A 48,347-nucleotide genomic window follows, 5' to 3' on the forward strand; every position below is an offset into this window, starting at 1 on the left:
ACGTTGCTTCGGCCGTTTTGCGCGGCCGTCGCTAATTTGTTGACGTTTTGCTGTTCAGTTTTCAAGGTTCATGTTTTGGTGTCCTGTAAAAGCGACTTCTCTAATTTAGCATCGTTCCTGAGAAGAGTCAAGCTTTTTTTATTATTGTAGAAAAACTTAATTTCTCTTGGCGACGTGTATTATCATAATACAGTTTACCTTCACCTGTCAACGGAAAATATAAAAAAACTTAAAAACTTTCTTCCCCCTTCTATTCCCATACATTCGGCATTATAGAACGAACACTTGTTAAAGCCCACCCACTCATGCATAAACCTTGCAGATGAAGCAGTTCAATATCTTTCTTAAGAAAATCAGGCGTTACTTCTGAAAGGTGCAATTGCTTAAAGAACATCTATAGACAAACTCAGTAAATCAAAAAACATAAATCAGATTTTTTAAATTTACGATAATATTATTTACATTCTTGCAAGGCTCAACTTTTTTATAAAAAAAAGAACCGATTCTTTATGAAAGAAATCAATTCTCTAGAAAAAGCATTCTACTTTTAGTTTTCAACATAATAGTATCGGTGGAATATTCCTTCGCTTTTTGTATTTACGCTTTCTATTGAAATCAAATCCTTCTCTACCAGGAACTCGATAAAAACTTCCAGGTTGGATGAATAATTTCTCAACTCTTCCTGCTCATGCAATTCCTGGATCGTCCATCTTTCTTTACGCTCCATTACTTCTCTAATGTGCTGGGCTCCATCTTTCGTACGTGAATGAATAAAGAACTCACTGGCTAGAAATAAAAGTTCCAATCTTTTTTCAAGCGCTTCATCACTCAGGACCAATTCTTCATAGAGTTTATAAATGGCAGGTTCCATCTGCTTTACTTGCGTCCACACTGTTACTTCAGGGGGAAGGCCGTTTTCCAATACAGCAAGTCTAGCCAAATGATGAAGCGATTCTACTATATGATGATAAGCATCCAAATAGTTTTTCTCTTCATAGAATACCTTCCCTTCTAAATAACGCCGAATCAGTTTCGAAAATTCCATGCCCATTTTTATTTTGCGGCCATAGAACGGATATTCCTTCAATTCCATTTTAATTTTTTCCATAAATTCATTCCGGTCATAAATTATCCGTCCATGAAAAAGCCAATCAACAATTTTACGGTTAGTTCCAAGCAACAGCCATTTATGCAATTGTTTTTCTGTCACAATATGCATGGCAGCTTTTTTATCCAAATAAGTATAATGTTTCGTGAAGACCGGTGTTTCATTCTCTTTAGTGATGATTAGCAAAACCGAATCGAACGTATCGGTGATTGGGCTAACCTTTTCTCTTTTCTCTACCAATACTACACCCAAAGTACTTTCCTGGCTGGCGCGTTCTTGATAAATCGGCCTTAAAATTTGTTCCATTAAATCCACTCCTTGCAATTCTATCTCACCTATTTCAGTTTGTTGATTCCCAAATATTGTCCCTTCGGAAATTAACGGCAATCTTTTCTATAATGTATGCAGGCATTTCCGCTTTTCTTTATTTCGACAAATTTATTAAGGATTCCTGCATCCGTTAATCATTATCACTTTTTCACCTTGTTTATGATATAGTATGATGGATGCAAGGAGGAAAGAAATTAATGAAACCTTATAAGAATAAAATTAACCGTATCCGGACTTTTGCCTTAGCACTGATTTTTATCGGTATCGTTATTATGTATGTGGGCATATATTTTAGAGAACAACCGTTGGTCATGGTGATTTTCATGCTGCTCGGCTTGATTGCCATTGTTGGGAGTACAGGTGTATATGCCTGGATCGGCTTGTTATCAATGAAAACAGTCCCGGTTGAATGTCCAAACTGCGGAAGACATACAAAAATGTTAGGACGCGTTGATATTTGCATGCATTGCAATGAACCTTTGACTATGGATCCTGCTCTTGAAGGAAAAGAGTTTAGCGAGGAATACAATAAAAAAAATTCGAAGATATAAAGAATCTGTCCGCTTGAACTTCTTAGTTCAAGCGGACCTTTTATTTTCTGCAATTTTGCCAAAACAAAAACGAGCATGAAATCATGCTCGTTTTTATTGGGCTTTTGCAGAATTTCCAAGACAGTCTTGGCAAGTCCCATAAATTTCAAGGCGATGATAGTCCACTTGAAATCCAGTGACGTGAGAAGCTAAATGCTCTACTTCATCGAGTCCTGGGTAATGGAAGTCGACAATCTTACCGCAATCATTACAGATTATATGGTAATGGTCATGCGTAACAAAATCAAAACGGCTAGAAGAATCGCCATAAGTCAATTCCTTCACCAATCCTGCTTTTCTGAACACACGTAAATTATTGTATACTGTTGCTACACTCATATTAGGAAAAGCTTTCTCAAGCGCGCGATAAATGTCATCCGCTGTCGGGTGCGTCGTTGAATGAATCATATACTCCAGAATCGCATGACGCTGGGGAGTGATTCGAACACCTGTTGACTTCAAAGCATCAAGCGCGTCTTTTAATTGTACTTCAGACATCGCTGTGCACCTCACTTCATCAATATTCTTACATTGTAATCGTTATAAATAGTGTACTCAAAAATGAGGGGCGATGTCAAGAAATCACTATAATGCTTACTTTTCCAAATACTTTATTACTTATTTTTGGTGCAGGTCTTTTTCGCTTCTTCCTAAACGCAAGTTGACTAGACGCGCCGCAACGAACAGAAAATCGGATAAACGATTTAAGTAAGCTAAAACATTGGGAGATACGTCATCGCCAATGGAGAGGGATGCACGTTCTGCTCTTCTGACAACAGTCCGAGCCACATGCAAAGCAGCTCCAGCTGGATGCCCGCCCGGCAGGATAAAGTTTGTCAATGCCGGTACTTCTGCATCGAACTGATCAATCCACTGCTCTAATTTTACAATGTCCTCTGCAGTCAGCTTCCATTTCACTTCTTTGCCTTTTGGCGTGGCAAGTTCAGCCCCCACATGGAATAAAGTTGTTTGGATTTCATGAAAAACCGCTTCCAGTTCTTCTTTCTCTCCGAAAAACTCATTATGCAAATGGCCGACTGCTAACCCAATCATTGAATTTGCTTCATCACAAGTACCATAAGCTTCAACTAAGACATCGTTTTTTGCTACACGTATCCCATAGACGAGTGAAGTCGTTCCTTTATCACCGGTTTTTGTGTAAATCTTCACACTCAATACCCCTTTTCCATATTGACGAGATTTGTAGGACAAGCATCTTCAGAAAGCCACTTTTTCAAATTCGGAATAAAAACCTCAAGTGCCCGTTCCACGTATTTTTCAGAGTGGCTGGATACATGCGGGGATACCACCACGTTTTTCATTGACCAAAAAGGATGGTCTGAAGGCAGCGGCTCCTGTTCAAAAACGTCCAATACGGCATAGGCGATCTCCTCATTTTCCAGCGCATCTATCAGTACTCTATCTTCCACTAAATCTCCTCGCCCGAAATTCATGAAAATCGCCGTATTTTTCATGGCTTGGAAATGCTCTTTTTTCAACAGGTATTTTGTTTCGCTTGTACTTGGCAAAACGGAGATTACGGTATCCACCGAAGGCATTACATTGATGATGCTATTGAATGGCACCATTTCTTCCATATAATCAGCATGCTTCCCCGAACGGTTGCATCCGATGGTATGGACACCAAACGCTTGCAGCACTCTGCCGATTTCCATCCCAATGGCGCCAGGCCCGATGATTAATGCGGTTGACCCATAAAGCTCCGTAGAACCTGTTTTCCGGTTCCATTGTTTTTGCCGCTGGTTGTCATAAATATATGGAAGTGCCCGTTTCAAAGACAATAAATGGGCCAGAACCGATTCAGTCATCGGTGTTTTATGAATTCCTTTTACATTGGAGACGACGATTTCCCGTTCCGCGATAGCGGCATGCGGCATTTTTTCCACTCCAGCACTTGCCACCATAATCCACTTCAGCTGTGCAGCCTGCTCGATATCTTCTGCCGCAAGGTCCTCACCGAACGTAACCAGAATATCTGCCGAAGGCAACCGAGACTTGTCTTTATACTCAAAATAGAATTGTACTTCTGGAAACTCATTTATAAGCCGTTGCCGTTGGTGCTCTTTGGGAATGAACGTGAACAGGACTTCCATGAACTCTCTCTCCTTTTAACGATTCGTAAGCGTCTTTAATGTTTCGAGAACTTCTTTAATATGATTCTCTACTTTAACTTTTCTCCATTCTTTAACGATTGTTCCTGTTGGATCAATCAAAAAAGTGGAACGTTCAATTCCCATAAACTCTTTGCCATACATTTTTTTCTGAACCCATACACCATATGCTTCTGATAATTGATGATCTTCGTCCACTAATAAGGAAAACGGCAAACCATGCTTTTCGATGAATTTGACATGCTGTTTCTCAGAATCTGCGCTGACACCCAGAATCACAGCGTTCAGCTCCGAAAAGTCTTCTTGGGCATCCCGGAAATCACAAGCTTGAGTTGTGCAGCCTGGTGTCATATCTTTCGGATAAAAGTAAAGCACTACATATTTCTTGCCTGCAAAGTCTTCTAATGCCACCGTTTCTCCTGCCTCATTTTTCAGTTTGAAATCCGGGGCTTTTAAACCTTCTAATGTAGTCATCATCATCACTCCTTTTCTACCTTCTATCGTACCTAACCTGCTATAGAGTTTCAATTTCTTTGGCGTTCAGCAATGATATTGACTACAATAGGTAAGAGATTACTCTAGGAGGCAATAAAAAATGAATCATTCCACATCTGAAAAGCTTCACGAAGAAGCGCTGCAGCATATCGTCGGCGGCGTAAACAGCCCCTCAAGATCGTACAAAGCAGTCGGAGGAGGCTCTCCGGTAGCGATGGAACGTGCCAAAGGAGCTTATTTTTGGGACGTCGATGGCAATAAATACATCGACTATTTAGCGGCATACGGACCAATCATTACTGGCCATGCACATCCGCATATTACGAAAGCCATCACGCACGCAGCTGAAACCGGCCTTTTATACGGGACTCCGACAAGACACGAGATCACGTTCGCGAAAATGTTAAAAGAAGCCATGCCGAAAATGGATAAAGTCCGCTTCGTCAACAGTGGCACTGAAGCGGTCATGACAACAATCCGCGTTTCCCGTGCTTATACAGGCCGTACGAAAATCATGAAATTTGCAGGCTGCTATCATGGCCATTCTGATCTAGTGCTTGTGGCTGCGGGTTCCGGACCTGCAACACTTGGAACTCCGGATTCTGCCGGGGTTCCAAAAAGCATTGCTGAAGAAGTTATCACAATCCCCTTCAATGATCCAGCCGCTTTTTCAGAAGCTATGGACAAATGGGGCGATGAAATCGCTTGTATCTTAGTAGAACCGATCGTCGGCAACTTTGGAATTGTAGAGCCCAACAAAGGTTTCTTAGAAGAAGTCCATCGCATTGCCAAAGAAAAAGGCGCTTTGATTGTCTACGACGAAGTCATCACTGCTTTCCGGTTCCATTACGGCGGAGCCCAAGACCTATTAGGGTTAACTCCAGATTTGACGGCACTTGGAAAAATCATTGGCGGCGGTTTGCCAATCGGTGCTTACGGCGGAAAAAAAGAAATCATGGAAACTGTCGCTCCGCTTGGCCCCGCATATCAGGCTGGAACGATGGCCGGGAATCCGGCATCTATCCAAGCAGGAATCGCCTGCCTTGAAATTCTTCGCGAAGAAGGCGTCTATGAAAAAATGGACGAACTTGGCCGCCAGCTAGAAGAAGGAATTCTTGCTGCTGCTGAAGAATTTAATGTGACCATTACCATCAATCGCTTAAAAGGTGCCTTAACTATTTACTTTACGGATCAAAAAGTAGAAAATTATGAGCAAGCCGAAGCTAGCGATGGAGAAATCTTTGCCCGCTTTTTCAAACTGATGCTTGAGCAAGGAATCAATCTTGCTCCTTCTAAGTATGAAGCTTGGTTCTTAACGACGGAACATACAGAAGAAGACGTAGCAAAATCGATTCAAGCAGTCCGTGAAGCCTTTAAACAGCTTTAATTTCAAATCCTGCGAGATGAAAGGAAGGAGGCCATGCGTTTATGCAATTAGGTGCACGAATTTTTAAAACTGGAGTAGCCATTTCGCTGGCTCTATTTTTAGCTGAACTGTTAAAATTACCCATTCCTTTCATGGCAGGCATAGCAGCAATTTTCGCCATTCAACCTTCTATTTACCGGTCTTACTTGACTGTTTTAGATCAAATGTACGGGAACCTCATTGGTGCAGTAATCGGCATAATCTTTGTACTGACGCTTGGCACAAATTATTTAACTGTTGGCCTTGCTGCTGTTTTAGCTATTATCATTATGCTGAAATTGAAACTTAACAATCCGGTGCCATTAACGCTTGTTACCATTATTGTTATCATGGAATCACAACAAGAGGCATTTTTAGAGTTTGCAGGGTTGCGTTTTTTGACCATACTTCTTGGAATACTGTCTGCTTTTATCGTCAATATCATCTTTTTGCCGCCGAAATATGAAGCGCGCTTATTCACTTCTATCCATGAAGTAACGGAAGAAGCCATTCGCTGGATACGTATTTCAATACGTCATGTATCGGATCATACTTCCGTCAAAAACGATATTGACCGTTTGTCTGAAAAACTCGAAAAAGTGGATCAGTGGTATTCGTTCTATAAAGATGAGCGCAGCTACAGCAAAAAACAGCAATATGCAAAAGCCCGAAAATTGGTGCTTTACCGGCACATGATCACGACAACCAGAAAGAGTTTGGACCTTTTAAAAAGGCTGCACCGATATGAAAATGAATTAACCGAACTTCCCGAGCATTTTCATATGATGCTGCAAGACCATCTTGAAAATCTAACGAACTACCATGATCAGCTATATATGAAGTACATCGGAAAATTACGCCCGGAACACAGTGAAACTTCGGGAGAAGATGTCATCTTAAAGCGCAATGAAGTACTGTCCATTTTTGTCAAAGAAATCTCGATTGCCCAGGAAGAAGCAGGGGATGATATATCCATTTATCGTTTGATGCATATCCTTTCCGCTATTCTTGATTACGAAGAGCAATTGGAACATTTAGATTTACTGATCATGTCTTATCATAATTACCATTCGGAAGAAGTCGGATCCGATTTGGAAAATGTCATATAAAAAATGCGCCAGGCATATTGCCTTGGCGCATTTTTTATGGTTTTACGATTTCATGCGAGGGTCAAGAGCATCCCGCAGTCCATCTCCCATCAAGTTAAAGCCGAGTACCGTCAACATAATGGCTATCCCCGGAAAAATCATTGTCCACGGTGCATTGGTCAAATACGACCTTGAATCCGCCAGCATTTTTCCCCATTCGGGAGATGGTGCCTGCGCACCCAACCCTAGAAACCCAAGAGCTGCCGCTTCAATAATTGCAGTGGCAATGGCCAATGTTCCTTGAACAATAACTGGAGCCATCGAATTCGGCAAAATATGCGAAAACAAAATCCGATTATCCTTCATGCCAATTGCTTTGGCTGACATAATGTACTCATCTTCTTTAATGCTTAGCACTTTTGAGCGGATTAAGCGGCCAAAATTCGGTACGTTAATAATAGCAATGGCAATCAATGCATTACGAAGTGATGGCCCAAGTACCGATACGACTGCAATCGCCAATAAAATGCTCGGGAATGCCAGCATGATATCAAAAATACGGGATATGATGGTATCGACCCAACGGCCATAATAACCTGCGAGTATTCCTAAAACACTGCCGACCACTACTGAGCCGATAACCGCCAAAAACCCAACCCAAAGGGAAATTCTTGCTCCATAAACAATTCTCGATAAAATATCACGGCCAAAATCATCCGTCCCCATCCAATGTTCATTAGAGGGAGGCAAAAGCCGTTGAGATAAATCTTGTTCATTGATTCCCTGAGGTGTAAACAAAGGACCGAAAATCGCTAACAAGATAAAGAACAACACAATGCCCATCCCTACAACTGCCACTTTGCTTTTGCGGAATCCGCGCCATGCTTCTTTCCATGGACCAGCAACTTTTTCCATCTGTACTTCATTCTTATTTGCCGTTACGTTAGCCAATGTGCTCCTCCCCCTTTCTAATCATATTTGATGCGAGGATCAATCAGACCATAAAGCAAATCGACAAACAAATTGATCATAACGAATATAAAGGCAACAATTAATATGCCAGACTGGATAACCGGATAATCACGGAATCCAATTGCTTCATAAATATAGCGCCCGATTCCCGGCCATCCAAAAATGGTTTCAGTTAAGATTGCTCCACCTAGCAGCAAGCCCATTTGAAGACCAATAATTGTTAAAACTGGAATGATGGCATTTTTTAAAGCATGTTTGTAAACTACCCAAAACATTTTCAGTCCTTTTGCACGTGCTGTGCGCACATAATCTGAACGCATGACTTCCAACATGCTCGAACGGGTCATTCTGGCAATAATTGCCATCGGTATCGTAGCTAAGGCTGTACCAGGTAAAATCAAGTGCTTTAACACCGTTGATAATTGGTCAAACTGCCCTGTAATTAAGGTATCAATCACATAAAAATGCGTGATAACGTCTACAGGATCACGGACATTTTCCCGGCCGGTCGTCGGCAAAATTCCCAGCTCGATTGAGAAAATCCACTGATTCATCAAACCTAACCAGAAAATTGGCATCGATACCCCAATCAACGCAATGATCATCGCTAAATAATCAAACCAGGAATTCTGGAACCAAGCCGAGACAATGCCTGCATTGATGCCGATAATCACAGCAATAATAATAGCAAAAACAGATAATTCAATAGTTGCTGCCAAGTATGGCCATACTTCATCAACTACCGGCGTTCTGGTGCGGAGTGATTCGCCTAAATCACCGGTAACCAGTCCTTTTAAGTATTCAAAGTATTGAATATACCATGGATTATCCAAACCCAAAGTAGTACGCAATGCCTTTATAGCTTCTTCGGATGCTTGCTGGCCAAGAATGACTTGAGCAGGATCACCAGGTATCGCCCGGATGATTAGAAAAACGATAAATGTCATGCCAAGCAAAACCGGAATCAATTGCAGAATTCGCCGTCCGATATAGTGAAGCATTTTCTCCACCTCTCCATCCCTTGCATATGTATACATTAAGAGCCGTTAAATTTAACGGCATGTCAGTAACAATTGAGAACCTAATGCAGTTTTAAGAAAAAAAGAGGAGAAATCACAATGACCTCTCCTCTGAGCCAACCTACTCCAAATCAACAGATGCTAATTTGTCAGAACCAGTCGGGTGCGCTTTAAAGTTCACAACATTCTTGCCTCCAGCTAAAAGCGGAGTCGAGTGAGCCAACGGTACCCAAGGTGCGTCTTCATGAATAATTTCTTGCGCTTGTTTATACAGTTCATTGCGCTTATCTTCATCCACTTCTGTTTGAGCTTCAATCAAGATATCGTGCAATTGTTGATTTTCATAATACGTGTAGTTGTTTGAACCGATATTGTCTTGGTCAAGCAATACGTATAGGAAGTTATCGGCATCGCCGTTATCTCCTGTCCAGCCAAGCAAGAAAGCATCCGCTTCTCCGTTAGCTGCTTTTTCAAGATAAGTAGCCCATTCAAAAGATACGATTTTCGCAGTTACACCAACGTCTGCCAAGTTCTTCTGAATAGCTTCTGCCACTTTTTGGCCATCCGGCATATAAGGACGTGGAACCGGCATTGCATAAAGTTCCATTTCGAAACCATCAGGAAGACCAGCTTCTGCAAGCAATTGCTTCGCTTTTTCCGGGTCAAATTCATAATCTTTGATGTCCTCGTTATAACCGCTGATTACTGGAGGCATCGGGTTTTTAGCGATTTCTCCGCGGCCTTGGAAAAATGCATCAACAATCGCTTGCTTGTCGATTGCATGGTTCATCGCTTGACGAACTTTCGGATCGTCAAATGGTTCACGTGTTGTTGTTAACCCAAGATACCCAACGTTCATTGAAGGTCGTTCGAATAATTGCAAGTCCGCATTTCCTTCTACTGTTTCACCATCTGAAGGTGTAATGCCGTCTGCCAAATCAATTTCACCCGACAATAATGCATTCAAGCGGGCAGAGTTATCTGGAATCGCACGGAATACGACTTGATCCAGTTTTGGTTCGCCTTCCACCCAGTAATCCGGGTTTTTCTCAATCGTGATTGAGTCGTTGCGTTTCCATTCTACAAATTTGAATGGACCTGTCCCAACCGGTGCATCACCAAATTTATCTCCTGCAGCTTCAAATGCTGTAGGTGAAGCGATTCCGAATGAGCTCATTGCCAGGTTTTTCAGGAATGGTGCCTGCGGACGTTTCAATTTGAATTCTACTTCGTAATCGCCAGTTGCAGTCACAGATTCAATGACATGGCCTTCTTCATCACCGAAGCCCCCAAACATAGAACCATAGTATGGGAATTTATCAGCGTCTCCAGCTGCCCAGCGCTCAAAGTTTGCTACAACCGCTTCCGCATTGAAATCAGTGCCGTCGTGGAATTTAACGCCTTCCTCCAAAGTGAAAGTATACGTTAATCCATCTTCAGCCGCTTTCCATTCAGTTGCTAAACCAGGATGGATTTCTGTGTCCTGTTCACCGAAATTTACCAGCGTATCAAATATGTTCTTTGTGACTTTGTATGATTCTCCATCAGTAACAACAATCGGATCAAGTGAAACCGAGTCTCCCCCACGGCCAAAAATCAATACTTTCGGATCACCGGATTCTTCTGTATTTCCACTATCCCCTTCATTGTTTTCTGAAGCATTATCGGAACTACAGCCATACAGCGCTGTCGCTAGCAATAAAAGCATCAGAAAAGCCAGTGATACGAGCTTTTTCTTTCTCAAATTGACCCCTCCATTTTTGTTATTTATTATCATTGCGGCCTGGACTCTTCGTAAAGATGGCAGGCTACAGAATGACCTTTTTCAACTTCTGCAAAAATCGGTACAACCTTTTCGCAAATATCCATCTTAAACGGGCAGCGTGTGTGGAAACGGCATCCGCTTGGAGGATTTGCAGGACTCGGTACATCCCCTTTGATCACTACTTCTTCTCGTATGAAATCCGGATCAGGCACCGGTACCGCTGACAGCAAAGCTTGGGTATACGGGTGAAGCGGTTTTTCATATAACGCCTCGCTGTCGGCTAGTTCCGCCATTTGCCCCAGATACATCACTCCCACTCGGTCACTGATGTGACGGACTACACCAAGATCATGGGCGATAAATATATAAGTCAGCTTCAGTTCTTTTTGCAGATCCTGCATCAAATTCAAAACTTGGGCTTGAATCGATACATCGAGAGCTGAAACCGGTTCATCAGCAATAATGAGTTTGGGATTGGTCATCAATGCCCGTGCGATGCCAATGCGCTGGCGCTGCCCACCGCTAAATTGATGGGGATAACGTTTGGCGTGGTAACTGCTTAACCCAACAATCTCCAAAAATTCATGAACTTTTTTCTTTCGTTCTTTCGGATCGCCAAGGTTATGTACGTTTAAAGGCTCCATCAGGATTCTTTCGATGGTGTGACGCGGGTTTAATGAGGCATAGGGATCTTGAAAAACCATCTGGATATCGCGGCGTGCTTTACGCATTTCGCTCGTCGAGAGATTGGTCAATTCCTGTCCATCGAAAAACACTTTTCCTTCTGTCGGCTCCAATAAACGCATCAGCATACGGCCGGTTGTGGACTTGCCACAGCCAGATTCTCCTACAATTCCAAGAGTTTCTCCTTCTGCGACTGTAAACGACACATCATCTACCGCTTTTACATAATTTTTTACTTGGCCTAAAATTCCTGATTTAATAGGAAAATACTTTTTCAGCCCTTCAACTTTTAACAACGGTTCTGTCATGGGCCTGGACCTCCTTCGGGTCAAATAGGAAGCAACGGGTTTGGTGGTCTTCTTCTGTCTGGTAAAGAGCTGGGTTTTCCACTATGCAGCGGTCAAAGGCAAATTCGCATCTTGCCGCAAATTTGCAGCCAGTCCGGATTGTCCCCGGTTTCGGCACATTTCCCGGAATGGAATATAACCGCTCTTTTTTAAAGCGCATATCCGGAACAGATTCAAGCAGCCCTCTCGTATATGGATGCTGAGGATCTTTGAAGATTTTATGCACCGGACCCTCTTCTACCACTTTTCCTGCGTACATGACAATAACGCGTTCGCACGTTTCTGCTACGACGCCTAAATCGTGGGTTATCAGCAAGACGGCTGTATTCAGCCTCTCATTCAGATTTTTGATCAGCTTCAAAATCTGTGCTTGTATGGTTACATCTAAAGCCGTTGTCGGTTCATCGGCGATCAATACTTTCGGGTCGCATAATAACGCCATGGCAATCATTACCCGCTGGCGCATTCCGCCTGACAGTTGATGCGGGTATTCTTTCATTAACCCTTCTGCGCGCGGCAGCCCTACAAGTTTCATCATTTCTACAGCACGTTCTTGAATCTGTTTTTTGCTCCAATCCCGTTTATGGATTTTAATCGCTTCGCGTAATTGGTCACCGATAGTGAATAAAGGATTTAACGAAGTCATTGGCTCCTGGAAAATCATTGCTATATCATTGCCTCGAATGGCACGCATTTCTTTCTCGGAAAACCTGGTCAAATCTTTATTTTGAAATAAAATTTCTCCACCTGTAATTTTACCCGGCGGGCTTGGTACGAGTCCCATAACCGATAAAGAAGTAACGCTTTTTCCACATCCTGATTCACCGACAATCCCTAAAACTTCCCCTTCGCGAATATAAAAATCTATATCATCTACTGCCGGAATTTCACCATCATCAGTGAAGAAAGATGTTTTTAAGCCTTTAACATCCAGTATCATTTTACGCTCTTCCATCTCGGCACCCCTTTTGATTCTGAAAATTCTATGTGTTTTAATTATACGTAAGATTAGTATTATTGCAATAGCTTATTTGGAAATTGATAGTATTTCCATGCTTCATTAAAAAAAGACCCTCGCAGATTCCGAGGGTCTTTAGCACTATCAATTAAAATGTTGGACTTGAAATAAATTATAGTAAATTCCTTGCTGCTTCATCAGTTCATCATGGGTGCCCTTTTCTGCTAAATGGCCATGGTCGATGACTATGATTTGATCCGCATGGGTAATAGTCGATAATCTATGGGCCACAATCAAAGTCGTCCGGTCATGGGCCAATCGCTCCAACGAATCTTGGATCAGCGCTTCGCTTTCCAAGTCGAGCGCGGAGGTCGCTTCATCTAAAATCAGTATCGGTGGATTTTTCAAAAACACCCGGGCTATAGCAATCCGTTGTTTTTGGCCACCAGACAATTTAACGCCGCGTTCCCCCACTTTCGTATCGTATCCTTCTGGAAGCATTTCAATGAAATCATGGGCATTGGCCGCTTTCGCCGCCGCAATCACTTCTGCATCACTCGCTCCTGGTTTACCCATCAGGATATTCGATTTCACAGAGTCGCTGAAAAGAATAGAATCCTGTAACACCAAACCGATTTGATCTCGCAGTGTATGGATGGATATATCTCTTAAATTGTGGTCATCCATATAAATTGCACCGCTTGTTACGTCATAAAATCGCGGAATCAATGAAACGATGGTCGACTTGCCTCCGCCGCTCATTCCGACAAAAGCAACAGTCTCTCCCGGTTTCACAGTGAAATTCAAATCGGACAGCACTTCCGTTCCTTCATCATTATAATGGAAAGAAACATCCCTGAATTCCAATTTACCGTCCACTACTTTCAAATCTTTTGCCCCTTCTTTATTCGTCACGTCGTAATCTTCATCAATCAATTCAAAAACACGGTCCATCGATGCGAAAGATTGTGTTAATGTCGTCGATGAATTTACCAGTCTCCGAAGCGGATTATAAAGGCGTTCAATATAGGCGATAAACGCCACCATTGTTCCTAGTGTCAGATTTCCCTGGATTACTTGATACCCTGCATAGGCAATCACCAGCAATGGTGCAATGTCCGTAATTGTATTCACTACGGCAAAGGCCTTGGCATTCCACTTAGTATGATCGATGGCTTTATCCAGGAATTCATCATTTGTGGCATCAAATATTTTTTGTTCATGTTTTTCAAGCGCAAAACTTTTAATAATGCTCATTCCCTGAACACGTTCATGCAAATAGCTTTGCACGTTCGCCAACGCTTGCGAACGGTTGCGCGTCAAATCGCGCAGGCGGCCGAAGAAGAACTTAACGCTGAATGCATAAAATGGAAACGCAAGCAGCGCCACAATCGTCAGCGGCACATCCATTGTCAGCATGATGCCGATGGCAATCAAAATAGTCGCCAAATCAAGCCATAAATTCATCAATCCGATCATGACGAAATTCTTCGTCTGCTCTACATCGTTGATGACGCGGGAAATAATTTCTCCTGCACGCGTGTTGGCGTAATAACGGAGACTCAGCTTCTGCAGATGCGCGAACAGGCTTTGGCGGATATCATATAAGATTTTATTGCTGACATATTGCGCATAATACTGGCGGTAATATTCAATTGGTGGCCGTAAGATGAAAAACAAAATCGCTGTTCCGCCAAGCCATAAATACAACTGCTTCAGCTTTTCATCGCTCGACAATCCATCGGCTCCGATAATATCATCTATGACAATCTTAATAAGCAAAGGAATGAAAAGCGGAATGGCAAACTTGAAAATACCAATAAGTATCGTTAATGCAATCTGCCAGTAATAAGGTTTTACAAATTTCATATAGCGCTTCGTCGTACTCAAACAATTCACTCCATTCTATTCCAAACGAAAAACCTGTTGGCAAGCAACAGGTTTTCCTTTATTCCGTGAGCCGGTATTGTCTATGAAATTCATACCGGCTGGTCCAAACTTCTATGAAGTCCGGAGCAAAAGGACCTCTCCGCTGTTTAATCCACCCAATCAGCTTATCCACATTCCGATGCAAAATCTGATCAATCACTTCCGGATATCCCATTTGCCGTTTGTGCTCTTCATATTCGTCTTCGTCCAACAAGGTATACGACATGTCTGGAAACACTTTAACATCTAAATCATAATCGATGTACTTTAATGATCCATTGTTATAAACAAAAGGAGAGCTCACATTGCAATAATAATAAACCCCATCGTCACGAAGCATGCAAATAATATTAAACCAATGTTCTGCATGGAAATAACAAATGGACGGCTCTCGCGTGAGCCATGTCCTGCCATCAGATTCAGTCACCATGGTTCGCTCATTTGCACCGATTACTATGTTATTTGTTCCCTTCAGTACCGTTGTTTCCTGCCAGACACGGTGGATTCGGCCGTTGTGTTTGTAACTGTGGATTTGTATCGTTTCTCCCTCCACGGGTATCGCCATGTCCATCCCACCTTTTCGTCTAAGCCGTATATAGTTTAAGTGTCCTCATGATTATATCAATCAATTCTGAAAACATACAGCGAAAAGGCAAGCAAGACAAGTTTACAAGACGACCGAACGGCCTCCGTCAACAATAATTGTTTGGCCGCGAATCATATCCGCATTGTCAGAAATAAGGAAAAGAGCTGTTTTTACCATGTCATCTATTTCCACCATGCGGCCAGCAGGTGTGTTCACGCGAGCATCGTTCAGCAATTCTTCACGGTTTGGAAAATGCTTTAATGCTTCCGTATCAAGAGCCCCACCCGAAACCGTATTGACGGATATTCCTTGAGGCGCAAGTTCAACCGCTAAATATCTAGTGAGCGATTCTACTGCAGCTTTGGAAACGCCGATTGTCGTATAATTTTCCAGATATCGGATAGACCCCAATGAACTGATGCCGACAATCTTGCCTCCTTTATCCATCAATTTTGCTGCTTCCTGAGCACCGAATAACATTGCTTTCGCATTGATATTCATTGTCCAGTCCCAATGCGATTCTTCAAGTTCCGTAATGGGGCGAAGCACTCCGGAAGCCGCGTTTGATACAAAGACATCCAGGCGTCCGAATTCTTCTTTGATCGTTTCGAACATGCCACGCAATTTGTCCACATCTCCGACATTTGCACGGACAAGCAGAGCTTTCTGACCTCTTGCTTCAATTTCTTTAACGGTATCCAAAGCAGCCGTTTTGCTTCGAGCGTAGTTTACAACAATGTCATACCCTTGTTCCGCAAGTGCTATGGCCAATGCTTTTCCTAACCCTCTGCTGCTGCCTGTCACCAATGCTACTTTTTGTTCTGCCATGGTCATACATCTCCTCTTTGTTTTAAGACTGCCTTCATTTTTTGGACTGGGCCAGAAATCGGAAGCAATTCCAATTCTTCGGGCGTCACCCATTTCATATGAGGGGGGATATTTAAATTTTCGCCTTTTGCAATATAACCATCCACATTCCATGTTAAATGAGAAAACACGTGTTTGAAAGAAGTAATTTTTTCGGCATTGCTGACCACACCTTGAAAGTTTTCCGAAAGCTGTTCTTCTATTTCCAAGGGCAACACTTCTTCTGTTAACTCTACCATCGGAAATTGCCACATATTGGCCAGCAATCCGGTAGTGGGCCTTTTTTCCATTAAAACAGTTTCCCCGTCACAGATGGCAAGCATCGCATATTGCACGGCTTTTGTTTTTTTGGCTTTCGTTTTTATCGGCAATTCGTGCTGTTTGCCTTCGTGGAATGCTGCACAATGCTCTCTAACTGGGCATAACAAGCATTTAGGCGAAGTCGGCGTACAAATCAAAGCCCCTAATTCCATCAGCCCCTGGTTAAACGATGAAGGATCTTCATGGCTGATGATTTCTGTCACTGCTTCTTCAAAAATCTTGCGGGTCTTCGGCTTAGCGATGTCTTCCTCGATCAACAAAATCCGGGACATCACACGCATTACGTTTCCGTCAACTGCATGTTCCGGAATTCCATAAGCAATGCTGAGTACAGCGCCGGCCGTGTAGGGCCCAACTCCTTTTAATGATGAAATTTCTTTTCGGCTCGCAGGCACTATGCCATCGTACTTTTCAGCCACTTCTTTAACGCCTGCCTGCAAATTACGGGCGCGGGAATAGTACCCCAACCCTTCCCATTGCTTTAGCAGAATTTCCTCATCCGCTTCTGCTAAATCCTGTAAAGTCGGAAATTTTTCGACAAAGCGTTTGTAATAAGGAATTACGGTATCTACTCTTGTCTGCTGCAGCATAATTTCCGATATCCAAATTTGATAAGGATCTGATGTACGGCGCCAAGGCAAATCGCGCTTTTCCTCCGCGAACCAGCTAATTAAATCTTTTTGAAATTGCAATTTATCAAGTGCTATTTTGAATGCCTCCATTCAGTAGATTACACCACCGGATTCCGGGGTATATAATAGTTATAAACTTTTCTGCCGGGCTCTACATTTTTCCGACATAAAATATCATTTATAGAAAGGGGATGTGGCCATGGATACAGGTACACATATAGTCATGGGCATAGCCCTTGGCGGCCTGGCAATGGCTGATCCGGTTGTTGCTAACCATCCTGCTACAATGACTGCTGTTTTTGCAGGGGTCATTATCGGCTCGCAGGCACCTGATATCGATACTGTACTCAAATTGCGAAACAACGCCGTTTATATCCGCCATCACCGGGGCGCTACCCACTCCATCCCAGCTGTTATTTTATGGCCATTGGTCATTACTGCCGCTTTACTGCTTATTTTGCCAGATGCGAATTCACTCCATTTATGGCTATGGACATTCCTGGCTGTATTTCTGCATGTTTTCGTAGATATATTCAATTCCTATGGAACTCAAGCCCTCCGGCCATTTTCTAACCGCTGGGTAGCTCTTGGAGTTATCAATACCTTTGACCCAATTATTTTCGGTGCCCATTTGATCGCCCTTATGTTTTGGGCATTCGGATCCGATCCTGTCTGGACAATGCTTATTTTATATAGCTTGTTGTTTTTCTATTACGTTTCCCGGTTCGCTGTCCAATCTGCAGTTAAACATGCAGTCCGCAACACAATACCCGGTACCACCAATATCATCGTGGCACCAACCATGCGTTTTTTTCAGTGGCGGATTGCAGCGGATACAGAGCGCCATCATTATGTAGGAAGAGCTTATGGGCGTTCTATCAATATTTACGACAAGTTCTTAAAAAAACCTTTGCCGGAATCGAATCTGATTCAAGCCGCTTTAAAAGACAAAAATCTCGCAGCCTTTGTTTCATTCTCCCCTCTCTACAGATGGGAAATCAATGAATTTGAAGATTTATACGAAGTCCGCCTGATCGATTTGCGCTACCGGAGCAATGATTATTACCCATTCGTAGCAGTTGCCCATTTAAACGAACAGTGCAAAGTCGTCAACTCCTATACCGGCTGGATCTTCAGCGAAGATAAACTAAGGAAAAAACTTGACTTCAGCCATAACTAATGAAAAGCGGAAACGGCCGTTCAGGTTCGACAACCGCATTAACTCTGACAATCAAAGAGAAAAACGCACACAACTAGAGTGTGCGTTTTTTTAATTGTTGTGCTCATTCAGTAAATGTGCATACTTCGGGTTTCTCCCGGCAAATTCATGTATTTTGTCGCCATAGCTTGTAATCCATTGGCGGATCACTTTTTCCACTACTGCTGTTCCTTGATAATCGTATCCTGCTTTTGCATAAGAAGATTCGAAATCGGACACCAGCAATTCAATCCAAGTACGAGCTTTTTCTTCTGTTAAATTCGGATTCTTTTCGCGCAATTCCAGAATCAGCTGATCAATCATTTCATTCATTCGTCTACTTCCCTTCTTTCAATGGACGCAGCATAGAAATTGGCAACGCTTCAGTATATTTTTCTCCTCCGAGGCGATATCCCCATGCAAACCGGCCTTTTAGGTAATCTATTTGAAAAAAGACGTTCGGATCCCCTTCGATGCGGTAAACTTCACCTTTTTTGAACTCTTCCGGATCCAACATATATGCAGCTGCCATGACGGCTTTCCGTTCAAGCACTGCAAATTCATTGACCATGCCCAACTGCTCCGCTTTTCTCGCTTTTTCTTTCAAACGTGCGATTTCATTTCGCAATTCATGTTCGTCCATTTCACTGTAACGCTTTTCTTCAGTCATCTTCCTGCTCCTTCTTATCCAAGTATTCGCCGATCACTTCGCTTGGGAATCCTTTTTGATACAAGCCTTGTTTGACTTTCGATTTCAAGTCATAGCCTGTGAGTTTGCTGCTGTGTTTTCTCCATAGTTTGTCGCCTTGTTCTTTGACTATATCTGTCCACTGGTCTTCATCTTTTTCAAGGTCCAGGTCTTCTATAGCCAATTTTATCAAGCTGTAGGAATACCCTTTCCTCATTAATGAATCATTTATTTTCTGTTTGATCTGGCTCGGAGTTTTCATCTTTTCTTTAGCAGCAATTTTTATTGCCAATTCTTTGGCAATTTCCAATTGCTCTTCTTCAGAATAGGAATTCAAAACGTCTTCCTGCATTTGTTTATCAATTCCTTTTTTTTGCATTTCCTGCTGAATTGCACGCGGTCCCTTTTTCCCAGAGTTCACTTGCGTCCTAAGGAGCGCTTCTGAAAATGCCTGATCGTCCAAAAATTTATGGGTATAGAGCTTTTTAATTGCTTCATCAATCACAGCGTCACCAAATTCTTTTTCTTTCAATTTGGTACGCACTTCGTCTTCACTGCGCATGCGGAATCCGAGATAATTAAGAGCTTTGTTGTATGCCTTCCGGACTTCGTCTTCGAAATTCATCTCTTCGATGGTCCATTGGTCTAGCTCTTTTCCTTTTGTAAGCTGGTACCGGATCAGTACCGCTTCATCCACACTAAAAGCAAACTTTTCCTCAAGGTAAATATTATACCTTTCCGGATTCCTTTTCCCTCTGGTGATTTTTGAAATAATCGGCATTTTCGGCACCTCTCTTCCTTTCTCATTATAACCTGTCGAATGCTTAAATGCATGGATTGCGGGTAATATTAGAAGAAATGGAGGCGATACGGATGAAGATAGCAATTACAGGCGGAACTGGTTTTGTTGGAAAGGAACTGACCCGGTTATTCCATAGCGGAGGGCATATGGTTTATATTTTAACGAGAAACCCGAAACGTTCTACGGCAAACACCAAATATGTTCAATGGTTGAAAGAAGGGGCTGTGCCGGAGAAACAATTGGAAGGCGTGGATGCCATCATTAATTTGGCGGGTACGTCGATCAACGATGGCAGATGGAGCAAAGAACAAAAAAGAGAAATTTATAATAGCCGGATGGAAGCGACAGAAGAAGTGCTTCGGATTATCGGAAAATTGAACAAAAAACCTCGCGTGCTTGTCAACGCCAGTGCCATAGGGATCTACAAGCCTTCGACCAAAGTTACATATACGGAAGCCTCGGCAGATTTCGCTAAAGACTTTCTTGCCCGGACCGTTATCGATTGGGAAAAACTTGCGGATCACGCTAAATTCCACGGAGTCAGGGTAGCACATGGCAGATTCGGGATTATTCTTGGCAAAAAAGATGGCGCTCTGCCGTTGATGGCGCTTCCCTATAAACTTTTCGTCGGTGGCACCGTCGGCTCAGGGACACAATGGGTGTCTTGGGTTCATGTGAAAGATGTGGCAAGAGCTATCCAATTTGCTCTGGAGAATGAAGAAATCGAAGGGCCGTTCAACGTCACAGCTCCCGCCCCAAAACAAATGAAGGATTTTGGCCAACAAATTGCAAAAACACTGCACCGTCCACACTGGTTCCCTGTGCCTTCATTTGCTTTAAAAGCCGTACTCGGCGACAAAAGCCAACTGGTTCTGACCGGGCAACGTGTATTGCCGACTGTGCTTGAGCGACACGGCTTTAAATTCAATTATCCCGATTTGCAGTCAGCACTGGCTGATATCTACAAATAAGCATATAATGGAGGGATGATTACCTAAAGGACGTGAAAATAATGAACGATAAACCTATTATTGAGGAAGGGCAAAAGTTTCCTTTGACGATAAAACGGCTAGGCATTAATGGCGAAGGCATCGGCTTTTTTAAACGAAATGTCGTGTTTGTGCCCGGTGCATTGCCAGGTGAGGAAATTACTGCACAAGTAACAAACATCAAACGAAACTTTGCGGAGGCCCGCATTTTGAAAATGCGCACCCCTTCGCCTCACCGCCAGACACCTCCGTGCCCTATTTATGAGGCATGTGGCGGCTGCCAACTACAGCATATGACTTACAGCCAGCAATTAGTCGAGAAACGCGACTTGGTCGTCCAGGCGCTCGATCGCTACTTAAAAGGCGTGAATGTCAAAATCGAAAACACCATCGGCATGGAAGATCCTTGGTACTACCGCAACAAAAGCCAATTCCAGACACGTTTAAAAGGCACTCAAGTCATTGCCGGCTTGTTTGCAGAAGGCTCTCATCAACTGCTCGACATTGAGCAATGCATCGTGCAGCATCCTAATACCACCCGCATCACAAATGAAGTCAAACGGGTGCTGGAAGATTTGAAAATGCCGATTTATGATGGCAAAACAATGAAAGGCATCGTCCGGACCATCGTGGTCCGCACAGGTGTAGAAACTGGTGAAATTCAGCTTGTCTTGATTACGACAAGAGCAAGAATGCCGCAAAAGGAAATGCTGGTCGACTTATTGAAATCTTTGGATCCTAAAATTGTTTCCATCGTTCAAAATATCAACAAAGAAAAAACTTCATTGATTTTTGGCGACGAAACAATCACACTTTGGGGCAAAGATACCATCCACGAAAAACTGGGTGAATTGTCATTTGATTTGTCTGCTCGGGCATTTTTCCAATTGAATCCAAAGCAAACCGTTAAGTTGTATGACGAAATCAAACGGGCAGCTGATTTGACTGGAAAAGAATCTGTTGTCGATGCTTATTGTGGAGTCGGAACGATCGGCTTATGGCTAGCTGACCGGGCGAAAGAAATCCGAGGCATGGATTTGCTCAACGAAAGTGTCGTCGATGCAAAAGCGAATGCCAAAAAACACGGCTATAATGCAAAATATGTGACTGGCAGTGCTGAAAAATGGCTGGAAACTTGGCACAATGAAGGCTATGTTCCAGATGTTTTGACCGTCGATCCTCCCCGGACCGGTCTTGGAGAAGCCTTAATAAAAACCATATTGAAAGTGAAACCAAAGCGTTTTGTTTATACGTCTTGTAATCCTTCTACATTAGCAAAGGATTTGCAGCAATTAACGAAAGTCTACAAAATCGAGTATATTCAGCCAATCGATATGTTCCCGCAGACAGCGCAAGTAGAGTCTGTCACAAAATTGATATTGAAATAAGAAAAGGACAAGAAGCCAAATCGGCTTCTTGTCCTTTTTGCTTGTTACATGAACCAAGATGTTGAAGAAAAGCCATTTGGCCGAGTTCCCTGTTATTCAAATTCAGCCACTTGCTCTTTTCCCCGTTCCCCTTTAAACAAAATCAGAACAAACAGCAGAAGCAGCATGGCCGCTATCAAAAGCAAGAAGCTTAAGCCACCCGAATATTCAACAAAAAGCCCTCCTAAAAATGGCCCTGACAAACTGCCAATGCTAAAAGCGATGCCACACAACAAATTCCCAGTTGGCAATAAATCCTTTGGCATCAGATCCGCCATATAGGAAATCCCCAAAGAAAACATCGATCCTACAAACATTCCTGCCAGAGCAAAGAATGCTACGGTCAGCCACTCATTCGATTCAAAAAAGCTGGCAGTGCCAAAAACAGCGGCGCCGCCTATCAATGCACTGAGCAGCACATTTCGTCTGCCAATCCGGTCACTTAAAGCTCCAAGAGGCAACTGAGTAGCGATGGCCCCCAATGAAAATGCGGCTAGCATAATTGAGACCATGCTGACATCAATCGCTTGGCGCAGCGCATATACCGGATAAATCGCATTTAAAGAAGCTTCCAAAAAGCCATATCCAAGCGGCGGCAAAAATGCGACCCAGGCAATCACGAGTGCAGCTTTGAATCGCCCAGTGGTCCCCTTTTCTGACATGCCTCCCGCAGTCACTTGCGGGTAATCATTTTTCAGCAAGAAGACGAGTGACCAGGCCATTAAGCATAATATCCCTGAAACAATAAATGGCAACGCTTCAAAGATTTCAACGAGCGGTACAAAAAGCGGCCCGGCACCGAATCCGACGCTGAATGACATACCATAGATTGCGATATTCCGGCCCAGCCGATGCTGAGGAGAAAAACTGGTAATCCAAGTTTGCGTTGAAAAATGCAGCGCCTGATCACCAATGCCAATCAGTACCCGCAGCACGAACCAAAACAAAACGCTTTTCCAAAGCGGAAACAAAAGCAGAGAAGCGATTACCAAGCCGCCGCCAAATAAAATCAGCGGCTTGTAGCCGAACCGACGCAATTGCGGTTCCATAAAAGGGGCAACCACCAATGTTCCTATGTATAAACCGGTAGCACTTAAACCATTTAAAGCCGATGATACACCGTCTTGTTCAAAAATAATGGCGATTAACGGCAGCAGCATCCCTTGTGAAAAGCCTGATATTGAAACGATTGCCACCAAAACCCAGAACCGGGCTCTTTCGCTTTTTAAGAAAATCTTCATCTGTACCTCCTGCGCAAGCTCGTTCTTTTATCTTTCATTGGAATTCAGATACAATTTTAACATAAGGAGGTCTCAATCGATGAAATTTTCAATGAATGAAAACGGCTTTACAGGAAATTTGCCATTTGGGGAACTATTGGTTTCAAGCAATGAAGAATACGGCTTCCGCCCTTATCAGCTGCTCGTTTCCTCTCTGGCTGTATGCAGTGGTGGAGTCATGCGAAAAGTCTTGGAGAAGATGCGGATGCCTGCAGAAGACATCCAAATCGAAGTAAAGGACGTAGTGCGTATCGAGGAAGAAGCAAGCCGTGTTTCCAAAGTGCATTTACATTTTATTTTAACCGGCAAAATCGATCCCGAAAAAATGCCGCGTGTCATGGAATTGACGCGAAAAAATTGTTCCATGGTCCGCACGATGGAGCAGTCCATTGACATAACCGAAACTTATGAAATCCTTTAAACAACAAATAAGGCTCAGTCCGTATCTGATTTCAGATTCCGGCTGAGCCTCTAAGTTTTAGCAATATCCGATTGATTTTTCATAATTCGATTTCTTCGGCATAAAGCGCCGGTGAAATATTCGAACACCCTCCTTTTTGTTCCAACAGTGATTGGTTTTGGCTTTTCACTTTTGCCTCCCCTCTCTATTGATTAACGTCAGCTTAACATAATAATTACATTAAGTAAATATTTAAAACATTCAAAATAATAAATTCACTCTTTTTACCTAGATTTTATTGTATTATCTTCTGTTTTCAGCTACCATTAACATGCGAAAAGAGGTGTTTCGAATGGGTAAATCCATTACGGATAAAGAACAACAAGTAAAATACATGAAACAACGCTTAAATATGTTTTTGGAAGTATTAGATGCCATTGAGCCCGAAAATACCGAACTAGAAGATATTGATCGCTTAATCGCTATGGTTGATGAACTGGATGATAAAATGCAGCAATTCAAAGCCCGTCCAAGCGAAGAAGAATAATATGCATAAAAAAAACAATCCATGCCAGAGAAATTACTGGCATGGATTGTTTTTTTAATGACTTTAACGTTTCACAAGCCACCTGCGCTTATTCTTCTTCGTTGTAATCATATCTCTTCGCCCTTGCATGACCGCATTGATCTGCCCTCCTATCAACAGGAGCATGGCCGATACATACAACCAAAGCATCAAAATGATGATCCCGCCGATACTGCCATAAGTCGCTGAAAAATTGCCGAAATTATTAATGTATATGGAAAAGGCATAGGAGATGATTAACCAGCCCACTGCCGTGAAAGCAGCACCCGTCATAACACTTTTGACATCCAGTCTGATGTTAGGCGCTACCCAGTAAATGACTGAACACACCCCGAAAATGATTAGAGGCGGAATAGTAAAACGGATGGCGCCCCATAATTCCAGAAATCCTTCTTCCAAACCAAGGAAAGTAAAAATGAAAAGACCGATTTGCCGTCCAAAAATCGGCAGTACAAGTGCCACGATTAAGATGAAGATGAAGAGGATTGTGGAAAGTATTGACATCCCTCGCGCTATCAGCAAAGGCCGGTTTTCTTCCACACCATAAGAAAAATTCAATGATTTTATCAGTGCATCCATACCAAGGCTTGCCGACCAAATGGTTGCGATAATACCAAAAGATAAAAGGCCGCCGTTTTGATTGGTCAATATTTCCTTTAACGTCTCTTCAATAATTGTATAGACTTCAACTGGAGCTACTTCTTTGATAAAGCTGTAAATTTGATCTTCCGATAAATTTAAATAAGGCAATAAGGTCACTGTAAAAATTAGAAGCGGAAATATCGACAACAGGAAAAAGAACGCCAATTGCGCTCCTAGTCCTGTTACATCTATCTCTTTAATTCGTTTAATTAATTCTTTCAAAAAACCTTTTCCGGTTGTGACATCATAGCTTACCGCTAAATTATGCAACCGTTCCTCCGGCTCTGTTGTTTTGCCTTTATCCCGTGTTCCTATAGGAATTAGACCTTTTTTGAAGAGTTCGTGCCAGAGTAATTTGAACTTGATGTGTTCCCAGAATTCGATCCTGGATTCGTACCAGAAGTCGTTCCAGTTCTTGAGCCGGTTGTAGACCCTGAATTAGATCCTGAGCTGCTTCCAGAACCTGAAGATGAAGAATCATTGCCTTCCGTCAAAGATGAAGTGCCAGATGGGCTATCTTCTTTCAATGCAGACAATACGTCATCTTTCGAATCGATTACCGCATCTTTTGTGTCAACGAAAGCTTCTTTAGTCTCCATCGCCAACTCTCTCACTTGAGGAGTCAAATCTTTTAATTCATTCACTTTATCCCCTACATAAGAAGCGTCTTCGGAAATTCGTGAATAAAGATTCTGCATTTTCTCTGCTTGCTGCTGCACAGCAGTTTTTAACTCATTTCTATTTTTAGCGTAGTATTGAGCATTGCTAGAAACTTTTTTCGATTTGTTCACTACATCGTTTCGTGTATTGCGGTCAAATAAGGAAACGATCACTCCAACCGCAGCTCCCATAAGTAATCCTGTTAATAGTTTGTTTTGGCTCATCCTAATTCCTCCCAATAGTTAAAGTACTTGCATCTCTTTTGGATTTTTCCCTAATCTCCAGAAATTTAAACACTAAGTAAATTTTATTTTTCAGAAAAACCTTGACTCTTTCGTTAATATTTCGGAATATTGAATCTAAAGGTGGTGAACAAAGGGGAAGTGCGAAAATGTTACAGATAAAAGGGGGAAACACGATGGAGAAACTTGAATCAATTTTAGGGAGCATCAGCAGTTTTGTTTGGGGCCCACCGCTCTTGGTATTGCTAGTAGGAACAGGGATTTTTCTAACAATTCGTTTAGGCCTTTTACAAGTCCGATTATTGCCTTATGCATTAAAGCTTGTGTTCACCAAAAACCAAGACACGAAGTCAGAAGGAGACATCAGCCATTTTCAGGCGCTGTCAACCGCTCTGGCAGCGACTGTTGGTACCGGTAATATCGTCGGGGTAGCAACAGCCGTTATTCTTGGGGGACCAGGAGCTGTATTTTGGATGTGGATGTCTGCGTTTTTCGGCATGGCTACAAAATATGGAGAAGCTGTGCTGGCCGTCAAATACCGTGTGACTGACGCCAGAGGCTTAATGGCAGGCGGTCCGATGTATTATTTGGAACACGGCTTGAAACAAAAATGGTTAGGGGTATCTTTTGCCATCTTTGGATCGATCGCTGCGTTCGGCATCGGCAATGGAACTCAATCAAACTCAGTAGCAGCCGTGGTCCGGGATACGTTTAATGTCCCGACTTGGATTACAGGGATAATTTTAACTGTTTTCGCCGCGGCAGTCATTTTGGGCGGTATTACCACAATCGGAAAAGTTACTTCTTATTTTGTTCCGTTCATGGCATTATTCTATATTATTGCCGGAGCCATTATCATGATTACAAATGTCGAATTGATACTGCCGGCAATCAGCACTATTCTCAGTTCCGCTTTTACCGGTGAAGCAGCTGTAGGTGGCGCGATAGGAGCAGCCATTCGCTACGGGGTTGCCCGTGGGGTGTTCTCCAACGAAGCGGGCCTTGGTTCTGCACCAATTGCAGCAGCGGCAGCCAAAACCGATCTGCCTGGCCGTCAAGCTCTCGTATCCATGACGCAAGTATTTATTGATACATTGATCATCTGCTCTATCACAGGGATTACGATTGTCATGTCGGGTATGTACACTGACAAGTCTCTTGAGGGATCTGCACTGACAACGGCAGCTTTCGAACAATTCTTAGGGCCAGCTGGACCGATTGTCGTTGCAATTGGATTGATTTTCTTCGCTTCTTCCACGATCATCGGCTGGTCGTATTACGGAGAGAAATGCTTCCAGTATTTATTTAAAAATCCAAGCCTCTTGATTGTTTACCGCGTTGCTTTTATCGCAGTCGTTTTCATTGGGGCAACGGCTTCGCTTGATGTTGTCTGGATGTTTTCTGATATCATGAACGGTTTAATGGCTCTTCCGAACTTAATCGGGCTTCTCGGTTTATCGGGCGTCATCGCTTTAGAAACTAAATTAATCGTTTCTAAAATCAAAGAAGAAAAAGCAAAAGTTGTAGCAGACAAAGAAGCTGCACGAGTTGGCAATTGACATTTTTTTTGAACAGTGAAATGATGGGTTATATCCTTCGAAAGGCAGGAACCCATCATGGACCTATCAAAACCATCAAATGAAAACGTCTCGTTTATGATTGAAGAAATAAAAGCGAAATTGCGCATGGTCAATGCTGATGCGATGAAGCCGGAACATTTCAACTCATCTAAATATGAAGATTTGAAAGAACTGTATGAAATGGTCGCAAGCCGTGACAGCATTACGCCAAACGAAATGCAGGCAATCGCACAGGAACTTGGTTCATTGCGCAAATAATTAACCCCCGTGACATTCAGGAAATTCCCTGAATGTCACGGGGGTTTTTATGTCTGTTTCAAAGGGGACTGCCGCTCCACCGCTTGTCGGGGCTGAACAGGCGCTTCAGCTTTTCTTTTATGTCTAGCTTCAACGGCCAGATTCTCGGGTCATAAGTCACTTTGGCTGTGCGGCTGAAGACATGCCGCTTCGCCAAATCGTCTAAAACCCTTATTGCTCATGTCTCTGCATCGCTACGCTAGCTTCGAGACATGAAAGTGCGTTGCAGCACTTTGTGCTTCGTCGCAAAGAGATGGCCCAAACTTTTGGTCCATCTCTTGCCTGTCGAACCTGAACGGCCGTTTCAGCTTTTCTTTTGATATTGCGCAATGTACCAGCTGCCTTCTTTGATGACGGTCCGAATGCCGAGCAGGGTGAGTCCTGCTTCTTCTCCCCATTCGATAAGTTCCTGTCTTGTCGGCAAGCGGTATAAATTATCGAAAGAGGAGAAAAAGCTGTTGAAGACGTTCGCAAATGGAGGATCATCACTGCTTCCAGCAATTGGTGTCACAATTGAGAGGACTCCGCCTTCTTCCAGCCAAGTGCTCAGCTCGGTAAACAAGGCTTGGCGTTCTTCCAGGCCGATATAGTGGATGACATTGTTCATCATCACCATGTCTTGCAGTTTTTTCGGTTTATAATGCCATAAGTCCGCATTTTCTATGGTGATATTATCATTAACTGCAGTCAACTTTTTAGCAGTTTCGGCTACAGCAGGGCTAATTTCAATTCCAGTGAATTGGGTATCCGGAAAACGATCCGCCAGTTTCTTGATATAACCTGCTTCTCCGCAGCCGATGTCGAGAACTGTTCTGCTTTTGTTTTCCTTAATACGCTTAGACATTTTAGGCATAGCCAACACTTCCAGCAAACGGCTGGTTTCTGCTACTGTCGGTGCGTGTTTTTCTTCATCAAAATGATGGCGGTTCTGTTTCCTCATCATCTCCGGATAGCTAAGTAGTGTAGGAATATGCAGTTCCATCATTTCTTTCAGTAAAACCCCTGCGGAATTATGGCCTTTCGGTTTTGGAAGTTTCCATGTATTCCATGTTTTATAACGCCCTCTTCCGGCTTCTTTCAAATGCCCGATTGAAACTCCTACATTGACCCATTGGTGCAGCAGGTCTTCATCCAATTGCAATGCATCCGCTACATCGAATTTTGTCACTGGACGCTCAAACGCTTTAAACAAATCCAGTTCGTACCCCACGTAGGCATGCCAGCTATACAAAAACGGCTCATTGCGTTTCATATACATCCGTGCCTTAAACATTTTCATCACGTCTATCATATAAGTCCCTCCACTTTCCATGGATAATCTTCTTCTCTGGTGAAGTATTTCAATTCTTTTGTATCCGAAGTTAAATCCCTGTTCCGCACAGGCATGAAGCCACCTTGAATAAACCGGTCACGGACATTTTCTTTCCACATCCCCAGTCCAGAAACGTTGAGCATTTGCTTGAAATGAAGGATAGGATCTTCTTCCATCCGTTCCACCGTCTTTTTTCGGATATAGCTGACCGTCCGAAAAGGAAAGGAATAAGCAAGCGCGGACAAATGGCTCAGCTGCAGAACATGTTCGGCTCTTTTGTAACGCACTTTTTCATACCACATTAGATTTCCGGCCTGAAGGTTTCCAAGTTCCATCATATCCGCCAAAAGTTCCCCAAGAATATCAGCATCCTGAATGGCCATATTCATGCCTTCTCCCGCCATTGGATGTACCGCATGTGCTGCGTCCCCAATAATGGCTTTATTGTCTTTTACATAGGCAGGTGCATGGAACATAACTGGTATCATCAGTTGAATTTTCTTCCAGTCTTGCAGCTGCTGGACGTAACCGTCAACTGAAGGCGCGAGATCGGTATAAAGTTTATGGAAATGGCTGATTGGTTTTTCTTTTAATTGCTGGTAATCCCCTTCCGGAATCAAATACACACTTCGTACCAGATTGTCAGGCAATGGAAACAAGCCTAAAAATCGGTTGTATGTAGAAATAATCTGTCCATCTCTGAAATTTTCAGCCCGTGGAAACGTCACGGTTAAGAAATGGTGATTATAAGCGGTCTGTTTGATATCTATGCCCATCGCTTTGCGCGTGATTGAATTTCGTCCTTCCGCTCCAATAAAAAAATTAGCCTGCACTTCTATTTTTTCTTTGCCTTTTTGCAAATGAGCAGTCTTGTCTGTGACTTTTTTGCACACCGTCCCTCCCAAGTAATGAAAATTGGAATAATTGGAAGCAGTCCGGAGAAGTATCGATTTCAACTCTTCATGATGCGCCATATAAGCCGCATTGTATTTTCCGGGCAGCACACTATAATCCAAAAAGGATTGATCCCGGACAGCCAGCGTACTTGATAATTCCAGCATATCCAGCACTTTGATTTCATTGGCACGTTCCCGGATTCCCTCAAAGAGGCCAAGGCCATCGAAAATTTGCATGCTTTTTGGCTGCAGCAATTCGCCTTTATAAGCGGGAGTATGAGAAGCCAGGCGTTCAGCAATAACAACATCTACTCCACGCTGGGCTAGCTTCAGAGCAAGCGTCAAACCGCCAACTCCACCACCACTGATGAATACGTCTGTTTTCATGAGTTTCAGCTCCTTATTTCTGTGTACCCGATTACAAAGGCCGGGAAAACCTTTCATCAGCGGACATAAAAAAGAAGCTCTCAAATATTGAGAGCTGTTCAGTTTTGAATCGCAAAACCGCTAATTAGAACCCCAAAAGAAAGAAAACAACTACTGAAAACAACGCACGGTGGTCACTCCTGATAGGAGAGCTGCTTTTATTTTGGTTTTGTATATAAAAAAAGCCGAAGGGTTGGTTCATCCTTTCAGCTCTTCTCGCTCTATCGGCACGTCAATGGATTGGTTTTCCATCACCACGTGCTTTCCTGCATTTACTTATCCTTTTGAACACGGTCTTTGTTCACTTTTGAACGCTCTTCGTAAGATTTGACCTGTTGTTCCTCCGTATGGTTTTCAGGTGAAACGTAATCATTCACATCTACGTGCCCCACATCTTCTTTCTTAGTGTGACTTCCTGGATCCCAAGTTGCGCTGTTTATTACATTTTCGCGTTCCCCTGTTGTAATGGTTCCCTCTGGTTCCCGAATGGTGTCGTCCCAATCATTGCTTTTTTGCCAACCGCTTGTTTCCCTACTCGGATTTGGTGTTTCCGATTTCCGCCAGTCTGCTGAATTATTCGGATCTTTTTTTCTGATTGTGGTGTCCCCATCTACCAGGTAAGGCTCGTTCGAACTATCGTTGTTTGTGTCTGAACTGCCTCTTTCTTGAAGTTTGTCATTCCGTTGTTCTTCTTTTTCAACATCTCTATCTATACCTGCCGCCTGGGATTGCTGAGTATCTTGCCAATCTTTTCGGACAGAATCATCACGATTATTTTTTTCCATATTAATTCCTCCTAGTTTGAAAAGTCTACTTACACCCAATTACCCGTTGGGTGAATACTCAAACTTTTTTATTGAGCAAAAGAAAACACCCTGAAGGATGTTTTGTATGTGAACTTGCTGTTCCGCATTTAGCCATTACGGATGCCTTCCACAAGATGATTGACACAATGTTGTATGCGACAGAAATCCGAATGTTCGTTTATATTCCGATAAAAAAACACTTAAGTTCGCAGGTTCGAAAACCTGTCGAATTTAGGTGTTAATTGGTGTTTTAAAATGTTATCTAAATAGGTTCTAAAGATAGTCTATTTAGGGGGTTATTTCGGTTTTCGCGATTCAAAACTGAACGGGCTACAAATATTGAGAGCTTCTTTTTGTCCACTATTCATATACCCTGCAAAAACCTGACTACTGCCATTAAAACAAACCGCGGAGATAAAACATCCCCACGGTTTAATATGTCTCTATTAAAGTTTGTTGTAGGCTACAGCTAGTTTCGCGCCGACTTCAGCGTTGTGCTTCACCAATTCGATGTTCGCCACTAAGCTTGTGCCTTCTGTCAGTTCTTTCACTTTTCCAAGAAGGAAAGGCGTTGTTTCTTTACCTGCAATGCCGTTTTCTTTTGCTTCAGCCATCGCTTGGTCGATAATGCCGTTAATGAAAGATTCTTCAAGTGCATGTGCTGCCGGAATCGGGTTAGCCACAACTGCGCCGCCTTTAAGTCCGAGATCCCATTTCGCTTTCAACACTTTTGCCAATGTATCAACGTCATCTGCACGGAAAGTCAAATCAAATTCGCTTGACTGTGTGTAGAATGCTGGCATTTTATCAGTTTTATAACCGATAACCGGCACGCCTTTTGTTTCAAGGAATTCCAGTGTCAAACCGATATCTAAAATTGATTTTGCTCCAGCACATACGACTGCTACTCCAGTAGTTGCCAACTCTTCAAGGTCAGCAGAAATGTCCATTGTCGTTTCTGCACCGCGGTGAACGCCGCCAATGCCGCCTGTTGCAAATACGCGGATGCCCGCAAGTTCTGCACAAATCATTGTAGCAGCAACTGTAGTAGCTCCGATTTTACGTGTCGCAATCAATTGGCCAAGGTCACGGCGTGAAACTTTTGCCACATCCGGGCTGTTTCCAAGAAGTTCTAGTTCTTCATCAGACAAACCAATTTTAATCTTGCCATCCATAATGGCGATTGTAGCTGGAACAGCTCCGTTATCACGGATGATTTGTTCGACGATACGGGCAGTTTCCACGTTTTGCGGATAAGGCATGCCGTGGGAAATGATTGTAGATTCCAAAGCCACGATCGGCTGGTTGTTGTCCATTGCTTGTTGTACTTCAGTTGAATAAGTAATCATTGAGTTCATAAAAGTTCCTCCAGTTCATTTTGTAATTGCATTGCCGATAATTCGGTTCTTACTGTCGCTTCGCTTTGCAGTGTTTTTGCTGCATTGACAAGCCCCATTTGAATAATTTTTTCAAACGGATGATCTTTTAAATAACTATGGATGATGCCGCTTGAAAAAGCATCTCCCGCTCCTGTGACATCGAGCAGTGCCGGAACGCTGATAGCAGCGAAGTGGCTGACCTGTTCCCGGTTTCCAGCCATTGCGCCATCTTTGCCGCCGGTGATCACCACATTTTCAGCTCCATGTTCCACTAAACGCGCAACTGCCTCCTGCCATGCTTCCTGAGAATCAATCGTAATGTCTAAAAAGCGCTCTGCCTCTCCGCGGTTCAGAATCAGCCAAGTGATGCCAGTCAAATCTTTTTCAAGCCGATCGATTTTCGGTGTCGAAACAGGAATGACAGCCAGTGGGATATTCCGTGCTTTTGCCAGTTCGCGCACGTACTGGACCGTCTCTTTCGGGCAATTCAAATCGATGACTAGAAAATCCGCTGTCAATAAAGCCGTTTCATTTCTTTTTACATAGTCCACTGTCAAAGAACCATAAATGGCCATGTCAGCCATTGCTAAAATCATTTCACCATCCGGCTCCAGTATGGCTGTGTAAGTACCTGTCGAGAATTCATTATGGGTTATGGTCAAGTCAGTATCCATAAAAGGAGACGAAGTTTCTTCAATCAATTTCCACTCCGGATCATTTCCCGCAATGGACATTAGCTTTACCCGGTGTCCCATCCTTCCCAAGTTTTCCGCAACGTTCCGCGCAACTCCGCCAATGCTCACAGAAACCGTTGCTGGATTGGAAGTGCCCATCTGAGCTGTTTTATCGAGCCAGAATTTCCGATCGACATTGGCGCCTCCGATGCAAACCACTGTCCCTTCTTCTGGAAGTATGTATGCTCGGCCGGCAATCTTTCCTTGCCGAATGAGGCCTGATATCAAGTTGGCTAAAGAAGGACGGGACATATTCAGAGAATCTGCCATTTCCTGTTGCGATAAATACGGGTTTTTCTTAATTAAGGCGATGACTTCCTGTTCTTTTTTATTCATTTACCCACCTCCTTCTTAAACATTTGTTTAAATCATAAACTTTTATAATAAAAAATGCAAGTAAATAATACTGTGATTTTCTGCCTAAAGATTGCATAGGCTGACTGAAAATTGCTACTATATTAATGATGAGAGGAGAGATTTATTTGACAACATTTGAAGAAAAATTAGCACGCTATGCCGATTTAGCTGTAAGCGTGGGTGTCAATATTCAGCCTGGGCAACCGCTTTATATCAACGCGACTCTTGATGCTGCACCTTTAGTACGATTAATTGCAAAAAAAGCTTATGAAGCGGGAGCAAAACAAGTCCATGTGGATTGGGGCGACGATGAAATAACCCGTTATCGCTTTGAATTAGCTCCAGAAGATTCATTTTCTGAGTTTCCAATATGGAAAGTACAAGAACGTGAATTGCTCGCAGACCAAGGGGCTGCCTTTATCAGCATCATGTCCCAAAGCCCGGATCTTTTAAAAGGCATCGATTCTAAACGCATTGCCGCTTTCCAAAAAGCGACCGGTACTGCTTTAAGCAAATATCGCCAGTATGTCCAATCAGACAAAATCAGCTGGACTGTCCTGGCTTCGCCTTCCAAAGCGTGGGCTGCAAAAGTATTCCCAGATCTTCCGGAAGAACAGCAAGTAGATGCTTTATGGGATGCGATTTTTAAAGCAGTGCGCGCGGATTTGGACAATCCCGTTCAAGAATGGCTTGACCATGATGAAAAGCTACATACTAAAGTAGACTATTTAAACGATAAAAAATACACAAAGCTTCATTACACAGCACCAAATACCGATTTGGAAGTTGCTCTTCCAAAGGGCCATTTATGGTGCGGTGCAGGCTCAGTGAATGAAAAAGGACATACCTTCATGGCAAATATGCCGACTGAAGAAGTGTTTACTGTACCTGACAAAACAGGTGTCAACGGCTTTGTATCCAGTACAAAACCTTTGAGTTACGGCGGCAATATCATCGACGGATTTAAAATCACTTTTGAAAACGGAAAAATTATCGATGCGACCGCTGCCCAAGGTGAAGAGGTGTTGAAAGAACTGATAGCATCTGATGAAGGCTCTCATTATTTGGGAGAAGTGGCGCTAGTGCCGCATCAGTCACCTATTTCTGCTTCGAACATTTTATTTTATAATACCCTGTTCGATGAAAACGCTTCAAATCATTTTGCCATTGGCAGTGCTTATGCCTTCTGCATTGAAGGCGGCAAAACAATGTCGAAAGAAGAATTAGCGGCGCGCGGTTTAAACCAAAGCATCACACATGTGGACTTTATGGTCGGTTCAGATGAAATGGATATTGACGGCATTTTAGAAGATGGAACAAGAGAGCCGATTTTCAGAGCTGGAAACTGGGCTTTTTAAGTATCATTAATTCGACACTTAATTTCTGTGCTGTTATCATGTATAATTAAAGTTGATGATTACAGATAGGAGAGGAGTTTTCATTATGTTAGAAGGCATTACGATTGTTCTTGGATTTATGGTTGTCATTTTCTTGTTCTTCTTTACTTTGCTGCATTACTTGGGCAAAGAACTTCACGTACACGATGCGGAGCATGTGGATCCATTACCAAAAAAGAGATATTGAGAAAAAACCGTCCTTTATTTTAGAGGGCGGTTTTTTAATATCTTCATATGACTAATTCATTACAATTTTAATTCATTTAGTTTACACGGCGATTACATACTGTAACTTTAGAACCTCTTTTTTGTAATTTTTACATACAATAGACCTTTCTAATGTATCATTTTCTTCTTACGTTCTTTTTACATTGTTTTTTACATGGTAAAATGCAAAATGGTAGTCGTTTATAATAGGAGGAGTTTAGGCATGTTTTCTTCAACAGATATTGGAATTGATCTAGGAACAGCAAATATTTTAGTATACACAAAATCAAAAGGCATTATATTAAATGAACCTTCAGTTGTTGCATTAGATACAAAAACAGGAAAAGTGATTGCAATTGGCGAAGACGCCAAGGCAATGATTGGCAAAACACCAAGTTCAATTCGGATTGTACGCCCTTTAAAAGAAGGCGTTATCGCGGATTTTGACGTTACCACTGAATTACTGAAATTGGTTATGCAAAAAGCTGCAAAACAATTGGGCGGCTCTTTACGTAAACCGAATGTAATGATTTGCACTCCTTGTGGAGCCACATCTGTTGAACGTCGCGCCATTCTTGACGCTGCTAAGCAAAGCGGAGCGAAAAGCGTTCACTTGATTGAGGAACCTGTTGCGGCTGCAATTGGAGCAGACCTTCCTGTCAGTGAACCGATTGCCAGTGTCATTGTAGATATCGGCGGCGGAACGACTGAAGTCGGCATCATCTCATTTGGTGGAGTTGTTTCAGCAAACACGGTAAAAGTTGCCGGTGACCGGATGGATGAAGACATCATCCAATATGTCCGCAAACATTATAATGTATTGATTGGTGAACCTACTGCAGAAAATATCAAAAAAGAAATCGGCTATGCACTGATTCCGCATAAGGCAGAAACAATGGAAATTAGAGGCCGTGATATCATGACGGGATTGCCGAAAATCGTTAATTTAACATCTACTGAAATCCAGGAAACATTAAAAGAATCTTTGCTTGCCATTTTGGAATGCATACGCGCTACACTCGAAAATTGCCCAGCGGAACTGTCAGGCGATATTGTAGACCAAGGAGTTGTTATTTCCGGAGGCGGTGCTTTGCTTAAAGGAATGCAGCAATGGCTGTCTGAAGAAATTTCAGTACCTGTCCATATTGCACCACAGCCGCTTGAATCAGTTGCGGTCGGTACAGGGAAGTCGCTCGTCATGCTCAATAAATTGGATAAAATCGCACGATAATCAAAACAGCCCGGAGCATATTGCCTCCGAGCTGTTTTTTTCCGTGTAAAAGTATTATGATAAGAATAGATTTCTGAAGGAGGAACCGCCATGACCAGATTAGAAGAAATTTTAAAGTACAATGAGTCGTTTGTAGAAAACAAAGAATACGAACAGTACATTACGACGAAATTCCCTGACAAAAAAATTGTCATTCTTACTTGTATGGATACCCGGCTTCTTGAAATGCTGCCGAAAGCGATGAATCTGAAAAATGGCGATGCGAAAATTGTAAAAAGCGCAGGCGCTGTTATCACCAATCCTTTTGGAGGAGTCATGCGCAGCTTGTTCGTCGCTGTTTACGAGCTGAATGCAGATGAAATTTACATAATTGGACATCATGACTGCGGAATGGCCGCCATCAAACCTGCCTCTATATTAGAAAAAATGAAGGCCCGCGGAATTGAAGAAAAAACGATTGAACAAATGAAATACTCTGGAGTGGACCTGGAAAATTGGCTACGCGGATTCGACGATGTTACTGAAAGCGTCCGTCACAGTGTAAATATGGTCAAGAACCATCCGCTTATGGATAGCACCGTACCCGTCCACGGACTTGTGATCGATCCTAAAACCGGGAAACTTGATATTGTCGTTGATGGAATTGAAAACCGCTGAGAAATTTCTCAGCGGTTTTTTTATCATTCAGAGTGAACTGGCTGGTGCAAAATCACGGAAGTACCGTTGTTTTGCTGAACCATTTGGCAGTTCCTATTTATTAAAATAAAGATAATCCAGTGCAATTCCTTCCTTGCCAAATTGGCGCAGAAAAGACGTCACCTGTCCCCTATGATAGGAGCCGTGATTGATAACAGTAAACAACATTTCTTCACGTGTATTCTCGAACTCATCACCGCGTATCGACTTGAATCTTAATTTTTCCTGCCATTGTTCTTCTGTCAGCGATGACATGTACAGCTCCATCTCAGCATGTAACAGCATAAATGCTTCTATCGCTTTTTCTGTTGTCGATACATCAAAATATTCAAATCTAGGGCTCTCCGATCCGATCATCCGTAACAGCCATAATTTTTCAACGCCAATGACATGCTCCATTGTTTTTTCAATCGAAGAAAAAGAGTTGCGCCCTTCTCTTTGGTAAAGCTCTTCACCAAAAGTCCCGACATGGCGAAGGGATTCAAGAGTAGCCCATTGATGATAGGAAAATAGCCGATTTCTATCCATATTGATCTTTCCTCTCCTTGCTTCTATTCAAAAAACCATCTGGAAACTGATTTCCACCATTTTTTATAGGTGGCCTTGCCCTTTCAAAATTCATCTTCCAATAATGCATATTGGAAATGGTCTTCCCACTCTCCATTAATATACAGAAATTCTCGCAACAGCCCTTCTTTCTGAAACTTGGACTTTTCCAATACGCGGATTGATCCAAGATTTCTTGGGGACACATAGGCTTCGATCCGATGGAGGTGAAGTTGTTCAAATCCAAAAGCAACCACCAGCTGGACCGCTTCTGTAGCAATCCCTCTGCCGATACATGCTTCATCAATAGAATAGCCAACCAGCGCGCTGAGGAAAGGAAGGCGTTTAATGCCATATATTGAAATATGGCCAATCATTTTGTTGGATTTATGCTCAAATATCCCGAAACTATATTCGCGGTTTTCTCTTGCTTGATAAATTGATTCTCTTATCTTTTCCCGCTGAACCATAGCAGTAAAATAACTGTCTTGATGACGCGGTTCATAGACGGCCCAGTATTCCCGATTGCGCATTAATAGTTGTACCATTTCTTCCGCATCATCAACCGTTAGGTTCCGAATGTAACATGTATGTCCTTCAAAAGTTAAATTCATAGCATCATTCCACAGAAGAAACTAACGCATTAAAGTCTTCGGCATCTTTTACGCATAAAGCAATTCCTTTTTCCCAGAACGCTTCCTGTGTAATGTCTTCGTCCAAATGCTTCAGCGCTAAATCTTCAGCTGTCATAATCGCTGTGTCACGCAATAATGCCGTGTATTTTTCTTCAAAACCGCTGCCTTCTTCTAAAGCTTTTGCATAAATACTGAGCGAGAACAAATAACCGAAAGTGTAAGGGAAATTATAAAAAGGTACATCTGTAATGTAAAAATGAAGTTTGGACGCCCAGAAATGTGGATGGGTTGATTTTAATCCTCCTCCAAACCCTTCTTTTTGAGCCTCTTCCATCAGTTCATTCAACCTCGATGCTGATACGACTCCTTTTTTTCGTTCTTCATAAAAGCGGGTTTCAAACAAGAAACGTGCATGAATATTCATGAAGAAAGCTACACTTCGCTGTAATTTGTCTTCAAGCAATGCGATTTTTTCTTCCTTTGCTTGTGCATTTTTAACTGCCGCATCCGCAACAATCATTTCTGCAAATGTAGAAGCAGTTTCAGCTACATTCATGGCATATGAACGGTTTAATGGGTGTACAGGCCGCAACGCATACGTATGGAAAGCGTGGCCCAGCTCATGCGCTAATGTTGCCACATTTGACATTGTCCCGCTGTAAGTCATGAAAATACGTGATTCTTCTGTCATTGGAAGACCGGTGCAAAAACCGCCTGGGCGTTTGTTCGGCCGGTCTTCGGCCTCAATCCAGCCGCTTTCAAAAGCTTTTACAGCAAACTGCTGAAGTTCTGGGCCGAATTCCCCAAAATGCTCTAAGATAAATTCTGCACCTTCCTGATAGGCGAACTGCTGAGTGCTTTCAGTTACAGGTGCATCCACATCAAACCAGTCCAACCCGTCTTTCCCAAGAATCTCGGCTTTTTTGTTCAAGTAGCTGACAAAAGGCTGCTTATGTTTGCTGATAGCGCCCCACATGGCATCCAAAGTTTCCTGTTTCATGCGATTAAGATGAAGCGGCTCTTGGAGAAAGCTGTTCCATCCGCGCTTTTTATATACTTCCAAACGGAAGCCCGCAATTGAGTTTAATGTCTTTGCAAAAAACTCCTCTTTTTCAGTCCAAGCTTCTTCCAGTTTTTCATATGACTGTTGGCGGATAGCTGAGTCAGGATGAGAACTTAAATTATTGGCTTGGCCTACAGAAAGAACTTTTTCTTCATCGCCAATGACCATTTTTATTTTAATATCCCCGACGAGCATATCATAAAGCTGGTTCCAGCCATGGTAGCCATCCGTACTAAGTGCGGTGATGATATTTTCTTCTTTTTCAGATAGCAGCATATTTGCTTCTGTTCGCCATTCATTTAGCACGAAGCTGAACTCCTTCAAGGTTTCGGTTGCAAGAAGTCCATTCCATACGCTGTCTTCTGTTTCCGTTAATTGCTGCTGGATTTTTTGAAGTGAAGTTTGAAATTCAGCATTCAACACAGCTGCTTCGCTCTGCAAAATAGCCGCTTTTTTATCTTCTGTATTTTGAGCCATTAAACAGCCGATAAATGACCCTGCTTGATTTAAATGCTGCATCACTTTTTTAACTTGTTCCAGCATGTCTGCAATTCGTGAAGCATCTTCTTGAGAAGCGGGAACTCCAAAACCCTGGGACAGTTTTTCAAATTCCTTTAATTCAGATCTCGTATTGTCCATATGTACCCGCAATTCAGCTGAATTGCTTCCCCCTGGGAAAAGCACATCTAAATCCCATACTTCCGGAAATTTCACCGTCATTGTTTTACCCCCTGGTAAACTAAATTTTCTAAAAACACTTATTAGTATATCATTTTTATTCGGCAGGCGGAACAAATGAGCGGGCACCCCCTATCCAATATTTTTCGAAAAAGTGTCCGACATTTCACAAATTCCCTTTTATTTCAATTTTCTTGGAAATTGCAGTTTGTTGTACTAAACCAGGACAGGTATACTTAAAGAAGAGGAGGGATTTCTTATGTTTCGGATACTGCTGATGACTATTGCTTTTATAGCTGTCATCGTTGTCAATGCTATGGCAAATATTCTACCGCTCAATGGCCAGACAACCGGGGAAATTTCTAATCGCGTTCCTGTACTGTTTACGCCTGCTGGATATGTATTTTCGATTTGGTCACTTATCTACATACTGCTTGCTATCTGGATTATCGGTTTTTGGGTGCGCCTGAAAAAAGGACAAGTTCCCTCAACTAAAATAGCCCTATTTTTTATCTTAAGTGCACTCTTTAATATCATCTGGCTGTTTCTCTGGCATTATGAATTCTTCGGGTTGTCAATTATTGCAATGCTCGGGTACCTGCTGTCTTTAGTCGGACTTTACCTTCAATATGGCAACGAAGAAAGAAGCATTATGGAACGTTTTCCAATTTCGATTAATCTAGGGTGGATCAGTATCGCCACCATTGCCAATATCAGTTTTGTACTCACCTACTATAACTGGGGTGGCTGGGGGCTGAGCGATCAGCTCTGGGCTGTCATCATGCTGACAATCGCCACAGCGCTGGCCCTTCATATCCGGTTCCATTATTCCGATGTTCCGTATGCATTGGTGTTCATCTGGGCATTTATCGGGATTGCAGTAAAACATGGAACCGATGAATTGCTGCTTACCACGGCTTCCCTGTTTTTATGCGGTGTGATTTTAACTGGAATTTTATTGATAAAAAAAAGACCCTAAGGGTCTTTTTTTTATCAATCTATTTTTGTCAGTAAAATCGGCTCGCCTTTTGTAACAAGCACAGTATGCTCAATTTGGGCGACGAGAGACTGATCAGGTGTGATGAACGTCCAGCCGTCTCCGGATTCCACAATATGCTCAGACTTCTGGGAAATGAACGGTTCTACAGCCAGGACCATTCCTTCTTTCAAAATGGTGGTTTCCCAGGCATCATAATAATTCAAAATATGCTGAGGAGCTTCATGCAATGATTTTCCAATGCCGTGGCCCGTCAGATTCTTGATAACGAATAAGCCTTGTTGTTTAGCTTCGCGTTCAACCGCTTTACCGATTTGGTTCAATTTTGCACCAGCTTTGACTTTTGTCATGGCACGGTCAAATGCAGAGGCAGCCACTTCACATAGTTTTTCTTTTTCAGGATGTCCATCCCCTACTACAAAAGAAATGCCCGTATCTGAAAAATAGCCTTCATAAGATCCTGATACATCAATATTGACCATATCGCCTTCATTGATAACCCGTTTCCCCGGCATGCCATGAGCGACTTCCTCATTTACACTGATGCAAGTATATCCTGGGAAATCGTATTCGGATTTCGGCCCTGAGACCCCGCCCAGTTCTTCAAACATTCGGCCGCCCAGTTCATCAAGTTCTTTTGTCGTGATGCCCGGCTTAGTCGCGGCTCTCATAGCATCTCGAATTTCAGCGACCATTCGGCCGGCTTTTTTTAACATCTCAATATCTTTTTCTGTATTGGCAATCATTAAATACCCTTCTTTCAACTTGTCTATGAAAAATTATACCACAAGAAAAGAGGACTATCATAACGATAATCCTCTTACAGTATAGTGAATTGCTTCGACGGCTTTTCTATGGAATACCTAAGGTTACCAATTCTCTTCAGGCAGACGCTGTTCAGCAGAATATCGAAAATAAAATATGATTTATCACCTTATGCTTTTATATCTACTAGTTTAGGGGCAGCTGCAAAAAGGGCAGAGCATACAAAAGCCGCTAGCAGAAATACCGGAATCATGTATGTTGCATTATAAACTGCTGAATAGACAAAAACATTGCCTTCTGCAAACATCCCAAAGAACAGGATGCCGGTAATAACATGGATAATATAACGCAGCAACGAGCCAATGAAGAGCCCCGTCACTACAGCGGTAATCATACCGACTGTGCGATGTTCCCGGCTCGCTTGCAAATATCTTTCGCGCATTATTCCAGCAAGGCCGACAACGCCATATGCAAGGAGATAATCAAAGACTACTTGCATCACTACAAATCCGAACGAAAGTGGAGTAACTGAAATAACTCCAGTGACGATTTGCAGTAAGCCTACAAGCAGCCCTGTTAAGATACCTGCCAGGACGCCTCTTCTAAATGCTATCAAGACGATGGGAATCATCACAAAGCTGACTGAGCCACCCTGTGGCATCTTAAACGCCACAAAATCCAGAACATAACCGAGCGCTCCGAAAATCGCTATTTCCACCATCAATAAAACTCGTAAATTTCTCATGACTTCCTCCTTATGTGTTATGCACATCACCAGAAGGGCCGCAGAAAAAAACCATATAAAAGCGGCGCCAGGATAGATCCTGGCGCCGCGTTAAGGGCAGGTTTCCATCCACATCCCTGCGCAAGTGTTAACTTACAGGTTCGAAGGGTAAGAACAAAATGTTCACTCTCAGCAATAAGCTCCCCTTGTGGTGTATACATTATTTCGCTAACACTTGTATTGTACACAAATACCGCCCTTAAAGCAATATCGTTTCAAGCTCTATCGTTAGGGTATACTTTTAATAGCTATAAAATTGGAAAGGTGGTGCAGGCAACTGAGCATGAGTTGCCAAATAGATGATTGAACTGCTTAAGAATTTGATTAAAATCGAAAGTGATACGAAACAAGGAGCGAATGACGCCCTTCTTTTTTGTGCCGACTGGCTGAAAAAAAATGGACAAGACGTCAAAATCCATAACAATGACGGTTATTCCATGTTGACAGCCGTCAAAGGCCAAGGAACTGAAACAATTGTTTGGAACGGACATGTCGATGTGGTGCCTGGACATGCCGATCAATTTGTTCCTATGGAGGAAAGCGACCGAATTTATGGCCGTGGAGCGGCCGATATGAAAGCCGGAGTTGCTGCTATGATGCAGGCTTTTGTGGAGTTAGATGAAAGCAAACTCAATCAGATTGTCCAATTACATATCGTCACCGATGAGGAGATTGGCGGTCGCAATACGTCAAAGTGGCTAGTGGACCAAGGCTATCATGGGGATTTTGTTATTTGTGGTGAACCTACTGGCTTAAAAGTCGGGCTGCAATCTAAAGGAATATTACGCATGGATCTGACTTTTAAAGGCAAACCCGCTCATGGAAGCCGGCCTTGGGAAGGCGTCAACGCTATTGAATCTGCTATGAAATTTCATATGGCTATGGCAGAATTGCCTTTCCGAAAAGAATCCACGGAGTATTACGGACAGCCTTCTGTTAATCTTCCGATCATCAATGCCGGTGACCGCTATAATGTGGTTCCGGAAATTTGCCATATGTCATATGATATCCGTTTCATGCCAGGACAGGACAAACAAGAAATTATCCGGCAAATGGCGGAACTCGCCGATACCTTAAAGCTTGACATGGAATACAAGGCCAGCGGCTCAACGCCGGCTTTAACAACGTCTAAAGAGAACCCTTATATACAGACCCTGCAAAAAGCCATCAAACAAACAACCGGGAAAGAACCGGTATTGTTCGGCCAGCACGGAGCTGCCGATACCCGCTATTATGCTGCCGTTAATGGTGGTGAAGGGGCTATCGAGTTCGGGCCATCCGGTGATGACTGGCATGGCAATGCGGAATATGTCTTCATTTCAAGTGTCCACGAGTATAAAGATATTCTTATTTCATTAGCCTATTCTTAATGACTAGGTTTATAAAAACAAAAACTAGGGAATCTAGTTTATACCTCACTTATGATAGGAGAGATTGATATGGGAATAGGTCGTATTGTAAAAACCGCCATCAAAATAGCACCCGTTGCTTACCCGATTATCCGTAAAGTAATGCAAAAAAGTAAAAAAACCGGAAATACCAGCCAATACAAGACTCCACAAGCCAAACGTTAAAGATAAGAAAACCGCTCCGGATTTCCGGAGCGGTTTTTATTATTCTGATGTGTATTTTGCATAAATGTCCAGTCGATGGATTTACAAATCCTAAATGTCGACGAACTTCCCGCTTGAGTGATGACTTTCTTCACACGTAAGGCACCACTTGACGCAATGCTAAGTATTCGGTTTCCATTTTCTCAGAAGGGCGTGCCGAGGTAACGCCATCAATCGCTGTGCTTTTCTCTTCTCCGTCCTGTCCCTGCAACTGGAGCATTTCTTCGAATGTTTTAGGGTCAGCCGCCGGCAATTCGCCATCTTCTACTTTCCAGCCTTTTTGGTATTGCTCCAAAAAAGCGTTCGCCATCGATTGATAGCCTTTGATGTTTGGATGAACATCGGCCGGATTTGGAATTTTGTCAATTGCATTATCTCCAAATGATTGATTTACAGACACAAACTGCGCTCCTGCTTTTTCTGCTGTTTGCTTCAGTATAGCGTTGAGTTGGTCAAGCTGTTTTCCCGTACCTTCCTTTTGCGTATCCCAGACATGCGGATAAGCGAAATAATAGCCCATTACATACACGTCCGCATGCGGAGCTGTCTTTTTCAGCTCTGCGAAAATGGCTTCAAGATTAATCCGTGCTTTGTTTAAAGCAAAGTCTACCTGGATTTGCTGAAATGCCAAAGTGCCTTCTGCTGGATTCGATCGAACTAATGGCAAAAGATCATTCGCACCTGCAGATAAAGTGATAATATTGGCTGAAGCCAGTGCTTCCTTAGCTTCCGGTGACTGTATCCTTTTCAGCACATCTGCTGTGGTGAACCCTGGAAAGGCCAGGTTTTTTGTATAGAAAGCGACCGGTTGATGGCGCGCCAATTCTTGCGCAATCAAATCTGAATAGCCTGCATCAATTTGAGAATTTGGTGTTTGCCCTGCTGCTAAAGAATCGCCAAGTGCGATATAAACCGCAGGAATTCTCACTTCCGCTTGCACCGACATCGATCCACTGATCAATAAGGCAATAGCCAACATTGCTGTCCAAAATTTCTTCAAATTGCTCACCTCTTAGAATGCCCAGTTTCCATTGCGGAAAATCGGCTCTTTTGTCCCGTCTTCCCGAATGCCGTCAATATTCATTTCTGCACTTCCGATCATAAAATCTTCATGGACAATGGAAGTATTCAAGCCGATCGACTCCAATTGCGTCCGTTCCAAATCACGGGCACCTTCACAGCAAGTCGGATATGAATCTCCGATTGCCAGGTGGTTAGAAGCATTTTCATCAAATAGTGTATTGAAAAACAAAATATTGGCATCTGATATTGGCGATTGATGAGGCACTAAAGCAACTTCACCTAAATAAGCCGCTCCCTCGTCAGCAGCGATCATTTCATCAAGTAATTCCTGTCCAGCTTCTGCTTGTGCTTTGACAATTTTCCCTTTTTCGAATGTCAAAGTGAACCCATCAATGATATTGCCTTGATAGACAAGGGGCTTGGTATTGCGTACAACGCCTTCTACACCATATTTCAAAGGAACTGTATAAACTTCCTCGGTCGGCATATTAGCGATAAACGGATTTCCTTGCGGAGTTTTTGAAGCGCCGGACATCCAAATATGCTTTTCAGGAAGGGTAATTGTCAAATCGGTTCCGGGAGCTGTGTAATGCAGCTTCGCAAATCTTCTATCATTTAATAAACCTGCACGCTTTTCCAGCATCTCTATGTGCTGTTTCCATTGTTCCACCGCATCGCCTTCTCCAATGCGCACTGTTTTAAAAATAGCTTCCCAGAGTGCTTCCATCTGCTGATCGCCTTCAAGCTCCGGGAAAACTTTTTGTGCCCATTTCTCAGAAGGAATCGCCACGATTGACCAAGCTACTTTGTCAGAGCCTACCGCTTGGCGATAACGCTCCAAAGCTTTGCCTGAAGCTTTTTGGAAGTCAGACAAGCGTTTTGCCGGGATACCCGTCAATAAATCCGGATCTTCTGCGTCAATCCATAAAAACGATCCACCCGTATTGATCACTTCGTCACGCTGTACCACTGACCATTCCGGGTATTCAGTAAAAGCATCATCCGGTGCCATTTCAAAATGGATTCTTGTTTGAACAGGATCTGTGTAATTTACATAAACACGTTTCGCTCCTGCTTCATATGCTTTTCTTACCACGAGCCGGGTAAATTCAATCGTATCAACCGTCGTATTGATCATAATCGTTTGGTTTTTTTGAACGTTCAATCCCACATAAACTGTAAGGTCAGCATACTGCTCCAACTTTTCTTGGAAAGTCATCGTTTGTTCCCCTTTTCGGACATTGTTTTACTGTTTCCTTCAATCAACTGTCCACCATGAAGAATTTTCTGAACCGGTTTTGAAGGCAATTCTTTGGTGAATTTTTTATAATGGCGCTCGTCTTGGTAAGCTAAGAGCGTCAAAACTTCGCCATCTGCCCCTGCTCGCCCTGTCCGGCCGGAACGGTGCAAGTACTGATCGACTGTTTGCGGAACATCCACGTGGATTACATGCGTCACTGCATCAATATCCAAGCCGCGTGCTGCCACTTCTGTCGCAATCAATATGGAAACTTCCCCTCTGCGGAATGACTCAAGCGCTTTTTTACGCTCTTCTTTTTTCATTTCCGAATGCAGTGTAACAATTTTCGCATCCCGGAATTTCAATTTATTTTCTTTCATCAATAGCTGGTCAAGATTATTGACGAACGCCAATGCTTTCACGCCATCAATATGCGAAATTTTGCGAAGCATATCAGTCTTGTCACGCTCATCCACTTTGATAAACGAATGTGTCACTTTTCCGAGCATCGGCATATCCTCTGCTGTTACTCGGATGCGCGTTGGATGCTGCATCAAACGTTCTGCTACTAGCTCTACTTCTTCTGTTATGGTTGCAGATACGAGTACCAATTGACGATCATGCTGTGTTTTTTCAATCAAATCTTTCATGATATTGCGGTGCTCACGGGCCATTAACTGATCGCCTTCATCTAAAACCAGCATGCGTATTTCGTGCATCTTGAGTTTTTTGCTTTTGATCAATTCGTTTAAGCGCCCTGGCGTCCCCACAACGATCGTCGGTTTTTTCTTTAACTTCTCCAGTTGGCGCTGCACATTGGCTCCGCCAATCAACTGGGCGACTGTTACATCGGTGCCTTCTGTCCATTCACGCAGCACATTGACAATCTGCATGGATAACTCTTGCGATGGGGCGACAATCATCGCTTGGATTGCCGGTTTTGCCGTATTCACACGCTGTAAAATCGGCAATAAATAAGCTAGCGTTTTTCCAGAACCCGTTGGAGATTCAGCAACGATGTCATTGCCAGCGAGCATTTCCGGAATCATTTGTTCTTGAATAGGCATAGCAGTTTCAAATCCCGCCTTATTCCATTTTTCTTGCCAAATCGGATTTAATTCTTCTATAAAGTTCATGTCTTATTCCACCTTCTTTTCGATGCTAATAGTGTACCATATTTGACGTTTCACCGCTTTTTTTAAAGAAAAGCGCAAGCGTCCGTGTTAGATTCGACGGGCATAAGACAGACCAGTGAAGTGGCGCTTTTGCCACATAGCCGAGTTGGCCTATGTCCCGAAGAGCTGGGTACTGAACTAGGCACCGGATTGGCTTATAACCATATAAAAAAGCTGACCCATTATTGGGTCAGCTTTAGCTTTCAGACTGTAAACAAAGTGTGCTTGAAATGAATAAGACGGTTTAACCCCAACCAGTCCGGCCACTTCGCTTTCCGTGGGCACGGCTTCAGCCCATAGCTGTCAACTTAAGAAAAAAGTGTAACCCCTCTCGAAAGATGGTATGGATGACTATCCATGAACGAGAG

50 protein-coding genes and 1 riboswitch are annotated in these 48,347 nt (G+C 42.8%); of the genes, 17 read left to right on the plus strand and 33 right to left on the minus strand.

Annotated features, from left to right (window positions below; translation table 11 throughout):
- Positions 1-547: 547 nt before the first annotated feature.
- The gene (locus AC3AQ9_RS19690; RefSeq protein ID WP_488309174.1) at positions 548-1,414 is read right to left on the minus strand and encodes a nucleotidyltransferase-like protein; all 867 of its coding nucleotides are present in this window, start codon (positions 1,412-1,414) and stop codon (positions 548-550) included.
- A gap of 221 nt (positions 1,415-1,635) precedes the next feature.
- On the opposite strand from AC3AQ9_RS19690, the gene AC3AQ9_RS19695 reads away from it, so the two are divergent.
- Complete coding sequence (locus tag AC3AQ9_RS19695; protein ID WP_488309175.1) at positions 1,636-1,989, plus strand: YgzB family protein; 354 nt, start codon at positions 1,636-1,638, stop codon at positions 1,987-1,989.
- Positions 1,990-2,082: 93 nt separating this feature from the next.
- Here AC3AQ9_RS19695 and perR read toward each other — a convergent pair whose 3' ends face one another.
- The 4 genes from perR to bcp all read right to left on the minus strand — a co-directional run bounded on the left by perR (position 2,083) and on the right by bcp (position 4,634).
- The gene (gene perR / locus AC3AQ9_RS19700; RefSeq protein ID WP_488309176.1) at positions 2,083-2,526 is read right to left on the minus strand and encodes a peroxide-responsive transcriptional repressor PerR; all 444 of its coding nucleotides are present in this window, start codon (positions 2,524-2,526) and stop codon (positions 2,083-2,085) included.
- A 120-nt stretch (positions 2,527-2,646) separates the two neighbouring features.
- Positions 2,647-3,198: a cob(I)yrinic acid a,c-diamide adenosyltransferase gene (locus tag AC3AQ9_RS19705; protein ID WP_488309177.1), complete on the minus strand. Its 552-nt coding sequence runs from the start codon at positions 3,196-3,198 to the stop codon at positions 2,647-2,649.
- 2 nt (positions 3,199-3,200) lie between these two features.
- Positions 3,201-4,142: a D-2-hydroxyacid dehydrogenase gene (locus AC3AQ9_RS19710; RefSeq protein ID WP_488309178.1), complete on the minus strand. Its 942-nt coding sequence runs from the start codon at positions 4,140-4,142 to the stop codon at positions 3,201-3,203.
- A gap of 15 nt (positions 4,143-4,157) precedes the next feature.
- Entirely contained in the window at positions 4,158-4,634 is a 477-nt protein-coding gene (bcp, locus tag AC3AQ9_RS19715) for a thioredoxin-dependent thiol peroxidase (RefSeq protein ID WP_488309179.1), read from the minus strand.
- Between the two features lie 121 nt (positions 4,635-4,755).
- Between bcp and AC3AQ9_RS19720 the strand changes: the two genes are divergently transcribed.
- A complete protein-coding gene (locus AC3AQ9_RS19720) occupies positions 4,756-6,042 on the plus strand; it encodes a glutamate-1-semialdehyde 2,1-aminomutase (protein WP_488309180.1) in 1,287 nt (428 codons plus the stop codon).
- 41 nt (positions 6,043-6,083) lie between these two features.
- Positions 6,084-7,169, plus strand: coding sequence for an FUSC family protein (locus AC3AQ9_RS19725; protein WP_488309181.1), 1,086 nt, complete (start codon positions 6,084-6,086; stop codon positions 7,167-7,169).
- 42 nt (positions 7,170-7,211) lie between these two features.
- Here the strand turns inward: AC3AQ9_RS19725 and nikC are convergent, their stop codons facing one another.
- From nikC to mutY, 9 genes are all read right to left on the minus strand, one after another.
- Positions 7,212-8,063 carry a nickel transporter permease gene (gene nikC, locus AC3AQ9_RS19730; protein WP_488309221.1) on the minus strand — a complete coding sequence of 284 codons (852 nt, stop codon included), beginning with the start codon at positions 8,061-8,063 and terminating at the stop codon, positions 7,212-7,214.
- Positions 8,064-8,116: 53 nt separating this feature from the next.
- Positions 8,117-9,121, minus strand: a complete 1,005-nt coding sequence (locus AC3AQ9_RS19735; RefSeq protein WP_488309182.1) for an ABC transporter permease — start codon at positions 9,119-9,121, stop codon at positions 8,117-8,119.
- A gap of 139 nt (positions 9,122-9,260) precedes the next feature.
- Positions 9,261-10,883: an ABC transporter substrate-binding protein gene (locus tag AC3AQ9_RS19740; RefSeq protein WP_488309183.1), complete on the minus strand. Its 1,623-nt coding sequence runs from the start codon at positions 10,881-10,883 to the stop codon at positions 9,261-9,263.
- Between the two features lie 29 nt (positions 10,884-10,912).
- Positions 10,913-11,896 carry an ABC transporter ATP-binding protein gene (locus tag AC3AQ9_RS19745; RefSeq protein ID WP_488309184.1) on the minus strand — a complete coding sequence of 328 codons (984 nt, stop codon included), beginning with the start codon at positions 11,894-11,896 and terminating at the stop codon, positions 10,913-10,915.
- The gene (locus tag AC3AQ9_RS19750; protein ID WP_488309185.1) at positions 11,871-12,890 is read right to left on the minus strand and encodes an ABC transporter ATP-binding protein; all 1,020 of its coding nucleotides are present in this window, start codon (positions 12,888-12,890) and stop codon (positions 11,871-11,873) included. The genes AC3AQ9_RS19745 and AC3AQ9_RS19750 overlap by 26 nt, the downstream gene beginning before the upstream one ends.
- Positions 12,891-13,037: 147 nt before the next feature.
- Positions 13,038-14,783, minus strand: a complete 1,746-nt coding sequence (locus AC3AQ9_RS19755) for an ABC transporter ATP-binding protein (protein WP_488309186.1) — start codon at positions 14,781-14,783, stop codon at positions 13,038-13,040.
- A gap of 58 nt (positions 14,784-14,841) precedes the next feature.
- Positions 14,842-15,387 (minus strand): nucleoside tri-diphosphate phosphatase, encoded by a 546-nt coding sequence (gene ntdP / locus AC3AQ9_RS19760; protein WP_300991909.1) that lies wholly within the window; start codon positions 15,385-15,387, stop codon positions 14,842-14,844.
- A gap of 102 nt (positions 15,388-15,489) precedes the next feature.
- A complete protein-coding gene (gene fabL, locus AC3AQ9_RS19765; protein ID WP_488309187.1) occupies positions 15,490-16,236 on the minus strand; it encodes an enoyl-[acyl-carrier-protein] reductase FabL in 747 nt (248 codons plus the stop codon).
- A 2-nt stretch (positions 16,237-16,238) separates the two neighbouring features.
- Positions 16,239-17,318: an A/G-specific adenine glycosylase gene (mutY, locus tag AC3AQ9_RS19770; protein ID WP_488309188.1), complete on the minus strand. Its 1,080-nt coding sequence runs from the start codon at positions 17,316-17,318 to the stop codon at positions 16,239-16,241.
- A 109-nt stretch (positions 17,319-17,427) separates the two neighbouring features.
- On the opposite strand from mutY, the gene AC3AQ9_RS19775 reads away from it, so the two are divergent.
- Positions 17,428-18,408 (plus strand): metal-dependent hydrolase, encoded by a 981-nt coding sequence (locus tag AC3AQ9_RS19775; protein ID WP_488309189.1) that lies wholly within the window; start codon positions 17,428-17,430, stop codon positions 18,406-18,408.
- A gap of 90 nt (positions 18,409-18,498) precedes the next feature.
- On the opposite strand, the gene AC3AQ9_RS19780 is transcribed toward AC3AQ9_RS19775, so the two are convergent.
- From AC3AQ9_RS19780 to recX, 3 genes are read right to left on the minus strand one after another with little or no spacing between them, the layout of a single operon-like run.
- On the minus strand, positions 18,499-18,759 hold the full coding sequence (locus AC3AQ9_RS19780) for a YfhJ family protein (protein ID WP_488309190.1): 261 nt from the start codon (positions 18,757-18,759) through the stop codon (positions 18,499-18,501).
- Between the two features lie 4 nt (positions 18,760-18,763).
- Positions 18,764-19,096 carry a YfhH family protein gene (locus tag AC3AQ9_RS19785; protein WP_488309191.1) on the minus strand — a complete coding sequence of 111 codons (333 nt, stop codon included), beginning with the start codon at positions 19,094-19,096 and terminating at the stop codon, positions 18,764-18,766.
- Entirely contained in the window at positions 19,089-19,895 is an 807-nt protein-coding gene (gene recX / locus AC3AQ9_RS19790) for a recombination regulator RecX (RefSeq protein WP_488309192.1), read from the minus strand. The genes AC3AQ9_RS19785 and recX overlap by 8 nt, the downstream gene beginning before the upstream one ends.
- A 92-nt stretch (positions 19,896-19,987) precedes the next feature.
- On the opposite strand from recX, the gene AC3AQ9_RS19795 reads away from it, so the two are divergent.
- Together AC3AQ9_RS19795 and rlmD are read left to right on the plus strand one after the other, a co-directional pair.
- Entirely contained in the window at positions 19,988-20,887 is a 900-nt protein-coding gene (locus AC3AQ9_RS19795; RefSeq protein WP_488309193.1) for a TIGR01777 family oxidoreductase, read from the plus strand.
- A 41-nt stretch (positions 20,888-20,928) separates the two neighbouring features.
- Entirely contained in the window at positions 20,929-22,293 is a 1,365-nt protein-coding gene (gene rlmD / locus AC3AQ9_RS19800) for a 23S rRNA (uracil(1939)-C(5))-methyltransferase RlmD (protein WP_488309194.1), read from the plus strand.
- A gap of 92 nt (positions 22,294-22,385) precedes the next feature.
- Here the strand turns inward: rlmD and AC3AQ9_RS19805 are convergent, their stop codons facing one another.
- Positions 22,386-23,573 (minus strand): MFS transporter, encoded by a 1,188-nt coding sequence (locus AC3AQ9_RS19805; protein ID WP_488309195.1) that lies wholly within the window; start codon positions 23,571-23,573, stop codon positions 22,386-22,388.
- 79 nt (positions 23,574-23,652) lie between these two features.
- Here AC3AQ9_RS19805 and AC3AQ9_RS19810 point away from each other — a divergent pair, with 79 nt between their 5' ends.
- Both AC3AQ9_RS19810 and AC3AQ9_RS19815 read left to right on the plus strand, forming a co-directional pair.
- The gene (locus tag AC3AQ9_RS19810) at positions 23,653-24,033 is read left to right on the plus strand and encodes an OsmC family protein (protein WP_488309196.1); all 381 of its coding nucleotides are present in this window, start codon (positions 23,653-23,655) and stop codon (positions 24,031-24,033) included.
- A gap of 331 nt (positions 24,034-24,364) precedes the next feature.
- Positions 24,365-24,559 carry an SE1561 family protein gene (locus AC3AQ9_RS19815; protein WP_488309197.1) on the plus strand — a complete coding sequence of 65 codons (195 nt, stop codon included), beginning with the start codon at positions 24,365-24,367 and terminating at the stop codon, positions 24,557-24,559.
- 63 nt (positions 24,560-24,622) lie between these two features.
- Here AC3AQ9_RS19815 and AC3AQ9_RS19820 read toward each other — a convergent pair whose 3' ends face one another.
- Both AC3AQ9_RS19820 and AC3AQ9_RS19825 read right to left on the minus strand, forming a co-directional pair.
- Positions 24,623-25,510 (minus strand): YihY/virulence factor BrkB family protein, encoded by an 888-nt coding sequence (locus AC3AQ9_RS19820; protein ID WP_488309198.1) that lies wholly within the window; start codon positions 25,508-25,510, stop codon positions 24,623-24,625.
- A gap of 50 nt (positions 25,511-25,560) precedes the next feature.
- On the minus strand, positions 25,561-26,124 hold the full coding sequence (locus AC3AQ9_RS19825) for a YtxH domain-containing protein (RefSeq protein WP_488309199.1): 564 nt from the start codon (positions 26,122-26,124) through the stop codon (positions 25,561-25,563).
- Between the two features lie 194 nt (positions 26,125-26,318).
- On the opposite strand from AC3AQ9_RS19825, the gene AC3AQ9_RS19830 reads away from it, so the two are divergent.
- A complete protein-coding gene (locus AC3AQ9_RS19830) occupies positions 26,319-27,701 on the plus strand; it encodes an alanine/glycine:cation symporter family protein (RefSeq protein WP_488309200.1) in 1,383 nt (460 codons plus the stop codon).
- A 57-nt stretch (positions 27,702-27,758) separates the two neighbouring features.
- Positions 27,759-27,980 (plus strand): DUF1128 domain-containing protein, encoded by a 222-nt coding sequence (locus AC3AQ9_RS19835; protein ID WP_300991886.1) that lies wholly within the window; start codon positions 27,759-27,761, stop codon positions 27,978-27,980.
- A gap of 343 nt (positions 27,981-28,323) precedes the next feature.
- Here AC3AQ9_RS19835 and AC3AQ9_RS19840 read toward each other — a convergent pair whose 3' ends face one another.
- From AC3AQ9_RS19840 to AC3AQ9_RS19860, 5 genes are all read right to left on the minus strand, one after another.
- Positions 28,324-29,310 carry a class I SAM-dependent methyltransferase gene (locus tag AC3AQ9_RS19840; RefSeq protein ID WP_488309201.1) on the minus strand — a complete coding sequence of 329 codons (987 nt, stop codon included), beginning with the start codon at positions 29,308-29,310 and terminating at the stop codon, positions 28,324-28,326.
- A complete protein-coding gene (locus tag AC3AQ9_RS19845) occupies positions 29,307-30,614 on the minus strand; it encodes an FAD-dependent oxidoreductase (RefSeq protein WP_488309202.1) in 1,308 nt (435 codons plus the stop codon). Before AC3AQ9_RS19845 ends, AC3AQ9_RS19840 begins: the two co-directional genes overlap by 4 nt.
- A 311-nt stretch (positions 30,615-30,925) precedes the next feature.
- Positions 30,926-31,438 carry a hypothetical protein gene (locus tag AC3AQ9_RS19850; RefSeq protein WP_488309203.1) on the minus strand — a complete coding sequence of 171 codons (513 nt, stop codon included), beginning with the start codon at positions 31,436-31,438 and terminating at the stop codon, positions 30,926-30,928.
- 467 nt (positions 31,439-31,905) lie between these two features.
- Positions 31,906-32,817, minus strand: coding sequence for a pseudouridine-5'-phosphate glycosidase (locus AC3AQ9_RS19855; protein WP_488309204.1), 912 nt, complete (start codon positions 32,815-32,817; stop codon positions 31,906-31,908).
- Entirely contained in the window at positions 32,814-33,908 is a 1,095-nt protein-coding gene (locus AC3AQ9_RS19860) for a carbohydrate kinase (RefSeq protein WP_488309205.1), read from the minus strand. The genes AC3AQ9_RS19855 and AC3AQ9_RS19860 overlap by 4 nt, the downstream gene beginning before the upstream one ends.
- A gap of 146 nt (positions 33,909-34,054) precedes the next feature.
- Between AC3AQ9_RS19860 and AC3AQ9_RS19865 the strand changes: the two genes are divergently transcribed.
- The 4 genes from AC3AQ9_RS19865 (at position 34,055) to AC3AQ9_RS19880 (ending at position 37,421) form a co-directional block, all read left to right on the plus strand.
- Entirely contained in the window at positions 34,055-35,287 is a 1,233-nt protein-coding gene (locus AC3AQ9_RS19865; RefSeq protein ID WP_488309206.1) for an aminopeptidase, read from the plus strand.
- Positions 35,288-35,372: 85 nt separating this feature from the next.
- On the plus strand, positions 35,373-35,513 hold the full coding sequence (locus AC3AQ9_RS19870; RefSeq protein WP_488309207.1) for a hypothetical protein: 141 nt from the start codon (positions 35,373-35,375) through the stop codon (positions 35,511-35,513).
- A 243-nt stretch (positions 35,514-35,756) separates the two neighbouring features.
- A complete protein-coding gene (mreBH, locus tag AC3AQ9_RS19875; RefSeq protein WP_488309208.1) occupies positions 35,757-36,764 on the plus strand; it encodes a rod-share determining protein MreBH in 1,008 nt (335 codons plus the stop codon).
- A 90-nt stretch (positions 36,765-36,854) separates the two neighbouring features.
- Positions 36,855-37,421 carry a beta-class carbonic anhydrase gene (locus AC3AQ9_RS19880; protein WP_488309209.1) on the plus strand — a complete coding sequence of 189 codons (567 nt, stop codon included), beginning with the start codon at positions 36,855-36,857 and terminating at the stop codon, positions 37,419-37,421.
- Positions 37,422-37,514: 93 nt separating this feature from the next.
- On the opposite strand, the gene AC3AQ9_RS19885 is transcribed toward AC3AQ9_RS19880, so the two are convergent.
- The 3 genes from AC3AQ9_RS19885 to AC3AQ9_RS19895 all read right to left on the minus strand — a co-directional run bounded on the left by AC3AQ9_RS19885 (position 37,515) and on the right by AC3AQ9_RS19895 (position 40,424).
- Positions 37,515-37,988, minus strand: coding sequence for a DinB family protein (locus tag AC3AQ9_RS19885; RefSeq protein ID WP_488309210.1), 474 nt, complete (start codon positions 37,986-37,988; stop codon positions 37,515-37,517).
- A gap of 83 nt (positions 37,989-38,071) precedes the next feature.
- Positions 38,072-38,620: a GNAT family N-acetyltransferase gene (locus AC3AQ9_RS19890; protein ID WP_488309211.1), complete on the minus strand. Its 549-nt coding sequence runs from the start codon at positions 38,618-38,620 to the stop codon at positions 38,072-38,074.
- A 4-nt stretch (positions 38,621-38,624) separates the two neighbouring features.
- Entirely contained in the window at positions 38,625-40,424 is a 1,800-nt protein-coding gene (locus AC3AQ9_RS19895) for a M3 family oligoendopeptidase (RefSeq protein ID WP_488309212.1), read from the minus strand.
- A 217-nt stretch (positions 40,425-40,641) separates the two neighbouring features.
- Here AC3AQ9_RS19895 and AC3AQ9_RS19900 point away from each other — a divergent pair, with 217 nt between their 5' ends.
- Positions 40,642-41,361: a TspO-related membrane protein gene (locus AC3AQ9_RS19900; RefSeq protein ID WP_488309213.1), complete on the plus strand. Its 720-nt coding sequence runs from the start codon at positions 40,642-40,644 to the stop codon at positions 41,359-41,361.
- 14 nt (positions 41,362-41,375) lie between these two features.
- Here AC3AQ9_RS19900 and map read toward each other — a convergent pair whose 3' ends face one another.
- Together map and thiT are read right to left on the minus strand one after the other, a co-directional pair.
- Entirely contained in the window at positions 41,376-42,125 is a 750-nt protein-coding gene (gene map / locus AC3AQ9_RS19905; protein WP_488309214.1) for a type I methionyl aminopeptidase, read from the minus strand.
- Between the two features lie 188 nt (positions 42,126-42,313).
- Positions 42,314-42,889 (minus strand): energy-coupled thiamine transporter ThiT, encoded by a 576-nt coding sequence (gene thiT, locus AC3AQ9_RS19910; protein ID WP_488309215.1) that lies wholly within the window; start codon positions 42,887-42,889, stop codon positions 42,314-42,316.
- Between the two features lie 96 nt (positions 42,890-42,985).
- A riboswitch (TPP riboswitch) is annotated at positions 42,986-43,085 on the minus strand.
- 142 nt (positions 43,086-43,227) lie between these two features.
- On the opposite strand from thiT, the gene AC3AQ9_RS19915 reads away from it, so the two are divergent.
- Together AC3AQ9_RS19915 and yxzF are read left to right on the plus strand one after the other, a co-directional pair.
- Positions 43,228-44,298 carry a M20 family metallopeptidase gene (locus AC3AQ9_RS19915; protein ID WP_488309216.1) on the plus strand — a complete coding sequence of 357 codons (1,071 nt, stop codon included), beginning with the start codon at positions 43,228-43,230 and terminating at the stop codon, positions 44,296-44,298.
- Between the two features lie 69 nt (positions 44,299-44,367).
- Positions 44,368-44,502, plus strand: coding sequence for a small protein YxzF (gene yxzF, locus AC3AQ9_RS19920; protein ID WP_488309217.1), 135 nt, complete (start codon positions 44,368-44,370; stop codon positions 44,500-44,502).
- A gap of 130 nt (positions 44,503-44,632) precedes the next feature.
- Here the strand turns inward: yxzF and AC3AQ9_RS19925 are convergent, their stop codons facing one another.
- Genes AC3AQ9_RS19925 through AC3AQ9_RS19935 form a run of 3 tightly spaced genes read right to left on the minus strand, consistent with a single transcriptional unit; the run spans position 44,633 to position 47,940 of the window.
- Positions 44,633-45,541: an SGNH/GDSL hydrolase family protein gene (locus tag AC3AQ9_RS19925; protein WP_488309218.1), complete on the minus strand. Its 909-nt coding sequence runs from the start codon at positions 45,539-45,541 to the stop codon at positions 44,633-44,635.
- Between the two features lie 12 nt (positions 45,542-45,553).
- Positions 45,554-46,783: an aminopeptidase gene (locus tag AC3AQ9_RS19930; RefSeq protein ID WP_488309219.1), complete on the minus strand. Its 1,230-nt coding sequence runs from the start codon at positions 46,781-46,783 to the stop codon at positions 45,554-45,556.
- Positions 46,780-47,940 carry a DEAD/DEAH box helicase gene (locus AC3AQ9_RS19935; protein ID WP_488309220.1) on the minus strand — a complete coding sequence of 387 codons (1,161 nt, stop codon included), beginning with the start codon at positions 47,938-47,940 and terminating at the stop codon, positions 46,780-46,782. The genes AC3AQ9_RS19930 and AC3AQ9_RS19935 overlap by 4 nt, the downstream gene beginning before the upstream one ends.
- Between the last annotated feature and the right edge of the window lie 407 nt (positions 47,941-48,347).

This window comes from Planococcus sp. VCh962, from assembly GCF_057748275.1.

What these genes read in the sequence shown, in the direction of transcription:
- AC3AQ9_RS19720 (WP_488309180.1), top strand. Translation starts at nt 4,756, where the DNA reads ATGAATCATTCCACATCTGAAAAGCTTCACGAAGAAGCGCTGCAGCAT.
- AC3AQ9_RS19795 (WP_488309193.1), top strand. Translation starts at nt 19,988, where the DNA reads ATGAAGATAGCAATTACAGGCGGAACTGGTTTTGTTGGAAAGGAACTG.
- perR (WP_488309176.1), bottom strand. Translation starts at nt 2,526, where the DNA reads ATGTCTGAAGTACAATTAAAAGACGCGCTTGATGCTTTGAAGTCAACA.
- AC3AQ9_RS19785 (WP_488309191.1), bottom strand. Translation starts at nt 19,096, where the DNA reads ATGACTGAAGAAAAGCGTTACAGTGAAATGGACGAACATGAATTGCGA.
- AC3AQ9_RS19855 (WP_488309204.1), bottom strand. Translation starts at nt 32,817, where the DNA reads ATGAACTCAATGATTACTTATTCAACTGAAGTACAACAAGCAATGGAC.
- thiT (WP_488309215.1), bottom strand. Translation starts at nt 42,889, where the DNA reads ATGAGAAATTTACGAGTTTTATTGATGGTGGAAATAGCGATTTTCGGA.
- AC3AQ9_RS19825 (WP_488309199.1), bottom strand. Translation starts at nt 26,124, where the DNA reads ATGAGCCAAAACAAACTATTAACAGGATTACTTATGGGAGCTGCGGTT.
- AC3AQ9_RS19735 (WP_488309182.1), bottom strand. Translation starts at nt 9,121, where the DNA reads ATGCTTCACTATATCGGACGGCGAATTCTGCAATTGATTCCGGTTTTG.
- AC3AQ9_RS19900 (WP_488309213.1), top strand. Translation starts at nt 40,642, where the DNA reads ATGTTTCGGATACTGCTGATGACTATTGCTTTTATAGCTGTCATCGTT.
- AC3AQ9_RS19845 (WP_488309202.1), bottom strand. Translation starts at nt 30,614, where the DNA reads ATGAAAACAGACGTATTCATCAGTGGTGGTGGAGTTGGCGGTTTGACG.
- AC3AQ9_RS19890 (WP_488309211.1), bottom strand. Translation starts at nt 38,620, where the DNA reads ATGAATTTAACTTTTGAAGGACATACATGTTACATTCGGAACCTAACG.
- AC3AQ9_RS19885 (WP_488309210.1), bottom strand. Translation starts at nt 37,988, where the DNA reads ATGGATAGAAATCGGCTATTTTCCTATCATCAATGGGCTACTCTTGAA.
- AC3AQ9_RS19870 (WP_488309207.1), top strand. Translation starts at nt 35,373, where the DNA reads ATGTTAGAAGGCATTACGATTGTTCTTGGATTTATGGTTGTCATTTTC.
- map (WP_488309214.1), bottom strand. Translation starts at nt 42,125, where the DNA reads ATGATTGCCAATACAGAAAAAGATATTGAGATGTTAAAAAAAGCCGGC.
- AC3AQ9_RS19880 (WP_488309209.1), top strand. Translation starts at nt 36,855, where the DNA reads ATGACCAGATTAGAAGAAATTTTAAAGTACAATGAGTCGTTTGTAGAA.
- AC3AQ9_RS19695 (WP_488309175.1), top strand. Translation starts at nt 1,636, where the DNA reads ATGAAACCTTATAAGAATAAAATTAACCGTATCCGGACTTTTGCCTTA.
- AC3AQ9_RS19710 (WP_488309178.1), bottom strand. Translation starts at nt 4,142, where the DNA reads ATGGAAGTCCTGTTCACGTTCATTCCCAAAGAGCACCAACGGCAACGG.
- yxzF (WP_488309217.1), top strand. Translation starts at nt 44,368, where the DNA reads ATGGGAATAGGTCGTATTGTAAAAACCGCCATCAAAATAGCACCCGTT.
- mutY (WP_488309188.1), bottom strand. Translation starts at nt 17,318, where the DNA reads ATGGAGGCATTCAAAATAGCACTTGATAAATTGCAATTTCAAAAAGAT.
- rlmD (WP_488309194.1), top strand. Translation starts at nt 20,929, where the DNA reads ATGAACGATAAACCTATTATTGAGGAAGGGCAAAAGTTTCCTTTGACG.
- AC3AQ9_RS19860 (WP_488309205.1), bottom strand. Translation starts at nt 33,908, where the DNA reads ATGAATAAAAAAGAACAGGAAGTCATCGCCTTAATTAAGAAAAACCCG.
- AC3AQ9_RS19690 (WP_488309174.1), bottom strand. Translation starts at nt 1,414, where the DNA reads ATGGAACAAATTTTAAGGCCGATTTATCAAGAACGCGCCAGCCAGGAA.
- mreBH (WP_488309208.1), top strand. Translation starts at nt 35,757, where the DNA reads ATGTTTTCTTCAACAGATATTGGAATTGATCTAGGAACAGCAAATATT.
- AC3AQ9_RS19775 (WP_488309189.1), top strand. Translation starts at nt 17,428, where the DNA reads ATGGATACAGGTACACATATAGTCATGGGCATAGCCCTTGGCGGCCTG.
- AC3AQ9_RS19780 (WP_488309190.1), bottom strand. Translation starts at nt 18,759, where the DNA reads ATGAATGAAATGATTGATCAGCTGATTCTGGAATTGCGCGAAAAGAAT.
- nikC (WP_488309221.1), bottom strand. Translation starts at nt 8,063, where the DNA reads ATGGAAAAAGTTGCTGGTCCATGGAAAGAAGCATGGCGCGGATTCCGC.
- AC3AQ9_RS19935 (WP_488309220.1), bottom strand. Translation starts at nt 47,940, where the DNA reads ATGAACTTTATAGAAGAATTAAATCCGATTTGGCAAGAAAAATGGAAT.
- fabL (WP_488309187.1), bottom strand. Translation starts at nt 16,236, where the DNA reads ATGGCAGAACAAAAAGTAGCATTGGTGACAGGCAGCAGCAGAGGGTTA.
- AC3AQ9_RS19915 (WP_488309216.1), top strand. Translation starts at nt 43,228, where the DNA reads ATGATTGAACTGCTTAAGAATTTGATTAAAATCGAAAGTGATACGAAA.
- AC3AQ9_RS19835 (WP_300991886.1), top strand. Translation starts at nt 27,759, where the DNA reads ATGGACCTATCAAAACCATCAAATGAAAACGTCTCGTTTATGATTGAA.
- bcp (WP_488309179.1), bottom strand. Translation starts at nt 4,634, where the DNA reads ATGACTACATTAGAAGGTTTAAAAGCCCCGGATTTCAAACTGAAAAAT.
- AC3AQ9_RS19840 (WP_488309201.1), bottom strand. Translation starts at nt 29,310, where the DNA reads ATGATAGACGTGATGAAAATGTTTAAGGCACGGATGTATATGAAACGC.
- AC3AQ9_RS19810 (WP_488309196.1), top strand. Translation starts at nt 23,653, where the DNA reads ATGAAATTTTCAATGAATGAAAACGGCTTTACAGGAAATTTGCCATTT.
- AC3AQ9_RS19850 (WP_488309203.1), bottom strand. Translation starts at nt 31,438, where the DNA reads ATGGAAAAAAATAATCGTGATGATTCTGTCCGAAAAGATTGGCAAGAT.
- AC3AQ9_RS19930 (WP_488309219.1), bottom strand. Translation starts at nt 46,783, where the DNA reads ATGACTTTCCAAGAAAAGTTGGAGCAGTATGCTGACCTTACAGTTTAT.
- AC3AQ9_RS19815 (WP_488309197.1), top strand. Translation starts at nt 24,365, where the DNA reads ATGGGTAAATCCATTACGGATAAAGAACAACAAGTAAAATACATGAAA.
- AC3AQ9_RS19895 (WP_488309212.1), bottom strand. Translation starts at nt 40,424, where the DNA reads ATGACGGTGAAATTTCCGGAAGTATGGGATTTAGATGTGCTTTTCCCA.
- AC3AQ9_RS19745 (WP_488309184.1), bottom strand. Translation starts at nt 11,896, where the DNA reads ATGACAGAACCGTTGTTAAAAGTTGAAGGGCTGAAAAAGTATTTTCCT.
- ntdP (WP_300991909.1), bottom strand. Translation starts at nt 15,387, where the DNA reads ATGGCGATACCCGTGGAGGGAGAAACGATACAAATCCACAGTTACAAA.
- recX (WP_488309192.1), bottom strand. Translation starts at nt 19,895, where the DNA reads ATGCCGATTATTTCAAAAATCACCAGAGGGAAAAGGAATCCGGAAAGG.
- AC3AQ9_RS19725 (WP_488309181.1), top strand. Translation starts at nt 6,084, where the DNA reads ATGCAATTAGGTGCACGAATTTTTAAAACTGGAGTAGCCATTTCGCTG.
- AC3AQ9_RS19805 (WP_488309195.1), bottom strand. Translation starts at nt 23,573, where the DNA reads ATGAAGATTTTCTTAAAAAGCGAAAGAGCCCGGTTCTGGGTTTTGGTG.
- AC3AQ9_RS19830 (WP_488309200.1), top strand. Translation starts at nt 26,319, where the DNA reads ATGGAGAAACTTGAATCAATTTTAGGGAGCATCAGCAGTTTTGTTTGG.
- AC3AQ9_RS19750 (WP_488309185.1), bottom strand. Translation starts at nt 12,890, where the DNA reads ATGGAAGAGCGTAAAATGATACTGGATGTTAAAGGCTTAAAAACATCT.